This window comes from Kocuria sabuli (assembly GCF_040981185.1).
GTDB classification, from domain to species: domain Bacteria; phylum Actinomycetota; class Actinomycetes; order Actinomycetales; family Micrococcaceae; genus Kocuria; species Kocuria sabuli.
This window is the reverse complement of sequence record NZ_JAVHZE010000001.1, coordinates 401,813-459,483: the sequence shown is the minus strand read 5'-3', so window position 1 is coordinate 459,483 and position 57,671 is coordinate 401,813. Positions and strand designations below refer to the sequence as shown.

48 protein-coding genes, 1 tRNA gene and 1 pseudogene (1 of these 50 cut by a window edge) are annotated in these 57,671 nt (G+C 74.7%); 27 read left to right on the top strand and 23 right to left on the bottom strand.

All coding sequences use genetic code 11. The annotated features are described in order from the left end of the window. The 3 genes from galE to dapD all read right to left on the bottom strand — a co-directional run. Positions 1-1,017, bottom strand: the 5' portion of a protein-coding gene (galE, locus tag RE027_RS02090; protein ID WP_368806567.1) for a UDP-glucose 4-epimerase GalE. The gene continues 3 nt to the left of window position 1, outside the view; only the first 1,017 of its 1,020 coding nucleotides appear in the window; it begins with the start codon at positions 1,015-1,017; its stop codon lies off the left edge, out of view. Positions 1,018-1,052: 35 nt separating this feature from the next. Then, complete coding sequence (locus RE027_RS02085) at positions 1,053-1,976, bottom strand: hypothetical protein (RefSeq protein ID WP_368806566.1); 924 nt, start codon at positions 1,974-1,976, stop codon at positions 1,053-1,055. Positions 1,977-2,068: 92 nt separating this feature from the next. Continuing rightward, positions 2,069-3,034: a 2,3,4,5-tetrahydropyridine-2,6-dicarboxylate N-succinyltransferase gene (dapD, locus tag RE027_RS02080; protein ID WP_368806565.1), complete on the bottom strand. Its 966-nt coding sequence runs from the start codon at positions 3,032-3,034 to the stop codon at positions 2,069-2,071. A gap of 50 nt (positions 3,035-3,084) precedes the next feature. On the opposite strand from dapD, the gene dapE reads away from it, so the two are divergent. After that, the gene (gene dapE, locus RE027_RS02075; protein WP_368806564.1) at positions 3,085-4,194 is read left to right on the top strand and encodes a succinyl-diaminopimelate desuccinylase; all 1,110 of its coding nucleotides are present in this window, start codon (positions 3,085-3,087) and stop codon (positions 4,192-4,194) included. A gap of 22 nt (positions 4,195-4,216) precedes the next feature. Here the strand turns inward: dapE and RE027_RS02070 are convergent, their stop codons facing one another. The 4 genes from RE027_RS02070 to RE027_RS02055 form a co-directional block, all read right to left on the bottom strand. Next, positions 4,217-5,089, bottom strand: coding sequence for an amino acid ABC transporter permease (locus RE027_RS02070; protein WP_368806563.1), 873 nt, complete (start codon positions 5,087-5,089; stop codon positions 4,217-4,219). Further along, the gene (locus RE027_RS02065; RefSeq protein ID WP_368806562.1) at positions 5,089-5,775 is read right to left on the bottom strand and encodes an amino acid ABC transporter permease; all 687 of its coding nucleotides are present in this window, start codon (positions 5,773-5,775) and stop codon (positions 5,089-5,091) included. Before RE027_RS02065 ends, RE027_RS02070 begins: the two co-directional genes overlap by 1 nt. 131 nt (positions 5,776-5,906) lie before the next feature. Continuing rightward, positions 5,907-6,758, bottom strand: a complete 852-nt coding sequence (locus RE027_RS02060) for a glutamate ABC transporter substrate-binding protein (protein WP_368806561.1) — start codon at positions 6,756-6,758, stop codon at positions 5,907-5,909. A 55-nt stretch (positions 6,759-6,813) separates the two neighbouring features. Then, complete coding sequence (locus RE027_RS02055) at positions 6,814-7,533, bottom strand: amino acid ABC transporter ATP-binding protein (RefSeq protein WP_387919340.1); 720 nt, start codon at positions 7,531-7,533, stop codon at positions 6,814-6,816. Between the two features lie 218 nt (positions 7,534-7,751). On the opposite strand from RE027_RS02055, the gene RE027_RS02050 reads away from it, so the two are divergent. From RE027_RS02050 to RE027_RS02040, 3 genes are all read left to right on the top strand, one after another. Next, positions 7,752-8,057 carry a DivIVA domain-containing protein gene (locus tag RE027_RS02050; RefSeq protein ID WP_368806560.1) on the top strand — a complete coding sequence of 102 codons (306 nt, stop codon included), beginning with the start codon at positions 7,752-7,754 and terminating at the stop codon, positions 8,055-8,057. Beyond that, positions 8,054-9,238: a hypothetical protein gene (locus RE027_RS02045; RefSeq protein WP_368806559.1), complete on the top strand. Its 1,185-nt coding sequence runs from the start codon at positions 8,054-8,056 to the stop codon at positions 9,236-9,238. The genes RE027_RS02050 and RE027_RS02045 overlap by 4 nt, the downstream gene beginning before the upstream one ends. Positions 9,239-9,349: 111 nt before the next feature. Continuing rightward, on the top strand, positions 9,350-9,517 hold the full coding sequence (locus RE027_RS02040) for a DUF3117 domain-containing protein (RefSeq protein WP_075872508.1): 168 nt from the start codon (positions 9,350-9,352) through the stop codon (positions 9,515-9,517). Between the two features lie 143 nt (positions 9,518-9,660). Here RE027_RS02040 and RE027_RS02035 read toward each other — a convergent pair whose 3' ends face one another. After that, a complete protein-coding gene (locus RE027_RS02035; protein ID WP_368806615.1) occupies positions 9,661-10,293 on the bottom strand; it encodes an O-methyltransferase in 633 nt (210 codons plus the stop codon). Positions 10,294-10,471: 178 nt separating this feature from the next. On the opposite strand from RE027_RS02035, the gene RE027_RS02030 reads away from it, so the two are divergent. After that, complete coding sequence (locus RE027_RS02030) at positions 10,472-11,143, top strand: hypothetical protein (protein WP_368806557.1); 672 nt, start codon at positions 10,472-10,474, stop codon at positions 11,141-11,143. Positions 11,144-11,180: 37 nt separating this feature from the next. Beyond that, entirely contained in the window at positions 11,181-11,522 is a 342-nt protein-coding gene (locus RE027_RS02025) for a twin-arginine translocase TatA/TatE family subunit (RefSeq protein WP_368806556.1), read from the top strand. A 21-nt stretch (positions 11,523-11,543) separates the two neighbouring features. On the opposite strand, the gene RE027_RS02020 is transcribed toward RE027_RS02025, so the two are convergent. Genes RE027_RS02020 through RE027_RS02010 form a run of 3 tightly spaced genes read right to left on the bottom strand, consistent with a single transcriptional unit; the run spans position 11,544 to position 14,635 of the window. After that, positions 11,544-12,731, bottom strand: a complete 1,188-nt coding sequence (locus RE027_RS02020; RefSeq protein ID WP_368806555.1) for an Mrp/NBP35 family ATP-binding protein — start codon at positions 12,729-12,731, stop codon at positions 11,544-11,546. Beyond that, a complete protein-coding gene (locus RE027_RS02015) occupies positions 12,724-13,341 on the bottom strand; it encodes a DUF1003 domain-containing protein (protein WP_368806554.1) in 618 nt (205 codons plus the stop codon). Before RE027_RS02015 ends, RE027_RS02020 begins: the two co-directional genes overlap by 8 nt. Then, positions 13,334-14,635 (bottom strand): magnesium transporter MgtE N-terminal domain-containing protein, encoded by a 1,302-nt coding sequence (locus tag RE027_RS02010; protein ID WP_368806553.1) that lies wholly within the window; start codon positions 14,633-14,635, stop codon positions 13,334-13,336. Before RE027_RS02010 ends, RE027_RS02015 begins: the two co-directional genes overlap by 8 nt. 85 nt (positions 14,636-14,720) lie before the next feature. On the opposite strand from RE027_RS02010, the gene RE027_RS02005 reads away from it, so the two are divergent. Continuing rightward, complete coding sequence (locus RE027_RS02005) at positions 14,721-15,602, top strand: YflT domain-containing protein (RefSeq protein ID WP_368806552.1); 882 nt, start codon at positions 14,721-14,723, stop codon at positions 15,600-15,602. Between the two features lie 15 nt (positions 15,603-15,617). On the opposite strand, the gene RE027_RS02000 is transcribed toward RE027_RS02005, so the two are convergent. Beyond that, complete coding sequence (locus tag RE027_RS02000) at positions 15,618-17,192, bottom strand: aminopeptidase P family protein (RefSeq protein ID WP_368806551.1); 1,575 nt, start codon at positions 17,190-17,192, stop codon at positions 15,618-15,620. 81 nt (positions 17,193-17,273) lie between these two features. On the opposite strand from RE027_RS02000, the gene RE027_RS01995 reads away from it, so the two are divergent. Next, a complete protein-coding gene (locus RE027_RS01995; protein WP_368806550.1) occupies positions 17,274-18,125 on the top strand; it encodes a PHP domain-containing protein in 852 nt (283 codons plus the stop codon). A gap of 37 nt (positions 18,126-18,162) precedes the next feature. On the opposite strand, the gene RE027_RS01990 is transcribed toward RE027_RS01995, so the two are convergent. The 5 genes from RE027_RS01990 to RE027_RS01970 all read right to left on the bottom strand — a co-directional run bounded on the left by RE027_RS01990 (position 18,163) and on the right by RE027_RS01970 (position 23,353). Beyond that, positions 18,163-19,020 (bottom strand): DNA-methyltransferase, encoded by an 858-nt coding sequence (locus RE027_RS01990; RefSeq protein ID WP_368806549.1) that lies wholly within the window; start codon positions 19,018-19,020, stop codon positions 18,163-18,165. Then, positions 19,017-20,723 carry a DEAD/DEAH box helicase gene (locus RE027_RS01985; RefSeq protein ID WP_438612402.1) on the bottom strand — a complete coding sequence of 569 codons (1,707 nt, stop codon included), beginning with the start codon at positions 20,721-20,723 and terminating at the stop codon, positions 19,017-19,019. The genes RE027_RS01990 and RE027_RS01985 overlap by 4 nt, the downstream gene beginning before the upstream one ends. A gap of 345 nt (positions 20,724-21,068) precedes the next feature. Next, entirely contained in the window at positions 21,069-21,305 is a 237-nt protein-coding gene (locus RE027_RS01980; RefSeq protein ID WP_368806548.1) for a DUF3107 domain-containing protein, read from the bottom strand. 54 nt (positions 21,306-21,359) lie between these two features. Beyond that, a complete protein-coding gene (locus RE027_RS01975; RefSeq protein WP_368806547.1) occupies positions 21,360-21,977 on the bottom strand; it encodes a TetR/AcrR family transcriptional regulator in 618 nt (205 codons plus the stop codon). A gap of 50 nt (positions 21,978-22,027) precedes the next feature. Then, positions 22,028-23,353: a glutamyl-tRNA reductase gene (locus RE027_RS01970; protein WP_368806546.1), complete on the bottom strand. Its 1,326-nt coding sequence runs from the start codon at positions 23,351-23,353 to the stop codon at positions 22,028-22,030. A gap of 125 nt (positions 23,354-23,478) precedes the next feature. Here RE027_RS01970 and hemE point away from each other — a divergent pair, with 125 nt between their 5' ends. The 8 genes and pseudogenes from hemE to hemL all read left to right on the top strand — a co-directional run bounded on the left by hemE (position 23,479) and on the right by hemL (position 32,435). After that, complete coding sequence (gene hemE / locus RE027_RS01965; protein ID WP_368806545.1) at positions 23,479-24,684, top strand: uroporphyrinogen decarboxylase; 1,206 nt, start codon at positions 23,479-23,481, stop codon at positions 24,682-24,684. Then, positions 24,681-26,216, top strand: a complete 1,536-nt coding sequence (gene hemG, locus RE027_RS01960) for a protoporphyrinogen oxidase (protein ID WP_368806544.1) — start codon at positions 24,681-24,683, stop codon at positions 26,214-26,216. The genes hemE and hemG overlap by 4 nt, the downstream gene beginning before the upstream one ends. Further along, positions 26,213-26,950 (top strand): hydrogen peroxide-dependent heme synthase, encoded by a 738-nt coding sequence (hemQ, locus tag RE027_RS01955; protein ID WP_387919218.1) that lies wholly within the window; start codon positions 26,213-26,215, stop codon positions 26,948-26,950. Before hemG ends, hemQ begins: the two co-directional genes overlap by 4 nt. Further along, positions 26,947-28,155, top strand: a complete 1,209-nt coding sequence (locus tag RE027_RS01950) for a ferrochelatase (RefSeq protein WP_368806543.1) — start codon at positions 26,947-26,949, stop codon at positions 28,153-28,155. The genes hemQ and RE027_RS01950 overlap by 4 nt, the downstream gene beginning before the upstream one ends. Further along, positions 28,152-29,108, top strand: a complete 957-nt coding sequence (gene hemC / locus RE027_RS01945; protein ID WP_368806542.1) for a hydroxymethylbilane synthase — start codon at positions 28,152-28,154, stop codon at positions 29,106-29,108. The genes RE027_RS01950 and hemC overlap by 4 nt, the downstream gene beginning before the upstream one ends. A 5-nt stretch (positions 29,109-29,113) precedes the next feature. Then, positions 29,114-29,896 (top strand): annotated as a pseudogene (locus RE027_RS01940) (uroporphyrinogen-III synthase); the annotation flags it as partial. Between the two features lie 159 nt (positions 29,897-30,055). Continuing rightward, a complete protein-coding gene (gene hemB, locus RE027_RS01935) occupies positions 30,056-31,066 on the top strand; it encodes a porphobilinogen synthase (RefSeq protein WP_368806611.1) in 1,011 nt (336 codons plus the stop codon). A gap of 52 nt (positions 31,067-31,118) precedes the next feature. Continuing rightward, a complete protein-coding gene (gene hemL, locus RE027_RS01930) occupies positions 31,119-32,435 on the top strand; it encodes a glutamate-1-semialdehyde 2,1-aminomutase (protein WP_368806541.1) in 1,317 nt (438 codons plus the stop codon). Between the two features lie 22 nt (positions 32,436-32,457). Here hemL and RE027_RS01925 read toward each other — a convergent pair whose 3' ends face one another. Beyond that, positions 32,458-33,297 (bottom strand): 3'-5' exonuclease, encoded by an 840-nt coding sequence (locus RE027_RS01925; protein WP_368806540.1) that lies wholly within the window; start codon positions 33,295-33,297, stop codon positions 32,458-32,460. A 285-nt stretch (positions 33,298-33,582) separates the two neighbouring features. Here RE027_RS01925 and RE027_RS01920 point away from each other — a divergent pair, with 285 nt between their 5' ends. Genes RE027_RS01920 through RE027_RS01900 form a run of 5 tightly spaced genes read left to right on the top strand, consistent with a single transcriptional unit; the run spans position 33,583 to position 42,624 of the window. Continuing rightward, positions 33,583-34,740 (top strand): TerC family protein, encoded by a 1,158-nt coding sequence (locus RE027_RS01920; RefSeq protein WP_368806539.1) that lies wholly within the window; start codon positions 33,583-33,585, stop codon positions 34,738-34,740. After that, positions 34,737-35,231, top strand: coding sequence for a hypothetical protein (locus RE027_RS01915; protein ID WP_368806538.1), 495 nt, complete (start codon positions 34,737-34,739; stop codon positions 35,229-35,231). The genes RE027_RS01920 and RE027_RS01915 overlap by 4 nt, the downstream gene beginning before the upstream one ends. 28 nt (positions 35,232-35,259) lie before the next feature. Next, positions 35,260-35,700 carry a helix-turn-helix transcriptional regulator gene (locus tag RE027_RS01910; protein WP_368806537.1) on the top strand — a complete coding sequence of 147 codons (441 nt, stop codon included), beginning with the start codon at positions 35,260-35,262 and terminating at the stop codon, positions 35,698-35,700. 31 nt (positions 35,701-35,731) lie between these two features. Continuing rightward, a complete protein-coding gene (locus tag RE027_RS01905; RefSeq protein WP_368806536.1) occupies positions 35,732-39,076 on the top strand; it encodes an ATP-dependent helicase in 3,345 nt (1,114 codons plus the stop codon). Then, positions 39,073-42,624, top strand: a complete 3,552-nt coding sequence (locus RE027_RS01900) for an ATP-dependent helicase (RefSeq protein ID WP_368806535.1) — start codon at positions 39,073-39,075, stop codon at positions 42,622-42,624. The genes RE027_RS01905 and RE027_RS01900 overlap by 4 nt, the downstream gene beginning before the upstream one ends. Here the strand turns inward: RE027_RS01900 and RE027_RS01895 are convergent. After that, positions 42,600-43,817 carry a phosphotransferase gene (locus tag RE027_RS01895; protein WP_368806534.1) on the bottom strand — a complete coding sequence of 406 codons (1,218 nt, stop codon included), beginning with the start codon at positions 43,815-43,817 and terminating at the stop codon, positions 42,600-42,602. The genes RE027_RS01900 and RE027_RS01895 overlap by 25 nt on opposite strands. Before the next feature lie 91 nt (positions 43,818-43,908). Here RE027_RS01895 and nudC point away from each other — a divergent pair, with 91 nt between their 5' ends. Both nudC and RE027_RS01885 read left to right on the top strand, forming a co-directional pair. After that, the gene (nudC, locus tag RE027_RS01890; protein ID WP_368806533.1) at positions 43,909-45,000 is read left to right on the top strand and encodes an NAD(+) diphosphatase; all 1,092 of its coding nucleotides are present in this window, start codon (positions 43,909-43,911) and stop codon (positions 44,998-45,000) included. Then, the gene (locus tag RE027_RS01885) at positions 44,997-46,826 is read left to right on the top strand and encodes an ATP-dependent helicase (protein ID WP_368806532.1); all 1,830 of its coding nucleotides are present in this window, start codon (positions 44,997-44,999) and stop codon (positions 46,824-46,826) included. The genes nudC and RE027_RS01885 overlap by 4 nt, the downstream gene beginning before the upstream one ends. Here the strand turns inward: RE027_RS01885 and RE027_RS01880 are convergent. Continuing rightward, positions 46,817-47,686 (bottom strand): hypothetical protein, encoded by an 870-nt coding sequence (locus tag RE027_RS01880; protein ID WP_368806531.1) that lies wholly within the window; start codon positions 47,684-47,686, stop codon positions 46,817-46,819. The two genes, RE027_RS01885 and RE027_RS01880, sit on opposite strands and share 10 nt — an antisense overlap. A gap of 160 nt (positions 47,687-47,846) precedes the next feature. On the opposite strand from RE027_RS01880, the gene RE027_RS01875 reads away from it, so the two are divergent. Further along, positions 47,847-48,416, top strand: coding sequence for a M48 metallopeptidase family protein (locus tag RE027_RS01875; protein ID WP_368806530.1), 570 nt, complete (start codon positions 47,847-47,849; stop codon positions 48,414-48,416). Here the strand turns inward: RE027_RS01875 and RE027_RS01870 are convergent. Continuing rightward, positions 48,392-49,822: a zinc-dependent metalloprotease gene (locus RE027_RS01870; protein WP_368806529.1), complete on the bottom strand. Its 1,431-nt coding sequence runs from the start codon at positions 49,820-49,822 to the stop codon at positions 48,392-48,394. The two genes, RE027_RS01875 and RE027_RS01870, sit on opposite strands and share 25 nt — an antisense overlap. Before the next feature lie 213 nt (positions 49,823-50,035). Between RE027_RS01870 and RE027_RS01865 the strand changes: the two genes are divergently transcribed. The 3 genes from RE027_RS01865 to RE027_RS01855 all read left to right on the top strand — a co-directional run bounded on the left by RE027_RS01865 (position 50,036) and on the right by RE027_RS01855 (position 54,395). Further along, positions 50,036-51,115 (top strand): YlbL family protein, encoded by a 1,080-nt coding sequence (locus tag RE027_RS01865; protein WP_368806528.1) that lies wholly within the window; start codon positions 50,036-50,038, stop codon positions 51,113-51,115. A 181-nt stretch (positions 51,116-51,296) separates the two neighbouring features. Then, positions 51,297-54,272 (top strand): UPF0182 family membrane protein, encoded by a 2,976-nt coding sequence (locus RE027_RS01860; RefSeq protein WP_368806527.1) that lies wholly within the window; start codon positions 51,297-51,299, stop codon positions 54,270-54,272. Between the two features lie 46 nt (positions 54,273-54,318). Next, a tRNA-Met gene (locus RE027_RS01855) sits at positions 54,319-54,395 on the top strand. Between the two features lie 128 nt (positions 54,396-54,523). Here RE027_RS01855 and RE027_RS01850 read toward each other — a convergent pair. After that, entirely contained in the window at positions 54,524-55,267 is a 744-nt protein-coding gene (locus RE027_RS01850) for a PspA/IM30 family protein (protein ID WP_368806526.1), read from the bottom strand. Between the two features lie 138 nt (positions 55,268-55,405). Further along, a complete protein-coding gene (locus RE027_RS01845; protein WP_368806525.1) occupies positions 55,406-57,520 on the bottom strand; it encodes a TPM domain-containing protein in 2,115 nt (704 codons plus the stop codon). Positions 57,521-57,671 lie beyond the last annotated feature (151 nt).

Sequence of the window (57,671 nt, the reverse complement as noted above, 5' to 3'; positions counted from 1 at the left end):
GGCCCCCGCGTAGCCCTCGGGGTTGTTCCGCTGCCAGTTCCAGTGGTCGCGGCACATCGTGTCGATGTCCCGCTCGGCCGACCAGCCGAGCTCGGCCAGGGCCGCCGAGGGGTCGGCGTAGGAGACGGCGGCGTCGCCCGGGCGCCGGTCCACGACCTCGTAGGGGATGCTGCGCCCGGACGCCCGCTCGAAGGCGGCGTGCACCTCGAGCACCGAGTAGCCGTTGCCCGTGCCCAGGTTCCAGGTGTGCACCCCGCCGTGCCGGGCGAGGTGGTCCAGGGCCTTCAGATGGCCGTCGGCGAGGTCCACCACGTGGATGTAGTCGCGCACCCCGGTGCCGTCGGCGGTGGGGTAGTCGTCACCGAACACGCGCAGCTTCTCGCGCCGGCCCACGGCCACCTGGGCGATGAACGGGAGCAGGTTGTTCGGCACCCCGGTGGGGTCCTCGCCGATCCGGCCGGACTCGTGGGCGCCCACGGGGTTGAAGTAGCGCAGCAGGGCCACGCTCCACCCCGGGTCCGACGCGGCGAGGTCCACGAGCATGTCCTCGATGTGCTCCTTGGTCCGGCCGTACGGGTTCTGCGCGTCCATGGACTGCTTCTCGGTCAGCGGCATCTCCTCCGGGGCGCCGTAGACCGTGGCGGAGGAGGAGAAGACGATGGAGCGGCAGCCGTGGGCCTCCATGGCGTGCAGGAGGTTGAGGGTGCCGGTCACGTTGGTGCTGTAGTACCACAGCGGCTTCTCGGCCGACTCGCCCACGGCCTTGAGCCCGGCGAAGTGGATCACCGCCTCGGGCCGGTGCTCCGCGAACAGGGCGTCGAGCCCGGCGGGGTCCAGCAGGTCCACCTCGGCGAACGCTGCCGCCGGACGCCCCGCGAGCTCCTCGACGCGCTCCAGCGAGCTCCGGGAGGAGTTCGCGAGGTTGTCCATCACGACGACCTCGTGGCCCGCCTCGAGCAGGGCGAGGACGGTGTGCGAGCCGATGTAGCCGGTTCCTCCGGTGACGAGAATCTTCATGCGACCAGCGTATCGGCCGCGCCGCGGTGGGAGCCTCAGCGGCTCGCGAGGACCACCACGACGTCCTCCGCCGGCGGGGGCCCGTCCGGGTGCGCCTCGGTGCTCTCCACCCAGCCCGGGGCGGGGGCGAAGCGGGTGGTCCGCTGGTCCGCCCGCACCCAGCTGCGCCCGGCGTGGGAGACCTCCACGACGCCCAGCTGCTCGGCGTGGGCGACCGCCCAGTGGGCCACCGCCCAGCCCGTGGGCGTCCCGGGGGCGGGCAGGACGACCCGGTCGGCCTCGGTGCGCGCGGCGGGGGCCGCGGTGCCGAACGCCGCGCCGAGCGCGTCGGCCACCCGGGCAGGGTCCCCGGGCTGCTCGGGGTCGGCGAGCACGCAGTTCAGGGAGGCCTCGGTGCGCCCGGTCAGGCTCCCCGCGAAGGCCCGGGCCATGCCCTCGTGCTTGGCGTAGGCGTCCGGGTGCGCCGAGCGCTGGACCGCCTGGGCTGCCTCGGTCACGGACATCGACGAGAGGTCGACCTCGGCGAGGCGGTCGTAGAAGACCTCGGTGGCGTACGCCGGGTCCATGATCTGCTCGACCGTCCCCCAGCCCTGGGACGGGCGCTGCTGGAACAGGCCCACGGAGTCCCGGTCCCCGTAGTCGATGTTGACCAGCTGGGACTCCTGCATCGCGGTGGCCAGGGCGACGACGGCCGCCTCGGTGCCGGTGCCGCGCCGGACGGACTCCGCGGTGATCAGTGCCGCGTTGGCCGCCTGCTCGGAGGACAGGGTGTGCCGCCGGCGCTGCTCGTCCGCGTCCGTGGTGGAGACCACGCACCGGGGCTCGCCCGCCGAGGGCCGGCCGGCGCGCAGCTCGACGACCACGAGGGCCCCGGCGGCGAGCACGGCGCAGACCAGCAGCAGGACGAACAGGGACAGCCGGGCCGTCCTGGTGCGGCGGCCGGAGGCGGGGGAGGACACGGGCGCTCCTGGGCGGGAGGGGCGGGGGGTGGGACGGGCGACGCCGCGGGGCGCGGCCCCGCGGCGTCGTCGGATGCGGAGGACCCGCGGGATCAGTTGGCGTGCAGCGCTGCGTTGAGCTCCACGGTCCCGCCGGCGCGCGGCAGCACCTCGACGGCGCCGGTGAGCGAGTTGCGGCGGAACAGCAGGTTGGAGACGCCCGAGAGTTCCGAGGCCTTGGCCGTGGACTGCTCCCCGTCGGCGAGCACGCTCACCCGCGTGCCGGCGGTGACGTACAGGCCGGCCTCGACCACGCAGTCGTCGCCGAGGGAGATGCCCACACCGGAGTTCGCCCCGAGCAGCACGCGCTCGCCCACGGTGATCCGCTCCTTGCCGCCGCCGGAGAGGGTGCCCATGATGGACGCGCCGCCGCCGACGTCGGTGGCGTCGCCGACGACCACGCCGGCGCTGATCCGGCCCTCGACCATCGACTGGCCGAGCGTGCCGGCGTTGAAGTTCACGAAGCCCTCGTGCATCACGGTGGTGCCGGCCGCCAGGTGGGCGCCGAGCCGGATCCGGTTGGCGTCGCCGATCCGCACGCCCGAGGGGACCACGTAGTCGACCATGCGCGGGAACTTGTCGACGCTGTGCACCGTCACGTGCCCGCCGGTGGCCTTCATCCGCAGCAGGGCGAGGGTGAGCTCCTCGGCGAGCACGGGCCCGCGGTCGGTCCAGGCGACGTTGGCGAGCAGCCCGAAGACCCCGTCGAGGTTCAGGGTGTTGGGGCGCACGAGGCGGTGGGAGAGCAGGTGCAGGCGCAGGTACGCGTCGGCGGCGTCGGCGGGGGCGGCGTCCAGGTCGACGACCGTCTCGACGATCTCGCTGCGGACGTTGCGGTCCGGGTCGGCGGTGGCCGCGAGCCGCAGGTCGGCGTCGAGGGAGGTGTCGACCGCGTCGGAGAGGGACGGGGCCGGGTACCAGACGTCGAGGACGGTGCCCTCCTGGGGGCCGGAGGCCACGACGGTGGCCAGGCCGAGACCGGAGGCGGGACGAGAGGTGGAAGAAGTCATGGCGTCCATCCTACTGGGGCGGCGGGGCCCGGCCGATCCGGCGCCGGGGCCCCGCCGCTATGCTGGCAGCCATGATCGCACCCGAGCTGGACCTCGCCGCGGACCCCGCCGACCTCACGGCCGCCCTCATCGACCTGGAGTCCGTCTCGGGCGCCGAGGGGCCGATCGCCGACGCCGTCGAGGCCGCGCTGCGCCGCTCGCCGCACCTGACCGTGCACCGGGACGGGGACGCCGTGGTCGCCCGCACCGACCTGGGCCGGGGGGAGCGCGTGGTGCTCGCCGGCCACCTCGACACCGTGCCCCTGCCCACCGCGCCCGGCTCCCGCGGGACCGTGCCGTCGTCCTGGGCCGAGGTCGACGGCCGCCGAGTGCTCTACGGCCGCGGGGCCACCGACATGAAGGGCGGTGTGGCCGTCCAGCTCGTCCTCGCGGCCGCCCTGACCGCGCCGAACCGGGACGTCAGCTACGTCTTCTACGACCACGAGGAGGTCGACGCCGCGGCCAGCGGCCTGGCCCGCCTGCAGCGCAACGCCCCGGAGCTGCTCGAGGCGGACTTCGCGGTGCTGCTCGAGCCCACGGACGGGACGGTGGAGGGCGGGTGCAACGGCACGATGCGCTTCCGGATCACCACCACGGGCCGGGCCGCCCACTCGGGGCGGTCCTGGATCGGGGAGAACGCCATCCACAAGCAGGCCGACGTCCTGGCCCGCCTGGCCGCCTACGCGCCCCGGACGGTCACCGTGGAGGGCCTCGACTACCGCGAGGGGCTCAACGCGATCCGGATCGGCGGCGGCGTGGCGGGCAACGTCGTCCCGGACACCGCGAGCGTGGAGGTCAACTACCGCTTCGCCCCGGACAAGACCCCGGACGAGGCTGTCGCCCACGTCCGGGAGGTCTTCGCCGGATACGAGCTCGAGCTCACGGACCTCTCGCCGGCGGCCCGGCCCGGTCTCGACCGCCCGGCCGCGGCGGCGTTCGTGGCCGCCGTGGGACAGGAGCCGAAGCCGAAGTACGGCTGGACCGACGTGGCCCGCTTCTCGCAGATGGGCGTGCCCGCGGTGAACTTCGGTCCCGGCGACGCCCTGCTCGCCCACACCGACGACGAGCACGTGAGCGCCGACGCCGTCCGGGAGTGCCACCGGGCGCTGGCCGCCTGGCTCACGGACTGAGCGGGCTCGGACCGCGGCCTCCTCAGACCTTGGCCTCCTCGGCGGCCAGGGGACCCTCGGCCGGCTTGGTCGGCCCGCTCGTGCGGAAGCTGAGGTACCCGGACAGCCAGGCGGCCAGCGCCGTGAGCAGGTAGTTGATGAGCACGAACACCAGGGCGACCAGCAGCAGCACCTGCAGGATGTTGCCGTCCCCCGCCCCGAGGCGGCGGCCGCTCGCGAGCAGCTCCGGGTAGGTGATGATGTAGCCCAGCGCCGTGTCCTTAAGGATGACCACGAACTGGCTGACCAGCGAGGGCAGCATGGCCGTCAGCGCCTGCGGGAGCTCGATCATGCGCAGGGACCGCGACGGCGTGAGACCGATGACCAGCCCGGCCTCCCGCTGCCCCTTGGGCAGCTGGTGGACGCCGGAGCGGATCAGCTCGGCGATCACGGCCCCGTTGTAGAACATCAGCCCGAGCACCACTGCCCAGAAGGGCGCGCTGGTCGGCTCCACCAGGTCGCTGCGCCCGAGGGCCAGGTAGAAGAAGATCATCATGATCAGCACGGGCACGGCCCGGAAGAACTCGACCACCACGGTCGAGACCCACCGGACCGGACCGAGCTGGGAGAGCCGGCCCAGCCCGAAGAGCAGGCCGAAGCCGATGGAGAGCACCACGGCCAGCAGCGCGGCCCGGACGGTGTCCCACAGGCCCGGGAGCAGGAAGTTCTCCCACGTGCGGGCGGTGAACAGCGGGGCCCACTTCGCGGCCTCGAGCTGGCCCTGCTCGGCGAGCTTGCCCAGCACCACCCAGGCGAGGGCCGCCGCGAGCAGGACGCCGACCACGTTGAGCACCGCGCTCACCCGCCGGCCGCGGGGTCCCTGGATGTCGAAGAGGACGTTCTGGGTCTTGGCCATCAGCGCTTCACCGCCAGTTTCTTGGAGGCCCAGGTGGTGAGCAGGCCCACCGGGACCACGATGAGGACGAAGCCGAGGGCCACGACCAGGAAGATCGCGATCATCACGTCCGGGCGGAACTCGATCATGGTCTTCATGAGCGAGGCGATCTCGGCCACCGACGCGGCCGCGGCCACCGTCGTGTTCTTCGTCAGGGCGATCAGGGTGTTGCCGAGCGGCGTGATGGCTCCGCGCAGCGCCTGCGGGAAGATGACCAGCCGTGCCGCGGGGAGGAAGGACAGCCCGATCGCCCGGGCGGCCTCGGCCTGGCCGGCCGGCACCGTGTTGACCCCGGAGCGGATCGCCTCGCAGACGAAGGCCGCGTGGTAGAGGCTCAGCCCGACGACCGCCCAGTTGAAGAAGTTCTGGTTGAAGTCTGCGGACAGGCTGATGGTCAGCTGGCTCCACACCCCCAGGACGAGGAAGGCCAGGATGATCGTCAGCGGCGTGTTGCGGAACAGGTTCACGTACCCGGTGCCCAGCAGCCGCAGGGACGCGATGGGGGAGATGCGCATCAGGGCGACCAGCGCACCGAGGACGGCCGAGCCGATGGCGGCCCAGAAGGCCAGCTGGAGATTGACCCAGAAGGCGGCCAGGACGTCGTACTGCTCGAACAGGCTGGCGAAGTCGGTCAGGTAGTCGCTCACGGGAGCTCCCGGAGCTCGGGCTGGTGCTGGGTCACGCGGGAACCCTTCGTCGTGGATCGGTCGGTGTGCTGCCGGGACGGGAGCCCGTGGCCGGCCGGGCGGCGGCCGGCCACGGGCTCATACGTCCGTCGTCACTCGCCGCAGGGCTCCATCTCCGGCGGGTTGAGCTCCTCGTTGTACGAGTAGTCGGCCCCCTGCGTGTTGGCGGTGACCGCCTCCTCCCAGGCGCCCTCCTCGATCATCTTGGTGATGGCCTCGTTGACGGCCTCGCACTGGTCGGAGCCCTGGGGCAGGCCCACGCCGTAGCGCTCCTCCGAGAAGGTGTTGCCGACCACCTTGAACTTGCCCTGGTTGGCCTCGGTCGAGGCCAGGCCCGCGAGGATGATGTCGTCCGTGGTCACGGCGTCCACCTGGCCGGACTCCAGGAACGTCACGCACTCGGCGTAGCCGCCCTGCTCGACGAGGTTCACGCCGGGGTGGTCGTCCTTGACCTTCTGGGCGGAGGTCGAGCCCGTGACCGAGCACAGGTTCTTGCCCTCGAGGTCGGCGGGACCCTGGATGCTGTCGTCGTCGGCGCGGACCAGCAGGTCCTGGCCGGCCACGAAGTACGGGCCGGCGAAGTCCACGGTCTGGTCGCGCTCGTCGGTGATCGAGTAGGTCGCGAAGATCATGTCCACCTGCTCGTTCGCAAGCATGTTCTCCCGGTTCGCGGACGGGGACTCGACCCACTCGATCTGGTCCTCCGAGTAGCCGAGCTCGTTGGCGACGTAGGTCGCGACGTCGACGTCGAAGCCGGTGTACTCGGCGCCGTCCCGGAAGCCGAGGCCCGGCTGGTCGTACTTGATGCCGATCCGGACGTTCTCCCCGGACCCGCCGGTCTCACCGCCGCCGCCGGTCTCGCCTCCTCCACCGCCGCACGCGGTGAGGGTCAGGGCCGCGGCCGCGGCCATCGCGGCCAGTCCGAGAGGCTTGGTGTTGCGCATGGTGTGCTCCTTGCAGTCGAGGTGATGGCGTTCGGTCGGAGGGGCGGTCGGGGGCTCAGTGGCCGAGGATCTTGCCCAGGAAGTCCTGGGCCCGCTCGGAGCGCGGGTTCGTGAAGAACTCCTCGGGGGTGTTCTCCTCGACGATCTGCCCGTCGGCCATGAACACGACGCGGTCGGCGGCCTTGCGGGCGAAGCCCATCTCGTGGGTCACCACGATCATCGTCATGCCCTGCTTCGCGAGGGCGACCATGGTGTCGAGGACCTCGTTGATCATCTCGGGGTCGAGGGCGGAGGTGGGCTCGTCGAAGAGCATGACCTTCGGCTCCATGGCCAGGGCGCGGGCGATCGCCACGCGCTGCTGCTGGCCGCCGGAGAGCTGGGCCGGCAGCTTCTCGGCCTGGTTCGCCACGCCGACGCGGGTCAGCAGCTCCATGGCCTGCTTCTTCGCCTCGCCCGCCGACTTGCCGCGGACCTTGACGGGCCCCAGGGTCACGTTCTGCAGGACCGACTTGTGGGCGAAGAGGTTGAAGGACTGGAAGACCATGCCCACGTCCGCGCGCAGCTTCGCGAGGGCCTTGCCCTCCTCGGGCAGCCGCTTGCCGTCGATGAGGATCTCGCCGTCGTCGATGCTCTCGAGCCGGTTGATGGCGCGGCACAGGGTCGACTTCCCGGAGCCGGACGGCCCGATCACGACGACGACCTCCCCGCGCCGCACCTCCAGGTCGATGTCCTTGAGCACGTGGAGGTCTCCGAAGTGCTTGTTGACGCGCGACATGCGGACCAGGGCCTCGCCCGTGCCCGGCGCGGAGGAGGACGGTGCGGCGGCCGGCGGAGTGGCGTGTGACATACCGGAAAGATATCCCAGATTCGTCGCGTGTGATGGCGAACACGTTGCGATCGTGTTAATCGCGTACCGATCCGTAGCAATGTTTCGCCGGCGGTCGGGAACGCAGCTGCCGGGTTCCCCGGCGCGCGGCGCATAGCCTTGGTCCCATGACCGAACTCCTCGTCGTCCTCACCGGCCTGGTGCTGCTGCTGACCGTCGTGGGCGTCGTCCTGCTCGGCCGCGACCGGCTCTCCGGCCGGGTCGTGCCCGCCCGGGACGGGATCGTCGTGGAGCGGGCGCCCGGCGCCCCGCTCGTGCTGCCCGAGCGGATGACGCGGGAGGACGTGGAGCGGCTCGCCTTCTCCGTCCGGCGCCGCGGCTACGACCCCGGGGAGGTCCACGCCGTGCTCGACCGCCTCGCCCGGCAGCTGCCGTCCGACGGGTCCGGGCCCGGCCCGGAGAGGGGAGCGTGAGCTCCCGCCTGGCCGCCGCCCCGTGGTGGGCCCAGGCGGCGCTCGTCTGGGCGGCCTCCCGGGTGTGGGCGTGGGCCGTGTTCAGCACGGTGGGGCGGCAGCAGGGACCCGGTCCGTGGGGGGACGGCGCCCTCGGCTACCTCGCGTTCACCGGCATCTGGGACGCGGACTGGTACGAGCGGATCGCCCGGGAGGGCTACCCGGCGTCCCTGCCGCGGGACGAGGCCGGGCGCGTCCAGGAGAACGCCTGGGCGTTCTACCCGGTCTTCCCGCTGGCCGTCCGGGCGGTGGCGGGGCTCACCGGGACGGGCTGGGACGTGACCGCCTCGGTGCTGTCCCTGGCGGCGGGCTTCGCCGCCGCCCTGCTCGTCCACCGGCTCTTCCTCCGGTTCGCCGAGCCGGGCACCGCCCTGTGGGGACTGGCGTTCGTGGCGTTCAACCCGGTGGCCCCGGTGCTGCAGGTGCCCTACGCGGAGTCGCTGCACCTGGCCCTGCTCGCCGGGGCCCTGCTGCTCGTGGCCCGGGGGCGGCACCTCGCGGCGGCGCCGGTGGTGCTCGTCATGTGCCTGACCCGCCCGGCGGGGGTGCCCTTCGCCGCGGCCCTCGGGATCACGTGGCTGGTGCGGACCGTGCGCCGGCACCGGGCCGGGCGGCTGCGCCGCGCCGTCGACGCGTTCGACGGGCTGTTCGCCCTCGCGGTGTTCTCCTGCACGGCGGCCCTGGCCTGGCCGGCGATCGCCTGGTGGGTCACGGGGGAGCCGACGGCCTACACCGAGACGGAGACGGTGTGGCGGGGCGGGGGACTCGTGCCCGTGCGCCCGTGGTTCGACGCCGGGACGGACCTCTTCGGTCCCGTGGCGGGGCTCGCCGCCCCGGTGCTGCTGGTGGCCGGGGGCGCCGCGCTGCTGCGCGCCCGGGTGGTGCGCGAGCGGCTGGACCTGCTCACGCGCGTGTGGCTGGCGAGCTACGCCGTCTACCTGCTGCTGTTCCTGAACCCCCAGACCAGCACCTTCCGGCTGCTGCTGCCGCTGTTCCCGCTGGCCCTGCCGCTGGCCGCGCTCTCGGACTCGCGCGCCTACCGGGTCGCGTGCGTGCTCTCCGGCGCCGTGCTCCAGCTGGTCTGGGTGGGCTGGCTGTGGCACTGGAAGCAGCTGCCCGGCGGGGGGGACTACCCGCCGTGAGCCGCGGCGGGACGCGCCGACGCGTCCTGCCGCGGCCCGGCCCTGTCCGGGTCCACCGCAACGGCTCGGATAGGATGGGGACAACACCAACTGAGGAAGAGGAGTTCCCACATGGCGGCCATGAAGCCGAGAACCGGTGACGGACCGATGGAGGTCACCAAGGAGGGGCGCAGCCTCATCATGCGGGTGCCGCTCGAGGGCGGCGGGCGGCTCGTGGTCGAGCTCAAGCCGGGCGAGGCCGCCGAGCTCAAGGAGTGCCTCGCCGGCGTGACCGAGTGACGTCCGGCCGGCGACGGGCAGGGGCCCGGCACCAGGTGGTGCCGGGCCCCTGCCCGTCGCGGGTGGACCCCGGCCCGGCCGTGGACCGGTGCACGCCGGTGCGGTGCTGACCCGCGGGGCGGGGAACGGCCCGGGCGGGCCGCTCAGCGGCGGACGGCCAGCAGCAGGCCCGAGCCGGTGGTGAGCAGGGCGGTGCTGAAGCGCTCGTCCTCCCGGAAGAGCCGGTGCACGGCCCGCATGGTGCGGGTGTTCTCCTCGCGGTTGGCCGGCTGGGCCACCTTGTCCTGGTGCAGGGCGTCGTTGACCAGCAGCATCCCGCCCGGGCGCAGCAGCCGCACCGCCTCCTCGGCATAGTCGAGGGTCCCCTCGGAGTCCGCGTCCAGGAACACGAGGTCGTAGTTGCCGGCGCTGAGCCGGGGCATCACGAGGGACGCTCGGCCGGGGATGGTGCGGGTCCGGCTCGTCGGCACCCCGGCCTCCCGGAACGTGTCCCGGGCCGCGCGCAGAGCCCGGATGTCGGTGTCGATGGTGGTCAGCACGGACGCGGGCGGCAGCCCGCGCAGCAGCGCGAGCCCGGAGACCCCGGCCCCCGTGCCCACCTCCACGACGGTGGCGGGCCGCGCCGACGCGGCGAGCACCGTCAGGGCGGCGGCCGTGCCCGGGGTGACCGGGGGGATGCGCAGGGCGAGGGAGCGCTCCCGGGCGCGGTAGGCGAGCTCGTCCTCGACGGCGAACGCCTCGGCGTACGACCAGCTCGTCGTCTTGTCCGCGCCCATGTTCCGCCCTTCGTCGCTGTAGTGGATGCGCGTCATCCTACCGGCTGGGCTCCTTCGCCCGGCCATCGTCCAGTGCGCGCCCAGCTTGCCCGCCGATCATGGGAGGGAACCGGACCCCGTGCCCGCCCGCCGGGTCCGGCCCGGTACCAGTACGCCCACGGCCCCACGAGGAGGACCGATGCCCCGCCCGGACCGCGCCCGACCGGCCCGTCCCCGCAGCAGCGCGGTGCCCGTGGCTGCGGCGACCGTCAGCGCGGTGCTCACCCTGCTCCTCGGCTCCGGGTATGCGGTCGGGCGCACGGTCGTGGCGGAGGCCGCGGCCGCCCCGGAGCAGAGCCCGGTCTCCTCGTGGCACGGCACCGGCGGGGTCCTGCACGCGGACGAGGCGTCCGCGGACCGGTGGCGCGCGCAGGGGTGGACGCTGCCCACGCTCGCCGCGGACGGCTACCGGCTGATCTCCATGGCCCGCGACACCCGTTCCGGGCGCCCGATCGTCGCGGTCCGGCTCCAGCGCGGCGAGGAGGTCGTGCTCGTGGTCGAGCAGCGCGGCGGGATCGACCGGGAGAACCCCATGGACGGGATCACCGGGCTGCCCGTGAGCGCCGAGGGCCTGCAGCCGTCCGCGGTCGAGGGCGTCCCGCTGTGGGTGGACGCCGGGCCGCCGTGGCGGGTGGTGCTGGTCGGCGAGGACGTGGTCTACACCGTCACCGGGGACAGCGGCCCGTCCGCCATGGTCCGCACCGTCAACCACGTCGTGGCCGACGAGCGCAGCCGCGTGGTCGAGCCCGCCGCGGACGACCCCGGCGTCGCCGGGACGGTGGCCCTCGGCCTGCGCGAGATCTTCGACTGACCGGGCCGGGCTCCTCCGACTGGTAAAATTTCTCACTGTGCTCGGCATCAACGGCGGCGAAGCGATCATCCTGGTGCTCCTGGCCCTGTTCATCATCGGGCCGGAGCGGCTGCCGGAGTACGCCGAAAAGCTCAAGGAGCTCGTCAAGGCCGCCAAGCGCTACGCCACCGGCGCCACGGAGGAGCTCAAGGAGACGCTGGGCCCCGAGATCGCCGACGTCGACTGGCGCAAGCTCGACCCCCGTCAGTACGACCCCCGCACCATCGTGCGCCAGGCCCTGCTCGAGGACGACGAGCCGGCCCGGCCCGCCGCCCAGCGGCCCGTGCTCACCCGGCTCGCGCCCGGGGAGCGCGCCCCCTTCGACACCGAGGCCACCTGAGCCGTCCGGCCGGGCGCCCGTTCAGCGGGGCCCGAGGCCGAGCGGCCGGCCGGCCAGCCCGAGCGGGCGGGCGCCCAGCGCACCGGCCATCGAGCGCAGCGCGACCGCCGCGGGCGATGCCGGGGCCGACCACACCACCGGCCGGCCCGTGTCCCCGCCCTCGCGCAGCGCGACGTCGAGGGGCACGCCCCCGAGCAGCGGCACGTCGTAGCCGAGCCGCCGGGTCAGCGAGTCCGCGATCCGGGCGCCCCCGCCGGCGCCGAAGAGCTCGAGCACGCTGCCGTCGGGCATGGGCATGCCCGCCATGTTCTCGATCACCCCCGCCACCGGCTGCCCCGTCTGCACCGCCAGCGCGCCCGAGCGCTCGGCGACCTCGATCGCGGCCTGCTGGGGGGTGGAGACGACCAGCACCTCGGCCCGGGGCAGCAGCTGTGCCACGGAGATGGCGACGTCGCCGGTGCCCGGCGGGAGGTCGAGGAAGAGGTGGTCCAGGTCCCCGAAGTGCACGTCCGTGAGGAACTGCTCGACGGCGCGGTGCAGCATCGGCCCCCGCCAGGCCACCGGCTGGTCGGGGTCCACGAACATCCCGATCGAGATGACCTTGAGCACCCCGGCGCGGCCGGTGTCCTCCCGGGCGCCCTCGGGGACCTCCACCACCGGCGGCAGGATCATGTCCCCCACCTGGGTGGGGGCCCGGTCGATGCCCAGCAGGCCCGGGACGGAGAAGCCGTGGACGTCGGCGTCCACGATCCCCACGGACCGGCCCCGGGCGGCCAGGGCGGCGGCGAGGTTCACCGTGACGGTCGACTTGCCGACCCCGCCCTTGCCGCTGGTCACGGCGTGCACCCGGGTCAGGGAGGACGGGTCGTTGAAGGGCACGGTCCGGGTGTGGCCCACCCGCTCCTTGAGCGCGGTGCGCTGCTCGGCCGTCATCACCCCGATCTCCACGCCCACCGAGCGCACCCCGGCCACGGTCCCCACCGCCTCCCGGACGTCCTGCTCGATGGTCGAGCGCAGGGGGCAGCCGCTGATCGTCAGCAGCACGTGCACCGCGGCGTGGCCGGCGTCGTCGAGCGCGGCGGAGCGGATCATGCCCAGTTCCGTCACCGGACGACGCAGCTCGGGGTCGAGCACGCGGTCGAGCGCGGCGCGCAGGGCCGGGTGCAGGGCCTCGGGGGCCAGGGCGTCGTCGGGACGGGGGTCAGACACGGGGGATCCCTCTGGTCTCGGGGGTGGTGGTGCGCTCGGGGTTCCGGTTCCTGCGGCGGGCGCCCTTCCTCGGGTACGCCCCGGCCTCGGCGGTGTCCGGGGACTCGTCCTGCGCCTCGAGGATCTCCTCGAGCACCGAGCGCAGCTCGGAGCGCACGAAGTCGCGGGTGGCGACCTCGCGCAGCGCGATCCGCAGCGAGGCGATCTCCCGGGTCAGGTACTCGGTGTCGGCGAGGTTCTGCTGCGCGCGGCGGCGGTCCTCGTCCTGGGTGACGCGGTCCCGGTCGTCCTGCCGGTTCTGCGCCAGCAGCAGCAGCGGCGCGGCGTAGGACGCCTGCAGCGAGAGCATCAGCGTCAGCAGCGTGAAGTTCAGGGCCCTGGAGTCGAACTGCAGCTCCCGCGGGGCCAGGGTGTTCCAGCCCAGCCACAGCGCCACGAACACCGTCATCCAGAACAGGAACTGGGGCGTGCCCATGAAGCGGGCGAAGCCCTCCGTCCACTTGCCGAACGCGTCCGGGTTCGGCCGGAACCGGTCCAGCAGCCCCGGGCGGTGCTCCCGGGGCTGGTCCAGGGCGTTGACGCGGGCGCGCCGGGCCTCCCGCTCACTCATATCTCTTGCCCACCTTCCGGATCGGGGTGCCGTCGTCGGCCGTGCGCCAGTCGTCGGGCAACAGCGCGTCGAGGACGTCGTCGATGGTGATCGCCCCGACCACCCGGTCGTGGTCGTTGACCACGGGGATGATGGTGAGGTCGTAGGTCGCGAGCTCGCGCGCCACGTCCTGCACGGAGGCGAGGTCGGAGACGGGCTCGAGCGAGCGGTCGATGAGGTTGCCGACCGCCTCCGGCGGAGCGTAGCGCAGCAGCTTCTGCGTGTGCACCATGCCCAGGTACTTGCCGGTGGGCGTCTCCAGCGGAGGCCGGCAGACGATCACGGCCGCCGCCACGGCCGGGCTGAGCTCCTCCTGCCGGATGTGCGCGAGCGCCTCGGCCACGGTGGCCTCCGGGGGCAGGATGATCGGGACCGGCGTCATGAGCGAGCCGGCGGTGCCCTCCTCGTACTCCAGCAGCCGGCGCACGTCCTCCGCGTCGCCGGGCTGCATGAGCTCGAGCAGGTGCTCCGCCTCGGCGTCGGGCAGCGCGTTGAGCAGGTCGGCGGCGTCGTCGGGCTCCATCTCCTCCAGCACGGTGGCCGCGCGCTCGCGATCCATGCTGGTGAGGATGTAGACCTGGTCCTCCTCCGGCAGCTCCTGCAGGACGTCGGCGAGCCGGTCGTCCTGCAGCTCGTGGGCGATCTCGATCATCCGCTTCGCGTTCATGTCGTGGATCTCGTCGGCGAGGTCGGCGGGCGGCTCCTCCTCGTGGGAGGCGACCCACTGGGTGGCCGGCTGGTGGCCCGCGGCGGAAGGGTCGCCGGCGTCCTCCCAGTCGATGATCAGGGTCTCGTTGCGCCGGCGCATGAGGCCCCCGCCGGTGCCGGTGCGGCGGACGAAGAGCTGGGTGATCAGCCAGTCCCCGGTGTTGCGCTTGCGCTCCATGGCCATGTCCTCGACCGTGGCCGGGCCGGAGCCGTCGCGCAGCACCACGGTGCGGTCGAACAGCTCGCCGACGACGAGGGTCTCCGCGCCCCGCTGCTCGAAGCGGCGCAGGTTCACGAGCCCGGTGCTGATGATCTTGTCCGCGTCGATGCTGGTCACCCGGGTCATGGGCACGAACACGCGCTTCTTGCCGAGCACCTCCACCACGAGCCCGACCGCGAGGGGCCGGGGGGACGAGCGCCCGTACCGGGAGCTGCCCCGCATGAGCACGACGACGTCGCGCAGCCGCCCCAGACGGTCCCCCAGCGGGTCGAACACGTCCAGGCCGATCAGGCGCGCGATGAAGATCTTGTCGATGTTGCTGCTCACCGTACAAGACTACCCATCGGGTCCGCCCGGGCCGATCCGGCCGGGGAGGGCCCGGACGAGGGCGGCCATGGGGGAGAATGGTGCCATGAGCTCGCCACGGTCCCTGTCCCCCGCCAGCCCCGCCGTCCGCGGTCTGCCCCGCGGGGAGGTGATCGGCCGCTACGGCACCTACGCCGACGCGCAGAAGGCCGTGGACCACCTCGCGGACGAGCAGTTCGAGGTGGACCGGATCGCGATCGTCGGCAACGACCTGAAGTCCGTGGAGCAGGTGACCGGCCGGCTCAGCTACCCGAAGGTCGCGGGCCAGGGCGCGCTCAACGGCATGGTCTTCGGCGCCTTCCTCGGGATGATCCTCTCCCTGCTGGGCGGCGGCGAGTGGGTGTCCGCCCTGCTCGTCTCGGTGCTCATGGGCGGGGCGTTCTGGATGCTCCTGGCCACCGTGACCTACGCGATGCAGCGCGGGAAGCGGGACTTCACCTCGACGAACCAGATCGTCGCGACCTCCTACGACGTCGTGGCGGCCCCCGAGGTGGCCCAGCGCGCCCAGCAGGTGCTGCAGGGCCTGCGCGGGCTGCAGAGCCTGCCGCGCGCCGCCGGTCCCGCGGCCGGCCGGCCGCAGGGCCCGCCCCAGGCCCCCGGCCCGGGACCGGGGCAGGCGTCGCACGGCGCCCCGTGGCAGCGGCCGCCCCACGGCGCCCCGGCGGGCCAGGCTCCCGGGCCCCAGGGCCCGGGACCGCAGGGCTCCGGGGGACCCGCTCCCGGACCGCAGCAGGGGGAGCAGGCGCTCGGGCGTCCCCCCGGCTTCGAGGACCTGCCGGACGGCCGGCCCCAGTACGGCATCCGGCTTCCGGCCGGCGAACCGGCCGACCGCGGCGCGGACGGCGGCACGGACCGCGGCACCGGCCCGGGTCCCGGCCGGGGCGAGCCGCCCGCCGGCGGGAGCACGTCGGCCGACGCGTCCCGCTGACGGGCGGCCGGCGGCTCAGCTGGGGTCGACGCCCTCGCGGGCGTGCCACAGGCCGGTCATCCAGGCCTCGACCTCGTCGGGGGTGCGCGGCAGCCCTGAGGACAGGTTGACGTTGCCGTCCTCCGTGATCAGGACGTCGTCCTCGATCCGCACGCCGATCCCGCGGTACTCCTCGGGCACCGCGAGGTCCTCCGCCTTGAAGTAGAGGCCGGGCTCGATCGTGAACACCATGCCGGGCTCGATCACCCCGTCCACGTAGAGCTCCCGCTTGGCCTGCGCGCAGTCGTGCACGTCCAGGCCCAGGTGGTGGCTGGTGCCGTGCGGCATCCAGCGCCGGTGGTGCTGGCCCTCCGCGGACAGCGAGACCTCCGCGGGCACGGGGAGCAGCCCCCAGCTCTCGAGCCGCCGGGCGAGCACCTCCATGGCGGCGGCGTGCACGTCGCGGAAGCGGTTGCCCGGCACCGCGGCGTCGAACGCCGCGTCGGCGGCGTCGAGGACGGCCTGGTAGATCCGCCGCTGCACGTCGCTGTAGCGCCCGTTGACCGGCAGGGTGCGGGTGATGTCGGCCGTGTAGAGGGAGTCCGCCTCCACGCCCGCGTCCACGAGGATGAGCTCCCCGGGGATCACCCGGCCGGTGTTGCGGATCCAGTGCAGCACCGTGGCGTTGTTGCCGCACGCCGCGATGGTGTCGTAGCCGAGGTCGTTGCCGTCCGTCCGGGCGCGGGCGAAGAAGGCGCCCTCGACCATCCGCTCGCCGCGGTGGCGGTGGCCCGCGGCCTCGGGGAGCACGTGCACGATGTCGGTGAAGCCGGCGATCGTGGCGTCCACGGCCGTGCGCAGCTGCTCGACCTCGTGGTCGTCCTTGACGAGGCGCAGCTCCGAGAGCGCCTCGGCGAGCTCGCCGTCGAGGGCGTCGGAGGTCTCCAGCTCCACGCCGGTGTTGATCCGGGAGGTGTCGACCAGGGCGTCGACGTTGAGGTCGACCTCGCGCACCAGGCGGATCCGCAGCCCGCCCAGGGCGGTCGGGCCCGCGTTCTTGGTGACCGCGTCCTCGAGCCCGCCGAGGTCCCGGGTGCGCAGCCCGTAGGCGGCGCCCAGCGCCTCCAGGGTCGGGCGGGGCCCCACCCAGAACTCCCCGTTCTTGGCGTCCGCGTAGAACTCCTTGGAGTCCCGCCCGGCCATCGGGTGGAAGTACAGGGTGGCCTCGTGGTGGCCGCCGTCGTCGCCGCGGCCCTCGTCCACGGGCTCGAGCACCAGGACGGCGTCCGGCTCGTGGTCCACGCCCAGACCGGTGAGGTGCGCGAAGGCGGAGTGCGGGCGGAAGCGGTAGTCGGTGTCGTTGGAGCGCACCTTCAGCGGGCCGGCGGGCAGCACGAGGCGCTCGCCCGGGAACTGCTCGGAGATCCGCCGGCGGCGCCGGGCCGCGAAGTCGGCCACCGGCTCCCGCTCGACCTCGGCGGGCTCGGCGTCGGCCCATTGGGAGGCCATGAACTGCTGGAAGGCGGGTGAGTCGGGGCGCTGCGACCGGTTCTCGACCCGGTCGGAGAGCGGCTGCGGGGCGTCCTGGGGAGTGCTGCTGTGCTCTGTCATGGTTCCTTTCCTCGTGTCGTCCGTCTCATCGTGCCACGGGAGACCGCGAGCCGTCCCCGCCGGGGCCGGTATCGTGGAGGCGTGAAGATCGACCTGCACACCCACTCCGCCGACTCCGACGGCACGGAGAGCCCGGCGGACGTCGCCCGCGCCGCCCACGCGGCGGGCCTGGACGTGTTCGCGCTGACCGACCACGACACCACCTCCGGGTGGCAGGCGGCGGGGGACACGGCGGTGGCCCTCGGGGTCGCCTTCGTGCCGGGCATGGAGATCTCCTGCACCACGGCGAACGGCATCTCCGTGCACCTGTTGAGCTACCTGCACGACCCCGCGGACCCGGCGCTGCTGGCCGAGATCGAGTCCTCCCGCGGCTCCCGGCGCACCCGCGCCCAGCGCATGGTCGAGCTCCTCGCGGAGGACTACCCGATCGACTGGGACGTGGTCCTGGACCACGTGCACGAGGACGCGACGGTGGGCCGCCCGCACATCGCCGACGCCCTGGTCAGCGTCGGGGTCGTGGAGAACCGCAGCGCCGCGTTCGCCTCGGTGCTGCACAGCCGTTCCCGCTACTACGTCCCGCACTACGCCCCGGACCCGGTGCGCGCGGTGCACCTGGTGCGGGCCGCCGGGGGCGTCCCGGTGTTCGCCCACCCCCTCGCGGCCGCCCGGGGGCGGGTGGTCGGGCCCGAGGTCTTCGAGGCCATGATCGACGCCGGCCTCGCGGGACTCGAGGTGGCCCACCGGGACAACCCGGACGACGCCCGGGCGAGCCTCGTGCACATGGCCTCCGAGCACGACCTGCTGGTCACGGGCTCGAGCGACTACCACGGCGCCGGCAAGCCCAACCGCCTCGGCGAGAACCTGACGTCCGTGCAGTCGCTCGTGCGGATCGAGGAGCAGGCCACCTCCGGCGTCGGCGTCCGGTACGCCTGAGGCCCCACCCGCCGGGGAGCCCGCCGTCCCGGGCGGCTCAGCCCCAGACGACGGCGTGCGGCAGCCGGGCGCGCATGACCTCGACCGCCTCCGGGTTGCTGTCCGCGCACACGAACCGCCGGCCCAGCTGCTGGGCGGCGGCGCCGAGGGTCCCGGAGCCGGCGAAGAAGTCCAGCACCCAGTCCCCGCGGGCGGAGCTGGCCGCGACCATCCGCCGCACGAGGCCCACCGGCTTCTGGGTGGGGTAGCCGGTCTTCTCCCGCCCGGTGGGGGAGACGATGGTGTGCCACCACACGTCCGTGGGCAGCTTGCCCCGCTCGACCTTCTCCGGGGTCACCAGGCCCGGCGCCATGTAGGGCTCCCGGTCCACCTCGGCGCTGTCGAACAGGTAGCGCTCGGGGTCCTTGACGTAGACGAGGACGTTGTCGTGCTTGGCCGGCCACCGGCGGCGGGAGCGCCCGCCGTAGTCGTAGGCCCAGATGATCTCGTTGAGGAAGCACTCCCGGCCGAAGATCGTGTCCAGCATGACCTTGGCGTAGTGCACCTCCCGGTAGTCGAGGTGCAGGTAGAGCGTCCCGTCGTCGGCGAGGACCCGCCACGCCTCGCGCAGCCGGGGCTCCAGGAACCCCCAGTAGTCGGCGAACGCGTCGTCGTAGCTGCGCAGGGCGCCGAGCACGGTCGTGTAGGAGCGGCCGGCGAAGCCGGTGCGGTCGCCCTCGCCGACCGCCGCGGGGGTCATGGTGGACGCCCGCCGCCGCTGGGTGCGGCCCGTGTTGAAGGGCGGGTCCACGTAGATCATGCGGAAGGCCCCGTCGGGCAGCCGCCGCAGGAGATCCAGGTTCTCCGCGGCGACCACCGCGTCGGGGCCCTCGGCGTCGAAGGCGAAGGGGCTCACTCGCCGGCGGTGCCGCTCTGCGCCTGCTGGACCTCGCCGCTGCCCGTGCCGCCGCGCCGGCGCCGGCGCCTGCGGGTGGCGCCGTCCGGGGTGTGCTCCACCGAGGTCTCCCGAGGGGTCTCCCGGGCGGTCTCTCGGTCCCGCCCGCGCGGGGTCTCACGGGGCTCCCCGGTCTTCTCGGTGTCCTCCCGGCGGACCCGGCGTTCGGTCCGGGCCTCGCCCCGGCGGGCTCCGCCGCCCGAGCGGGACGCGTCGCGGTCGCGGGAGCGCCCGCCCCGGCTCTCGCCGCGGTTCTCGCCGCGGGGACCGCCCTTGCGCCCGCCCGGCTCGCCCAGGTCCTCGAGCACCTCGGCCTCGAGCCCGGCGTGGGTGCGCTTCGAGCGGGGCAGCCGGCCCTTGGTGCCCTTCGGGATGCCCAGGTCCTCGTACAGGTGCTCCGAGGAGGAGTAGGTCTCGCGGGGCTCGGGGATGCCGAGCTCGAGGGCCTTGTCGATCAGCCGCCAGCGCGGCACGTCGTCCCAGTCGACGAAGGTCACGGCCGTGCCCTTGTTGCCCGCGCGGCCGGTGCGGCCGGTGCGGTGCAGATAGGTCTTCTCGTCCTCGGGGCACTGGAAGTTGATGACGTGGGTGACGTCCACGACGTCGATGCCGCGGGCGGCCACGTCCGTGGCCACGAGGACGTCGACCTTGTTGTTGCGGAAGGCGCGCAGGGCCTGCTCGCGCGCGCCCTGGCCGAGGTCGCCGTGCAGGGGAGCGGCGGCGAAGCCCCGGGAGATCAGCTCGTCCGCGAGCTTGGCGGCGGCCCGCTTGGTCTTCGTGAACACGATCGTGCGCCCGCGCCCCTCGGCCTGCAGGATCCGGGCCACGACCTCGTCCTTGTCGAGCTGGTGGGCCCGGTAGACGACCTGGCGGATGTCCTTCTTGGTGGCGCCCTCGTCGGGCGCGGCGGCCCGGATGTGCATGGGCTTGGTCATGTAGCGGCGGGCCATGGCCACCACGGGGCCGGGCATCGTCGCGGAGAACAGCATCGTCTGGCGGACCTCGGGCACGGCCGCGAGGAGCTTCTCGACGTCGGGCAGGAAGCCCAGGTCCAGCATCTCGTCGGCCTCGTCGAGGACCACGGCCCGCACCGCCGAGAGGTCCAGGTGGCGCTGCCGGTTCAGGTCGATGAGCCGGCCGGGGGTGCCCACGACCACCTCGACGCCCCGCTGGAGCTCCTCGATCTGGGGCTCGTAGGCGCGCCCGCCGTAGATGGTCGCCACCCGGGCGTCGCGGGTCCGCGCGGCGGTGGAGAGGTCGTGGCCGACCTGGACCGCGAGCTCGCGCGTGGGCACCACGATGAGCGCCTGGGGGGCGCCCGGGTTCTTCAGCCGGTCCCAGCCGGCGTCGCCGCGGCCCACGACGCGCTGGACCACGGGGATGCCGAAGCCCAGGGTCTTGCCCGTGCCGGTCTTGGCCTGGCCGATGATGTCCTGCCCGGACAGGGCCACGGGCAGGGTCATGGCCTGGATCGGGAAGGGGTGCAGGATGCCCTCGGCCTCGAGGGAGTCGACGATGTCCTGGCGCACCCCGAACTCGGCGAAGCCCTGCGGCAGCGGCTCGGGGTGCTCGTCGGTCTCGACGACGAGCTCGGGGGTGCCGGTCAGCGCCTCCTCGCGGGGGGCGGTGTCCTCGGTGGTGGTGTCGGTGATGGGGTCGGTCACGATCGGGTTCCTTCGTTCGGGCACGCCCGCTGAGGGGCGGGGACCGCGAGGTCCGGCCGCCGGGCCGCCGTCGTGGCGGGCGCCGGGGCGTGCGTTGGGTGGAAGCCGATCGTGAGCGTGCGCCGCCCCGGCCGGGCGCGCCACGGGTCGTGGCGCCCGGATCCGGTCCCGTGCGCGGCCGCCGTGCGGGGCCTGGTCGCGGGGGAGCGGGGGGCGAAGGTGTCTGTCGTTCGTGGGATCGCGGGTACGACCGGTCATCCAGTGCGCTTAACAGTGTAGCCCGGCGACCGCGCACACTCCGTGCGGTCGCCGGGCCGGGGTCCCGCCGTGCTCGGCGGAGGGCGCTCAGTCGTCCTTGGTGAAGGGCGTGAAGCCCACGGTCCGCTTCTGCTCGGCACCGACGGCTGCGTAGCCGATGACGCCGGCGGGGACCACGGTCACGTTGCCCTTGGTGTCCGTGAGGGTCAGCGGGTTCCCGGAGGAGACGGCCGCGGTGATCTTCTCCACGGCCTCCTGCGCCTCGAGGGCGGAGTCGACGACGATCTCCCGGGCGACGTGCTGAACACCGATCTTGATTTCCATGGGTCCTCCTCGGGACAGGCTGCGGGGTGCGTCCCGGTCAGTCTAGGGAGGGCCCTACTCCCAGTCCTCGTCGATGATCGAGATTCCGCCCCAAGCTAAACGGAAGATCTGCCGCTGCGCCTCGGCCCGCTCGCCGGTGCCCGGGTTGCGGATCCAGTGCACCGCGGCGGTCTGCGCCATGCCCGTCAGGGAGCGGGAGACGAGCACCGCGTGCGGGTGGCTCAGCCCCGCGTTCGGTCCGAGCACCGCGGCGATCGCGTCGGACACGGCCAGGTGGAAGTTCTCGAACCGCTCCGCGACCTCCGGGTCCGCGAGCAGGTCCGACTCGAAGATCAGCCGGTGCGCCTCCGGGTTGGCCTCCACGAAGCCGAAGTAGACGTCCAGCATGGACTCCACCCGCTCGCGGTTGACCTCGCTGCCCCGCAGCGCGGACACCAGGGCCGACGAGAGCTCCAGGAGGTAGTAGTCGACGAGTGCCAGGTAGAGCTCGCGCTTGCCGGGGAAGTGCTGGTAGAGCACGGGCTTGCTCACCTGGGCGGCGTCCGCGATGTCGTCCATCGACGACCCGTGGTAGCCGTTCGAGGAGAACACGGTCAGAGCCGTCTCCAGCAGCTGCCGGCGGCGTGCCTCCCGCGGAAGGCGCGCGGGGCGGCCTCTCCTGGTCTCGTTCATGAACCGTTCCTCCTCAACGGGCCGGCGGGGCCGGCCGCACCGGTGCTGCCCTACCCCGCCGCCTGCGGACGGTGGTCGATCTCCGCGGCCTGGGCGGCGAGCGGGGGAGCGGTCCGCTCGGCCGGGGCCGGGGGGACCTCGATCCCGTACAGGGCCGCCAGGCCGGTGATGTACTCGTCCTGCCGGCCCTGCGCGGCGAGCTCGCGGGCCCGGACGGTCGGGGTGTGCAGGAGGGAACGGACCATGCGGCGCATCGCGAGCTCGATCTGCTCCTGCGCGGCCGTGCACCCGTGGTGGGACGTGACCTTCTCGAGCTCGGCGTCGAGGACGGCCATGGTGTGCTTGCGCAGCGCCACGATCGCGGCGTCCATGTCCCGCCCGTCCTGGCTCGCGGCGAACTCCTGGGCCGCCTGCTCGACGATCCCGGTCGCGGCCTCGACCGACTCCCGGGTCTCGTCCGGGGCCGCCAGGCGCACCGACTCGAGGGAGATCAGCTCGACCCCGGGCAGGTCCGCCACGGCGGGGTCGAAGTCGCGGGTCAGCGCGAGGTCGACGACGGTGCGGGGGCCGGACGGGAACGCGGCCGCGCCCATGGGGGAGGAGCCGCCGCTGCAGCCGATCACGACGTCGGCGCGCTCGAGGGCCGCGGCCAGGTCCCCGGCCTCCACCGGGGTCCCGCCGCGGTTCTGCGTGAACTGCTCCGCGCGGCCGGAGGCGGAGTGCACCTCGATGTCGGCGCAGCCGCGGTCGCGCAGGGCGGCCATGGTGGCCCCGGCGTAGGCGCCCGTGCCGAACACGAGCGCTCGGCGCGAGGCCCAGGTGCCGGTGGTGACGTCGTCGGCGAGGTCCAGGGCCACGGAGACGATCGAGCGGCCCCGCTCGCCCAGCGCGGTCTGCGTCCCGACCTTGCGGGCGGTGCGCGCCGCCGCCTCGAAGAGGCGCTGGAGGTGGCCCGAGACGGTCCCCGCCTGCTGGGCCTCGTTGAGCGCCCGCCGGACCTGACCGGTGATCTCGCGCTCGCCCACCACGGCGGACTCCAGCCCGGAGACCACCGTGAAGAGGTGGCGGGCCGCGCCCGCGTCGGTGAAGGCCCGCAGCGAGCCCGTGACGAACTCGGGATCGAGCCCGGAGCGGGAGCCGATCTGCTCGGCGAGCTCCCCGAGGACCTCGTCCAGCGCGGTCCGGGGCGAGGTGCCGGGTGCGGGGGCGAGCTCGCCGTAGAGCTCCAGCCGGTTGCACGTGGACAGCGTCACGGCGCCCTGGAGCCGGCCGGAGCGGACCATCTCCTCGGACAGACCGAGAGCACCGGTGCTGAGACGCGCAACGGTGTTCAGATCGACGTTCTGGTGGGAGGCGACGAGTGCGAAGAGGACCACAGTCCATTCATACTAGACGGTCACCGCGGATCCGTGCCCGGTGACGCGTGAGAGACCTCTCACGCCGTGGCGGTGACGCTGCGTCAGTAAACGACGTCGGTGTTCCTTGGCACAATGGAGGCACTATGCCTACCACCCCTGAGACGGCGAGCACGCCGGACACGTCGACCGCAGCCGTTCCCGGGCATCCCACGGACGGCACCCACCCCGCGACGGCGCTCGACCGCCTGACCGGCTCGCTCGGGGCGCTGCCGGAGCGCCACCCGCTGCGCTCCGCAGGGACGCTGGACGCGCCCCTGCTGCAGGCCCTCACCGGCCGCACGCCCGCCCGCCGCCCGGTGTGGTTCATGCGGCAGGCGGGCCGCTCGCTGCCGGAGTACCGCAGCCTCCGCCAGGGCACCGCGATGCTCGACGCCTGCCTCGACCCCGCGATGGCCGCCGAGATCACCCTGCAGCCGGTGCGCCGGCACGACGTCGACGCCGCCATCTTCTTCTCCGACATCGTCGTGCCCATGCGCGTGGCCGGGGTGGACGTCGAGATCGTCCCCGGCCGGGGGCCCGTGCTGGAGCGCCCCGTGCGCACCGCCGCGGACGTGGCCGCCCTCCCGGAGCTCGAGGCCGCCGCCCTGGACCCGATCCGGGAGGCCGTCGCCCGCACCGTCGCCGAGCTCGGTGCCACCCCGCTCATCGGCTTCGCCGGGGCCCCCTTCACCGTGGCCGCCTACATGGTGGAGGGCGGGCCCTCGCGGGACCACCTCCTGCCGCGCACCATGATGCACGCCGACCCCGCCGCGTGGCGGGCGCTCGCCGAGTGGGCGGCCCGGACCTCCGGCGCGTTCCTGCGCGCCCAGGTCGAGGCCGGTGCCTCCGCCGTGCAGCTGTTCGACTCCTGGGCCGGCTCCCTCTCGCTGGCCGACTACCGTGCGCACGTCCTGGAGCACTCGGCGGCCGCGCTCGGCGCCGTCGCCGACCTCCCCGTGCCCCGGGTGCACTTCGGGACCGGCACGGGCGAGCTGCTCCCGGCCATGCGCGACGCCGGGGCGGACGCCGTCGGCGTCGACTACCGGCTGCCGCTCGAGGAGGCCAACCGCCGGCTCGGCGGCCGCACGGTGCTCCAGGGCAACATCGACCCGGCCCTGCTCGCCGCCCCGTGGCCCGTGCTGGCCGAGCACGTGCGCGAGGTGCTGCGCGGCGGGGACTCCGCGCCCGGCCACGTCGTCAACCTCGGCCACGGCGTCCCCCCGGGGACGGACCCCCAGGTGCTGACCGACCTCGTGGGCTTCGTCCACGACCAGCCGCTGGAGCAGTCCCCGCGCGAGGGAACGCCGTGAGCCCCGGACCCGGCGGACGGCGGATCCGGCCGCGCTCCGCCCTCGTGGTGGGCGGCGGGGTCTCCGGCCTCGTGGCCGCCCACGACCTCGCCGCCCGCGGACTGCGCGTCACGCTGGTCGAGGCCGAGGACCACCTCGGCGGCGCCGTCGGCGCCCACCAGGTGGCGGGCCTCGTCATGGACTCCGGGGCGGAGTCCTTCGCGACGCGCTCCCGGGCCGTCCCCGACCTCCTGGACGAGCTCGGCCTGGGCGACCGGGTCGTGCAGCCGCACCGCGCCGGCTCCTGGCTCTTCCTGCCGGAGGGCGCGGTGCCGGCCCCGGACTCCGGGATCCTCGGCATCCCCGCCGACCCGAGCGCGCCCCGGCTGCGGACCGCCCTCGGCCGGGCGGGCGCCACCCGCGCCGGGCTCGACCGCCGGCTGCCCGCGTTCGTCGGCCTGACCGAGCGCTCCCTCGGCGGGCTCGTCCGGGCGCGGATGGGGGCGCGCGTGCTCGAGCGGCTGGTCGCGCCGTTCACCACGGGCGTGCACTCCGCCCACCCCGACGACCTCGACGTCGACGCGGTGGCTCCCGGGCTGCGCCAGGCCCTGCGCGAGCATGGCTCCCTCGGGGCCGCCGCGGGCGCCCTGCGCCGTGCCGCCCCCGCGGGCTCGAACGTGGCCGGGCTGCGCGGCGGGATGAACGCCCTGTCCGAGACGCTCGTGCGCGAGCTCGAGCGGGCGGGCGTGAAGCTCGTGACCGACTACGACGTCATCGCCCTGGACCGCGATCCCCGGCGCGACGGCTGGATGGTCATCCAGCGCCAGCCGCGCCGCGGGGAGAAGACCGCCGTGGCCCGGGGCGAGCTGCTCGTCATGGCCACGGACGGCGCGACCGCCATCCGGCTCCTGGCGAGCCACCGCGACGAGCTCCAGCGCTTCATGCCGGAACCGGGTCCCCAGGTGGCCCTGGCCACGCTCGTGGTGGACGAGCCCCGCCTGGACGGCGCACCGCGCGGCACGGGCCTGCTCGTGAGCGAGGACGCGCCCGCGGTGCGCGCCAAGGCCCTCACCCACGCCAGCGCGAAGTGGGACTGGGTCCGGGAGGCCGCCGGCCCCGGTCGGCACGTCCTGCGCCTGTCCTACGGCCGGGCCCAGGCCGACCCCGCCGCGGTGCCCCCCGAGGTGGCCCTGCCCGACGACCAGCTCATCCGCCTGGCGCTCTCCGACGCCTCGACCCTGATGGGCGTCACCCTGCGGCCCCGGCAGCTGGTCGGCGCCGACATCGTGCGCTGGCGCTCGGCCCTGCCCCGTGCGGGGGTCGGCCACGCCCGGCGGGTGGCGGAGTTCCGCGGGGCGCTCGCGGAGCTGCCCGACGCCGCCGCCGTCGGCGGGTGGCTGGCGGGCACGGGGCTGGCCTCCGTCGTCGCCGACACCCGCGCGCAGGTCCGCGCCCTGCTCGCCGAGGCGGGCGTCCCGGAGGACGCCGCGCCGTCCCGGGCCGAGCCGGCCCGGAGGACACCGACCACACCCGACGAAAGGACCGATCCTTGAGCCACGACACCAGGCCGCAGCCGCACGACGGCCGTCCCGCCGCCGCGCCCGAGCAGCCGCAGGACGGGGGCGCGGAGCAGCTGTACTGGGCCGTCTGGTCCGTGTTCGCCCGTCCCGCGGCGTCCACCGCCGCCGCCGACGCCTCCGCCGCGGAGTTCGACGGCGTCGTCGAGCAGCTGGCGGCCGAGGGCGTGACGCTGCGCGGGGTCTACGACGTCTCCGGGATGCGCGAGGACGCCGACGTCCTCACCTGGCTGCACGGCGAGGACCCGCAGGCCCTGCAGGCGGCGGTCCGCCGGCTGCGCCGCACGGGGCTGCTGGCCGGCACGTCCCAGGTCTGGAACGCGATGGGCGTCCACCGGGAGGCGGAGTTCACCCGCAACCACTCGCCGTCCTTCGCCCGCGGGGTCCCGGCCGAGCAGTGGGTGTGCGTCTACCCGTTCGTGCGCTCCTACGAGTGGTACTACATGAACCCCCAGCGCCGCGGCGAGATGCTGCGCAACCACGGGATGGCGGCGCGGGACTACCCGCAGGTGCTCGCCAACACCATCGCGTGCTTCGGGCTCAACGACTTCGAGTGGCTGCTGGCCCTCGAGGCGCCCGAGCTCGTGGACCTCGTGGACGTGATGCGGGCCTTCCGCAACACGGAGGCCCGGCTGCACGTGCGCGAGGAGACACCCTTCTACACCGGTCGCCGGATCGGCACCGAGGAGATCGCGGAGGTGCTCCGATGAGCGTCGAGAACGAGCTGTCCCGTGCCCGGGCGCACGCGCCCGTGGACTACGACGCCGTCGTCCTCTCCTCCTTTGGGGGGCCCGAGGGCCAGGACGACGTCCTGCCCTTCCTGCGCAACGTCACGAAGGGCCGCGGCATCCCCGACGAGCGGCTCGAGGAGGTCGCCACCCACTACCGGGCCAACGGCGGTGTGAGCCCCATCAACGCCCAGAACCGTGCCCTGCGGGCCGCCCTCGAGGCCGAGCTGCTGGGCCGGGGGATGCACGTGCCCGTGCTGTGGGCCAACCGCAACTGGTCGCCCTACGTGACCGACGTGGTGCGGGAGTGCCACGCCCGCGGCATGCGCAAGCTGCTGGTCCTCGCCACGAGCGCCTACTCCAGCTACTCCGGGTGCCGGCAGTACCGGGAGGACTACGGCGTCGCGCTCGAGGAGCTCGGCCTGCGGGACGAGATGCAGATCGACAAGGTCCGCCAGTACTACGACTCCGAGGGCTTCGTGCAGCCCTTCGTCGAGGGCCTCCGCGAGGGTCTCGCGCAGGTCCGCGGGCGGCTCGGCGCCGACGGGGGCCGGATCGCGGTCCTGTTCTGCACCCACTCCATCCCCACCACCGACGCCGAGGCCTCCGGGCCGGCACGGATGGACTTCGAGGAGGACTCCGCCTACGTGGCCCAGCACCTGGCCGTCGCCCGGACCGTGCTCGAGCGCGTCGGTCCGGAGGAGCTGGGGGACCACACCTGGGACCTCGTCTACCAGTCCCGCTCCGGGCCCCTACAGGTGCCGTGGCTCGAGCCGGACGTCAACGACGCCCTCGAGGAGCTCGCCGGGCGCGGCGTCGCCGGCGTGGTGCTCGTGCCGCTGGGCTTCGTCTCCGACCACATGGAGGTCAAGTGGGACCTCGACACCGAGGCCCTCGAGACCTGCGAGCGGCTCGGCCTCCCCGCCGTCCGCACCCCCACCGCGGGCACGCACCCGGCCTTCGTGGCCGGGCTCGCGGACCTCGTGGAGCAGCGGGTCGCCGACCGCACCGCGCCGCCGCGGGCCTCCGCGTGCGCCCCGGGCACGTGGTTCGACGACTGCGCCCCGGACTGCTGCGTCAAGGTGCTGCGCGGCGCCTCCGGGCCGCGGCCGACGATCGCCCAGCGGCCGGAGGGCGAGCCGATCCCGGCCGGCCTCGACGACGCGGGGGAGGTGCGGTCCGCGTGAGCGCCGAGACCGCCGCGGAACGGCCGGTCCTGCGGGTCGGGACCCGCGGCTCCCAGCTCGCCCTCACCCAGACCACCACGGCGGCCCGCGCCGTGGCGGCGGCGGGCGGGCTGGAGCCCGAGCTCGTCACGATCCGCACCGAGGGCGACGTGCTCACCGGACCGCTGTCCCAGATGGGCGGGACCGGCGTCTTCGCCACGGCCCTGCGCGCGGCGCTGCTGGCCGGCTCGGTGGACCTCGCCGTGCACTCGCTCAAGGACCTGCCCACCGCCCCCGTGCCGGGGCTCGAGGTGGCCGCGGTGCCGGAGCGGGAGGACCCACGTGACGCCCTGTGCGCCCGGGACGGCCTGACCCTCGCGCAGCTGCCTGCGGGGGCCAGGGTCGGCACCGGCTCCCCGCGGCGGGCGGCGCAGGTGCGCGCGGCCCGCCCGGACCTGGAGATCGTCGACATCCGCGGCAACGTGGGCACCCGGCTGGCCCGCGTGGCCCCCGGCGACCTCGACGCCGTGGTGCTCGCCGCCTCGGGGCTCCGGCGGCTGGGCCGGGAGGACGCGATCACGGAGCTGATCGACCCTGCCGTCATGCTCCCCGCACCGGGCCAGGGCGCCCTGGCCCTGGAGTGCCGCGCCGAGGACGCCTCCGGCGACGCCCCGCTCGCCGCGGCCCTGGCCGCGGTGGACCACCGGGACACCCGGCTCGCCGTGACCGCCGAGCGGGCGCTGCTGACCCGCCTCGAGGCCGGGTGCGCCGCCCCCGTGGGCACCTTCGGGCGGCTCGAGGGCGACGAGCTCGTGCTCGACGTGGTCGTGGCCGACCCCGACGGCAGCCGGCTCATGCGCCGCAGCGGCACGACCGCGGAGCGCACCGTCGACGCTGCCCGGGGCCTCGGCACACGACTGGCCGAGGAGCTGCTCGCCGACGGCGCCGGCCGGCTGGCCCGGTTGACGCTCTGAGACCCGTGCCGCCGCCCGGCCACGACGACGACCACCCCGGCGCCCTGCGCGGCGCCCGGGTGGTCGTCACCCGCTCCGCCGACCGCGCCCGGGAGCTCGTGGCGCTGCTGCGGGCCGAGGGCGCCGGGGTGCGGCTCGCGCCGCTGCTCGAGCCGACCCTGCCGGCCGACACCGGGCCGCTGGCCGCGCTGCTGGACCGTGCGTCGGACCCTGGAACGGCCGGGCGCACGTGGCTGGCCGTGACCTCGGTCAACACGGTCCGGGCCCTGCAGGCGGTGGCCGGTGTCCCGGCCCGGCCGGGACTCGGCGACCGGCTGGCCGCGGCGCGGAGCGCGGGGCTGCGCGTGGCCGCGGTCGGGGACGCCACGGCGGCGGCCCTCACGGCCGCCGGGCTGGTCCCGGACCTCGTTCCCGGCACGGCGCACTCGGCCGCCGGGCTGCTCGCGGACTGGCCGGCCGAACCGGCCCCCGGCACCGTCCTGCTGCCCCTCTCCGCCCGTGCGAGACCCTCCCTCGAGGCGGGCCTGACCGCGAAGGGGTACCGTGTCGTCACGGCCACGGCCTACGAGACGGTCCCGTGGCCGGCCCCGGCACCCCTCGTCCCGGGCAGCGCGGAGCACGCCGACGGCGTGCCGACGCTGGACCGGGCGGAGCTGCTGGCGGCCCTCGCCGCCGGCGAGGCCGATGCGGTGGTGCTCACGGCGCCGTCGCACCTCGCCGAGCTCGTCGGCGACGACCCGGCCGTCCTGGCGGGCACCGCCCTCGTGGCCATCGGCGATCCGACCCGCCGGGCCGCCGCCGACCGCGGCTTGTCCGCCCTCGCGGCGTCCCGCCCCACCCCGGAGGCGGTCCGCGCCGCTCTCGCCCGGGTCCTCGCGACCCCCGACGGGGCGCAGCGCCCCGCACCGACGACACCGACGACACCCACGACCGAGGAGACGACCTCCGTGACCCACCGAACCCCGCGCTACGACCTGGTGTCCCGGCCCCGCCGGCTGCGCAGCACCCCCGCCGTGCGCCGCCTCGCCGCGCAGACCAGGGTCCACCCCGCCGACCTCATCCTGCCCGTGTTCGTGCGGGAGGGGCTCACTGAGCCCGCCCCGCTCGGCTCCATGCCGGGCGTCGTCCAGCACTCCATGGACTCCCTCCGGCGCGCCGCGGCGGAGGTCGCGGCCAAGGGCCTGGGCGGGATCATGCTCTTCGGCGTGCCCGCCGAGCGCGACCCCCGGGGCAGCGCGGGGTGCGATCCCGAGGGCATCCTGAACCGTGCCCTGCGCGCCGTCCGCGCCGAGGTGGGCGACGACACGGTGGTCATGGCGGACCTGTGCCTCGACGAGTTCACGGACCACGGCCACTGCGGCGTGCTGGCCGGCGACGGGACCGTAGACAACGACGCGACCCTGGAGGTCTACGGCCGGATGGCCGTCGCCCAGGCCGAGGCCGGGGCCCACGTGCTCGGCCCCTCCGGCATGATGGACGGCCAGGTCGGGGTGATCCGCTCCGCCCTCGACGAGGCGGGACGCCCCGACGTCGCCGTCCTGGCCTACTCCGTGAAGTACTCCTCGGCGTTCTACGGCCCGTTCCGCGAGGCCGTGGACTCCCAGCTGCAGGGCGACCGGCGCACCTACCAGATGGACCCCGCCAACCGGCGGGAGGCCCTGCACGAGCTGCAGCTGGACCTGGACGAGGGCGCCGACATGGTCATGGTCAAGCCCGCCATGAGCTACCTCGACGTCCTGCGCGACGTCGCCGAGGTCTCCCCGGTGCCCGTCTCCGCCTACCAGATCTCCGGCGAGTACGCCATGATCGAGGCCGCCGCGGCCAACGGGTGGATCGACCGGCGGGCCGCCGTCCAGGAGTCCGTGCTCTCCATCCGCCGCGCCGGGGCCGACTCCGTGCTCACCTACTTCGCCGTCGAGCTCGCGGACTGGTTCCGCGAGGAGAACGGCCTCTCCTGACCCCCACCATCCCCGAGCCGGCACCCCCGGCGGAAGGAAGCAGACAGAACCCATGAGCGTTTCCCAGGAACTCTTCGACCGAGCACGCAAGGTCATGCCCGGCGGGGTCAACTCGCCGGTGCGCGCGTTCGCGTCCGTGGGCGGCACCCCGCCGTTCATCACCGCGGCCAAGGGCCCGTACCTCACCGACGCCGACGGCCGCGAGTACGTGGACCTCGTCAGCTCGTGGGGGCCCGCTCTCATCGGCCACTCCCACCCGACCGTCATCGAGGCGGTGCACGAGGCCGTGGAGCGAGGCCTGTCCTTCGGGGCGACGACGCGCGGCGAGACCGAGCTCGCGGAGCTGGTCGTCGAGCGGATCGGCGCGATCGACGAGCTGCGCATGGTCTCGACCGGCACCGAGGCGGCCATGACCGCGATCCGCCTGGCGCGCGGCGTGACCGGCCGGGACCTGGTCGTGAAGTTCGCCGGGTGCTACCACGGGCACGTGGACTCCCTGCTGTCCGAGGCGGGCTCCGGGGTGGCGACCCTGGCCCTGCCCGGCTCCGCGGGCGTCACCGCGGCCACCGCGGCCGAGACCCTGGTGCTGCCCTACAACGACCTCGCCGCCGTGGAGGAGGCCTTCGCCGCCCACCCCGGCCGGATCGCGGCCGTCATCACCGAGGGCGCCCCCGCCAACATGGGCGTGGTCGCCCCCGGCGAGGGCTTCAACGCCGGGCTGCGCCGGATCACCCGGGAGCACGGGGCGCTGATGATCTTCGACGAGGTGCTCACCGGGTTCCGCGTGCACGAGGCGGGCTACTGGGGCCTCACCGCGGCCGGCGAGGACGGCTGGGAGCCGGACCTGTTCATGTTCGGCAAGGTCATCGGCGGCGGCCTGCCCGTGGCCGGCGTGGGCGGCCGCGCCGAGGTGATGAACCACCTCGCGCCGCTGGGCCCCGTCTACCAGGCGGGCACGCTGTCCGGGAACCCCGTGGCCATGGCCGCGGGCGCGGCGACGCTGCGCACCGCGGACCGGATCGCCTACCAGACCGTGGACCGCCGCTCGGCGCAGCTGCAGGAGGCCGTGCGGGCGGCGCTGAACGAGGCGGGGGTCGACCACTCGATCCAGTCGGCCGGCAACCTGTTCTCGGTCGCGTTCGGCACCTCGGCCACCGGCGTGCACGACTACGCGCAGGCCAGGGCGCAGGAGACGTTCCGCTACCCGGCGTTCTTCCACGCGATGCTGGACCAGGGCGTGTACCTGCCCCCGTCCGTGTTCGAGGCCTGGTTCCTCTCCGCGGCCCACGACGACGCCGCGATGGAGCGGATCGTCTCCGCCCTCCCGGCCGCGGCCCGCGCGGCCGCCGAGGCCCGGCCGGCGGCCTGACACCCGGGTCCTCCGGGGACGCTCAGGCGTCCTCGGAGGAGCCCACCGGCCAGGCGCCGTCGACCACCGCGTCCGGACGGGTGCGGCGGAAGTACGCCTGCAGGTCCGCCGCCTGCTCCGCGGCCCAGCCCACCTGGTCGGCGTGCAGGTCCGCGGCCGGGCGCGCCAGCGCGGGGAAGCGGTGCGCCATGAGCACGGCGAGCCGCTCGGTGGCCACCGCGTCGGCCGCGGAGGTGTGCGCCGCCGTGAGCTCGACCCCGTACTCCTCGCAGAGCGCCCCGAGGGTCCGCTTGCCGCGCCGGTACTTGTGCACCTGCTTGTTGAGCACGAACGGGTCGAGCACCGGGAAGGGCGCCGGGACGCTCACGCCGTGCCGCCGGGCCTCCCGCGCGAGGACCGTGAAGTCGTAGGCGGCGTTGAACACCAGCACCGGCGTTCCCGCCGCGAACAGCTCGGCCAGGACACCGGCGACCTGTGCGACCACCTCCGCCGCGGACCTGCCCTCGGCGCGGGCGCGCTCGGTGCTCACCCCGTGCACGGCCGCCGCCTCCTCCGGGATCTCCACCCCCGGGTCCGCCAACCACTCCCACTCGTCCGTCACCGCGCCGGAGGCGTCGGTGCGCACGACGGTCGCCGTGACGATGCGGGCCGTGCGCGGATCACGGCCGGTCGTCTCGAGGTCGAAGGCCGCCCGCGGTCCCTCCGTCCACGCCGGGGCGCCGCCCGGCGCCCCGAGGTCGAACAGGACGGCCTGCTCCGCGGCGGTGCCCGCCGGGGACGGCGCGGGCCGTGCGCGCAGGGGCGCGGCGTCGAACAGGGGCGGCTGCCCGGTGGGCTCGACGGGGTGTGAGGACGGCGACATGGCTCCACCGTACCGGCCGCCCCCGACCCGCCGTGCACGGCCGTGCACCGCCGGCGCCGCCCGGGCCGGACCCCCGCACCGTCCGTCGTCCGCGGTGCCCTCCCGGCCCGGGCGGACCGGCCGGGGTCTTGCCGGAACAGGTGAAGCGTGCTTCACTGGTCGGCACAGGGAGGGGAGTATCCCACCAGCGTCCCGTCGTCACTACGGCCCCGTGTTCGGGGCCCGGCGGACGAGCCCGTCGAGGGCCGGGAGAGACCTCCGATCGGATCGATCGGGAGGTTCGTCATGGAAGTTCCGTTCTGGGTCTGGGCCGCGGTGCTGGGTTTCATCCTGGTGATGCTGGCCGTCGACCTGTTCGCCCACCGCCACGCGCACGTCATCGGGGTGCACGAGGCGGCCGTGTGGTCGGGGGTGTGGGTGGTCTTCGGGGTCGGCTTCGGTGCGCTGGTCTGGTGGGTGTGGGGCGCGGAGTTCGGCCAGCAGTACTTCGCCGGATATCTGATCGAGAAGTCCCTGGCCGTGGACAACGTGTTCGTGTGGGCCATCATCTTCAGCTGGTTCGCCGTTCCGCGGGAGTACCAGCACCGGGTGCTGTTCCTGGGCGTGCTCGGCGCCCTGGTGTTCCGCGGCCTGTTCATCGCCGCCGGCGCCCTGCTGATCCAGCACTTCTCCTGGATCCTCTACGTCTTCGCGGCGTTCCTGCTCTACACCGGGTGGCGGATGATCCGGCAGCGCAACGAGCACCTGGACCCGGAGCGGTCGAAGGTGCTGCGGGTGTTCCGCCGTTTCGTGCCCATGACCGACGCCTTCTACGGGCAGAAGCTGGTGGTGCGCCGGGACGGCGTGCTGCTGGCGACCCCGCTGCTGGCGGTGCTGGTCCTGGTCGAGGTCACCGACGTGGTCTTCGCGGTGGACTCGATCCCGGCGATCTTCGCCGTGACGGACGAGGTGTTCCTCGTCTTCACCGCCAACGCCTTCGCGATCCTGGGGCTGCGGGCGATGTACTTCCTGCTCGCGGACCTGATCCACCGCTTCGTGTACCTGAAGGTCGGCCTGGCCCTGGTGCTGATCTGGGTGGGGACCAAGATGCTGCTCAAGATCGACCTCTTCTACATCCCCACCAGCATCTCCCTGGCGGTGGTGGCCACGATCCTGACGGTCTCGGTGGTCACCAGCCTGCGGGCCACCCGCGGTGCGGGCCGCCGGGCCCTGCCGTCCCCGCCCGTGCCGCCCTTCCGCACCGCCTCGGAGGCCGAGATCGACGCGCTGGACCTGCTGTGGGGCCGCAGGTACCCCACCGTCCGCCGGAGCGCCGGGGAGGCCGACCAGGATGCCGTCGGGCTCCACGACGGCGGAGCCCCGGCCCGCCGGGGCGCCGGGGACGGCATCCGGCCCGGCGCCCACGACGACCATGACCGACACCACGAAGGAGAACCACGATGAGCGTTCCGTCCACCGGCGCCCGCCGACCGGTCGCCGCGGTGATCACCGACGGCCCCGAGGCCGCGGCGGTCGCCCGCCGCGCCGCCCGCATCGCCACGGAGGAGGGGCGGCCCGTGCTCCTGCTCGTGCCCGTGCTGCGGTCGGCGTTCACCGCCGACGCCGTCATCGCCCGGCGCGTGCACGAACAGGCGCTGCAGGAGGCGCAGGCCGTCGCGGCCCGCGCCCTGCCGGCCCTGGAGACCGCCGGGGTGACGGTCCGCGTGCAGGCGGTCTGGCACCGGAACTGTCCCCTCCGCGGCGCCCGTCAGGCGCGGGCGATCGCCGTGGCGCACGCGGCGCACCGGGCCGGGGCCCCGCTGGTCGTCACCCCGGCCCAGGTCCCGGTGCCCACGGTGCAGCACGGGCCCGGGGTGGTGCTCGTCGCCGCCGGGACGGCCTCACCGCTCGCGGTGCACCGCCCGGCGCGCTCCCGGGGCCTCGACGAGCTGTGAACCAGCCACCCCACGGGAGGAGCCCGAGATGACCTGCCCCTCAGCGTCCCCGGCCGACGTCGAGCCGCCGGACCAGGTCCGGGCGGACGGCGCCCCGGCCGAGGCGCGGCCGCGGAGGGCCGCACCGGCCGGGGCGCCCGAGCCGGGCGGCACCGTGCCCGGAACGCGGCCGCCGTGGACCTTCCTGACCAACCACGGCCACGTCCTGCTGGCCGTGACCCGCTCCCGGGACGCCCGGGTCAGCGAGATCGCCGCCCAGGTGGGCATCTCGGGGCGGGCCACGCTGAGCATCCTCAAGGACCTGGAGTCCGCCGGCTACCTCAGCCGGCAGCGGAACGGGCGCCGCAGCCGCTACACGGTCGACGGGCACCGGCCCTTCCGGCACCCGACCGTCGCCGCCCACGAGATCGGGGAGCTGCTGGCCGTCCTCGCCCCGGCGGAGGACGGGGGCGAGGGCGTCGTGCCTTAGTCCGTCGGAGTGCCGTGATGAGATGAGACCCATGCGGCATTCCGAGGACAGCCCCCACGCCACCGCCGCCGCGCCCGCTGCGGGTCCGGTGCGCTGGAGCCTGGTGCCCCCCGCCGGCGCCGATCCCGAACGCCCGTCCTGGCGGCCCGGTGCCGAGCAGGAGGTCGTGGCCGGGCTCCCCGCAGGGTGCGGTCCCCGGCTGGTGCTCGGCGGACCCGGGACCGGACGGACCCGGGTGCTCGTGGAGCTCGCGGCGCGCCGGATCCGGCAGGGCCTCGACCCGGACCGGCTGCTCGTGCTCACCCCCTCCCGGCTCTCCGCGGCCAGGCTGCGGGACGACCTCACGGCCGCCGTGGCCGCCACCATGAGCTCCCCGCCCGTGCGGGCCTGGCAGTCCTACGCCTTCGACCTGCTCCGGCGGGCCCAGAACGAGGGGCTGCTCGCCGGCGTGACCCGCGGGCCCAAGCTCCTGTCCGGCCCCGAGCAGGACGTCCTCATCGGCGAGCTCATGGCCGGGCACGCCGCCGGGGAGGGCACCGCCGTGGTGTGGCCGGCGGACCTCCAGGAGGCGCTGGGCACCCGGGGCTTCCGGCAGGAGGTGCGCGAGCTGTTCGACCGGATGTCGGAGTACGACCTCGCGCCCGCCGACCTCCGGGCCCTCGCCCGCCGGCTGGAACGGCCGGACTGGTCCGCGGCCGCCGGGATGCGCGCCGAGTACCAGGCCGTGCGCCGGCTCCGGATGCCCGAGTCCTACGACCCCGCCGCCCTGGTGACCGAGGCCGCCCGGGTCCTCGAGGAGCAGCCGGAGTTCCTGCGGGCCGAGCAGGAACGGCTGGACCTCGTGCTCGTGGACGACCTCCAGGAGGCGACGCCCTCGATCCACCGGCTGCTCGCCGTCCTGTGCCGGGGGAGGGACACCGTGCTGACCGCCTGCACGGACACCGTGGTGCAGGGCTTCCGGGGCGCCCGGCCCGACCTCCTGCGCACCCTCGAGGACCGCCTCGCCGAACCCGGCCGCCCGCTCCACCGGCACCTGCTGGGGGAGAGCCAGCGGATGCCGCCGGCCGTCGCCGACGTCTGGGAGCGCGTGGCGGAGCGCGTCCCCGCCGTGGCCGGGGCGAGGCATCCGCGCCGGCTGGAGCACTCCGACGGCGCGGCGGAGCGGGGGGAGGTCAGCACGGTGGTGCTCTCCTCCCCGCTGCACGAGGCCCGCTGGATCGCCCACCAGGTCCTGGAGCGGCACCTCGTGCAGGGCGTCCCGCTGGCGGACATGGCCGTGGTCGTGCGCAACGGCCGCCACCTGGAGAGCCTGGAGCGCCAGCTCTCGGCCCTGGGCGTGCCCGTCAGCACCTCCGCCGCGGAGACCCCGGTGCGGGACGAACCGGCCGTGCGCCCGATGCTCGGCGCGCTGCGGATCGTCACCGAGGCCGCGGCCGCGGAGCGCAGGGACGACGGGCACTTCGGTGCCCTCACGGTGCAGGCGGCCGTGGAGCTGCTGTCCTCCCGGATCGGGGGTGCCTCGCCGATGGACCTCCGGCGGCTGCGCCAGCGGCTCCGGGCCGAGGAGCTCGCCGGCGGCGGGGGCCGCACCAGCGACGACCTGCTCGTGGAGGCCCTCGTGGCACCCGGGGCGCTCGACGCGGCCGGAGTGCGCTCGGTGCCCGCCCGCAGGATCGCCCGGATGCTCACGGCCGGCCGGCGCGCGCTGCGCGAGGAGGGCGCCACCGCCGAGACCGTCCTGTGGGCGCTGTGGGAGGCGGCCGGGGTCGCCGAGCCCTGGCGCCGCCGCGCCCTCGAGGGCGGTCCGGCGGGCCGGCGGGCCGACCGCGACCTCGACGCGGTCGTGAGCCTGTTCGAGGCGGCCGAGCGCTACGTCGACCACCTGCCCGGTGCGAGCCCCGCCCAGTTCCTGGACTACATCGAGAGCCAGGAGCTGCCCATGGACACCCTGGCCGCCCGCGCCCCGACCGACGAGACCGTCGAGATCATGACACCGGCCACCTCGGCGGGCCGGCAGTGGCCGGTCGTCTTCGTCGCCGGGGTCCAGGAGGGCGTGTGGCCGAACACCCGCCTGCGCGGGCAGCTGCTGGCCGCGGACCTGCTCACGGACGCCCTCGACCTCGGGGTGGACCAGGCCGCGCGGGTCACGCCGGTGACCCGGATGCGGGAGGTCCGCCACGACGAGCTGCGCTCCTTCGCCGCCGCGGTCTCCCGCAGCCGGAGGACGCTCGTGGTGACGGCGGCCTCCGACGAGGACGAGCAGCCCTCCGAGTTCCTCGACCTCGTCGACCCGCCCGGCGCCGGACCGGAGGCCGGCGTGCGGGCCGTGGTCGACGCCCCGCGGCCCATGACGCTGCGCGCCCTCGTGGCAGAGCTGCGCCAGTGGGTGCAGCTGCACGAGGAGGACCCGGTGCGCTCCGAGGCGGCCGCACGGCTGCTCCACCGCATCGCCTCCTCCCCGCGCCCGGTGCCCGGCGCCCATCCGGACACCTGGTGGGGGGCGGCCGAGCTCTCCAGCACGGACCCGGTCTTCGACGACGGGGTGCCGGTGCCCGTCTCCCCGTCCCGGATCGAGACCATCCACCGCTCCCCGCTCGACTGGTTCGTCTCGGCCTCCCGCGCCGAGGCCGCCACCGACCTCAGCCGCAGCCTCGGCTCCCTGGTGCACGCCATCGCCGAGGAGTTCCCGGAGGCCCCGGGCTCCGAGCTGGTGGCCGAGCTCGAACGCCGCTGGCCGACCCTGGGGCTGCCCGAGACGTGGGAGTCCGCGGTGCAGCTCGAGCGTGCCCGGCAGATGCTGGGCAAGTTCGCCCGGTACGTCGTGGACGCCCGCAGCCGGCACGGCCGGCGGCTGGCCTCGGTGGAGGGCTCCTTCAGCGTCCTCGTCCAGGGACGGGCCCGGGACGCCCTCCTCCGGGGCCGCGTGGACCGCCTGGAGCTCGACGAGCAGGGCCGCTACGTCGTCGTCGACCTCAAGACGGGCCGGAACCAGCCGGCCGGGGCGAGGATCGCCGAGCACCCCCAGCTGGCGGCCTACCAGGTGGCACTGTCCGCGGGGGCGGGAACGGCCATGGTCGCGGACGAGGGCGAGACCGTCCTCGAGCTGCCCGGCGGCACGGTCACGGAGCTCTCCGGCGGTGCCCTGCTCGTCCAGCTCGGCACCCGGGCGAAGTCCCCGTCCGTGCAGCAGCAGGACCCCCTGGACCCCGAGGACACCTGGGCCCGGGACCTGATCACCCGCGCCGCGGAGCTCGTGGCCGGGGAGCGCTTCGTCGCCCGCCACGACCAGGCGGAGAACGCCTTCGGCGGGCACGGGTGCAAGCTGCCCCAGATCTGTCCCCTCTGCGCCGAGGGCCGGCAGGTGAGCGAACCGTGAGCACTGTCCCCGGCAGCACCGCACCCGGACACGAGAAGGGCGACGCACCCATGACCGAGGTCTCCACGCCCCGCACCGAGCGGCCCGGGCACGACGCGGGCCGGCACCCCTACGACGGCGTCGAGCCCCGGTACAGCCCCGAGGAGCTCGCCGAGCACCTCGGGGGCAACCGCCCCACCGCGCAGCAGTCCGCCGTGATCTCCGCCCCGCTCTCGCCCCGGCTCGTGGTCGCCGGCGCGGGCTCGGGCAAGACCGCGACCATGGTCGACCGGGTCGTCTGGCTCGTGGCCAACGGCGTCGTCGCCCCGGACCAGGTCCTCGGCGTCACGTTCACCCGCAAGGCCGCCGGGGAGCTGGGGGAGCGGATGCGCACCCGGCTCGCCCGGCTGCGCGCCCACGGCCTCGTCGCGCCCGTCGGCGTCGAGGACGACGACGCCCCGGCCGCGCCCCAGGACCCCACGGTCAGCACCTACCACGCCTACGCCAACACCCTCGTGCGCAACTACGGGCTGCGGATCGGCATCGAGCCGGACACCACGCTGCTGGGCCAGGCCCGGACGTGGCAGATCGCCGCGCAGACCGTGGAGGCCTGGACCGGGGAGCTCCTCGAGGCCATGCCCGCGAAGTCCACCATGGTCCGCGCGGTCCTCGACCTCGCCTCGGCGTGCGCGGAGCACCTCGTGGCGCCGGAGGCCGTGGAGCGCTTCGCGGCGCAGCTGCTCGGCGAGCTGGCCACCACGCCACCGGGCCGGCGGAAGAAGACCCTCGGCGCGCAGCTGAAGAAGGTCGAGGAGAACCAGCGCACCGCGTGGGTCCTCGCCGAGCTCGTGGCGGACTTCGCCCGGCGCAAGGAGGAGGCCCAGGCCATGGACTTCGGGGACCTGCTCTCCGCCGCCGCCCGGCTGGCCGAGCAGGACCCGGCCGCCCGCCGGACCGAGCGGGAGCAGCACCGCGTGGTGCTCCTCGACGAGTTCCAGGACACCTCGCACGCCCAGCTGCGGCTCTTCGCCGCCCTGTTCGGGCACGGCCACTCCGTGATGGCCGTGGGCGACCCCCAGCAGTCGATCTACGGGTTCCGCGGGGCCTCGGCGGGGCAGCTGTTCGGCTTCCACGACTCCTTCCCGGTCGCACCCGGGGAGGACGGGGAGCCGAGCTTCCTCACCACCGCGTGGCGCAACGACGCCGGCATCCTCGACGTCGCCAACACCCTGGCGGCCCCTCTGCGCACCCCGCCGGCGTGGGCGAGGGGGGCGTCCTCCCTGACCGTCCCCGAACTCACGCCCCGGCCCGGGGCCGGCACCGGCCACGTCCGGCTCAGCCGGTACGCCACCGACGTCGAGGAGGCGGCCGCCCTCGCGGAGCAGGTGCTCGCCCGCCGCGAGGAGCACCGCGGGGAGCCGGAGGAGCAGATGCCCACCATGGCGGTGCTCTGCCGCAAGCGCGCACAGATCGAGCCCGTGCGCCGGGAGCTGGCCGCCCGCGGGATCCCCTACGAGGTCGTGGGCCTCGGCGGGCTGCTCAGCACCCCGGAGGTCTCCGACGTCGTCGCGACCCTGCGGGTGCTGGACGACCCCGGCCGTTCGGACGCCCTCGTGCGCCTGCTCGCGGGGGCCCGGTGGCGGATCGGGACCCGGGACCTCATGGCGCTCTCCGACTGGGCGTCGCACCTGGAACGGCGCCGCACCGAGGCCGCGCAGGCGGGCCGGCCCGAGGACCTGGAGAGCCCGGTGACCCCGGAGGAGGCCGAGGACGAGGCCCTGGTCGAGCCCGACCTCTCCGACCACGCGTCGCTGATCGAGGCGATCGAGACCCTCCCGCGCCCCGGCTGGACGTCCGCGCAGGCCCGGTCCCTGTCCGGGACCGCGCGGGCGCGGCTGACCGAGCTGCGGGCGGAGCTGGAGCACCTGCGCTCCTACCTCTCCGACGACCTGCCGAGCCTGCTGCACGAGATCGAGACGGTCCTCGGCCTCGACGTCGAGGTGGCGGCGCACCCCCACCGCTCGTCCCACCGGGCGCGGCGGAACCTGGACGCCTTCCAGGAGGCGGCGCAGGCGTTCACGGCGTCCTCCGCGACCGGCGACGTCTCGGCGTTCCTCGCCTGGCTCGACGTCACGCTGGCGGAGGAGAACGGGCTCGAGCCGGGTCCCGACCGCACCCGGCACGACGCCGTGCAGCTGGTCACGGTGCACTCGTCCAAGGGCCTCGAGTGGGACCACGTCTACGTGCCCGGCCTCAACACGAAGAACTTCCCGACCGACAACCCCGCGCGCTGGACCCTCGACACCGGGGCCCTGGCGTGGCCGCTGCGCGGGGACGCGCGGTTCCTGCCGCAGTGGTCGGTGGACAGCACCGACCTCAAGGCCCTCGAGGAGTCCCACACGGAGTTCCTCGAGCTCGCGGCGCAGCACGCCGAGGACGAGGAGCGCCGCCTGGCGTACGTGGCCGTGACCCGTGCCCGGACGGTGCTGGAGCTCTCCAGCACCGTCTTCCGCGGCACGGCGGCCCAGGGCCAGGAGCCCTCCGTGTTCGTGGCCGAGCTGGCGCCGCTGACGAAGGGGGCGGCGCCTCCCGTCCGCCGGGGCCCCTGGGCCGAGGTGCCGGAGGGGACGCGCAACCCGGCTGCCGCCACGGTGCTGAGCGCGCCGTGGCCCTACGACCCGCTGGAGGGTCCCGAGGTCACCGAGACGGTGACCGGCGAGGACGGCTCGAGCGCCGTGCGGGTGAGCCCGCCGCCGCACCTCGGCCGCCGCTCCCGGCTGGAGCGGGCCGCCCGCGCGGTCAGGGAGCGCGGCTTCGGGGACACCGCGGACCTGGACGTCGAGGACCTGCTCGGCGTGGGGGAGCGCGACGGGCGCTCACCGGACCCGCGGCGCTGGTCCGAGGAGGCGAGGATCCTGCTGGCCCGGCACGAGGAGGGGCGGACGGAGCGGTCGGTGCCCATGCCGTCCCACGTCTCCGCGTCGACGCTCGTGGCGCTGGCCCGCGACCCGCTCGAGGTGGTCTCGGGCCTGCGCCGCCCCATGCCGCGGCGGCCGGGCACCGCGGCGCGGCGGGGCACCACCTTCCACGCGTGGATCGAGCAGTACTACGGCAGCTCCGCGATCTTCGACGTCGGCGAGCTGCCCGGCACGGCCGACGAGTACGTCGACGAGGCCTACGACCTGCCCGAGCTCGCGGCGGCGTTCCGGTCGAGCCCGTGGGCGGACCGGCAGCCGCACGCCGTGGAGTTCCCGCTCGAGACCCCGATCGCCGGGATCACGGTGCGGGGCCGGGTGGACGCGGTGTTCCGCAACGGTGACGGCACGTGGGAGCTCGTCGACTGGAAGACCGGGCGGGCCCCGGCCGGCCGGGAGCTGCAGGAGCGCTCGGCGCAGCTGGCCGTCTACCGGCTCGCGTGGTCCCGGCTGCGGGGCGTTCCGCTCGAGCAGGTCACGGCGGCCTTCTACTACGTGGCCGAGGACCGGGTGGTCCGCCCGCACGACCTCTCGGGGGCGGAGGAGCTCGAGGCGGTGGTCCGTAAGGCCTACGACGTGGTGCTGCGTCCCTGACCGGTTTCGGACCGCTCGGCCCGGTCCCGCGCGCTGACGGGTTGCCCGTCGACCGGTTGCCCGCTGTCCGCGGCCCGGCCCCGGGGGGCCGGATGCCCGGACGCCGGCTCTCCGGTGATCGCGGAACCGGGGGGCCGGTCCGCCGGGACACGGTCCGCGGGCTCCGCGGCCGACGGGTCCGGCGTCTCGCCGGAGTCGGTCGCGGAGCGCCGGGAGACGTCCTGGGCGAGGGTCGCGAGCATCTCCTCCGCGTCCGCCACGAGCGCGTCCATGCCGCGGTCCACCGCGCGCACCAGCCACTGGGCGAGGGCCAGCTCCGCGTCCAGCCGGGCGCGGTCCAGCAGGTGGGGGTCCGGCTCCCGGTCCGGGGCCTGGAACGAGGTCCGGCGGCAGGCCGCGGCGTACGCCTCCAGCACGCCCTCGGCGAGCCGGCGGTCACGGGCCGCCAGGAGCCACGCGAAGTCCCCGGCGGGATCGCCCACGTGCAGGTCGGTCCAGCCGGTCACCCCGCGCACCCGGCCGCGGGAGATCAGCAGGTCGTCCTCCTGCAGGTCGCCGTGGACCACCCGGGGCGGGAACTGCCACACGGCCCGGTCCTCCAGGACCTGCTCCCACCGCTGCAGCAGCGCGGCGGGCACCCGGTTCGTGGCGGCGGCCCGGCGCAGCTCCACGAGGCGCCGCTGCCGGCACTGCTCGGCCGTGTAGCTGGGGAGGTCGGCGTCGAGCACCAGCGCCGGCGGCAGCGCGTGGATCGCGGCCAGCAGACGCCCGAGCTGCACGCTCAGCGTGGGCGGCGGCTCGGCGCTGGGCACGTGGCGGTGGTGCTCCGGGTCCGGTGCGGCGGCCATCCGGGCGAGCTCGTCGATGTCCAGCGGGGCGCCCTCGATGTGCGAGTGCACGAAGGCGTGCAGGTGCCCGTCCTCCACGGACCCCGCGGCGGTGGGCACGAGGAAGGGCAGGCGGGAACGAACCGCGGGGGTGAAGCAGCGCAGCACGAGGTGCTCCGTCTCCAGGCGCACGCTGGCCTCGGGGCTCAGCGGTGAGCGGACCCGCCACCGGCGGCCGGCCGCGTCGAGGACCACGGCGGAGCGGAAGTCGGCGTCGTCGTCCGGCGAGGGGCCCACGGCCACGGGCGCGAGTCCGGGGACGCCTGCGGCGGCGACGGCGGCCAGGTGCTCGAGGGAGGTGCTCACGGCGTTCACCCTACAAGAGGCCAGGTCGGGACCGTCCCCGGTGACCGTCCGGCCCGCTCCGGGCCGCGCCCGGGTCGCTACAGTGGGAGACGTGTCCGCATCCACCGTTCCCCTGCCCGAGCCCGGCCCCGTCGCGTCCTCCGTGCCGGCCCCCGAGCGCCTCTCGCCGTCCCGGCTGCCGTTCGTCGCGACCGCCTTCGACCGCGACGCCGTCGACCGCGAGCTCGAGGACGTGCGCGTGCTCGCCGCCCAGGACCCCGCCTCGCTCGTGCTCGTGCTCGCGGGCGGGCTCGCCCCCGTGGCCGACGACGCCCTGGTCCTGGTGCCGGCCGCCGAGGTCCCGCGCGTCGACCACGACCCGCGCCGCCCGGAGGTCTACCTCGGCCGGCTGCCGGGCGCCGACGGGGAGCGGGGCCCGCGCGTGCTGCTGCGTGCCGTCCCCGCGGCCGAGCCGGCGGACGGTGACGCGGCGGCCGAGCCGTTCGCGGTGCCCGAGCCCGTCGTGGCGGCGGTGACCGCGTCGGCGGCCGCCCGCGGCGTGGGGGAGCTGCGCTGGGCCGGTCTGCGGGAGCTGGGCTCCGTGCTGCCGGCCGCGGACACGGCGCTGCTGGTCACCGCCCAGTCCGTGGGGCTGTGGCACCGCGACCACCCCCGGTGCCCGCAGTGCGGGGAACCCACCGAGGTGATCCGCTCCGGCTGGGCGCGGCAGTGCCCCGACGACCGTTCCCTGCACTTCCCCCGCACCGACCCCGCGATCATCGTGGCCGTCAGCGACGGCCACCCCGACCCCGAGCAGGAGCGGCTGCTGCTCGGTCGCTCGGCGCTCTGGAAGGGCAACCGCTTCTCCACCCTCGCCGGGTTCGTGGAGCCGGGGGAGTCCGTCGAGCAGGCCGTGGTCCGCGAGGTCGGCGAGGAGGCGGGGCTGGTCGTGGGGGACGTCCACTACCTGGGCTCGCAGCCCTGGCCCTTCCCCCGCTCCCTGATGCTCGGCTGCCGGGCCGTCGTGCGCTCCGGCGCGCCCGTCCCGGACGGGCAGGAGATCCTCGAGCTGCGCTGGTTCACCCGGACGGAGCTGCGGGAGTCCGCGCGGACCGGGGCCGTGACGCTGCCCGGGCGCGTCTCGATCGCCCACGCGCTCATCGAGCACTGGCTGGGCGAGGACCTGCCGGAGACCGCCTGGTGACGGGGGAGCACGCCGCGGAGCACGGGGAGACCGGCCGGGACGAGCAGATCCTCGCCGGGCTGGACCCCGAGCAGCGGGAGGTCGCGACGACGCTGCGGGGTCCCGTGTGCGTCCTGGCCGGAGCCGGCACGGGCAAGACCCGGGCCATCACGCACCGGATCGCGTACGGCATCGCCACGGGCGTGTACACCCCCCAGAAGGTCCTGGCCCTGACGTTCACGGCGCGCGCCGCCAACGAGATGCGCAACCGCCTGCGCGCACTGGGCGCGGCCGGGGTGCAGACGCGCACCTTCCACGCCGCGGCCCTGCGGCAGCTGCAGTACTTCTGGCCGCAGGCCGTGGGCGGGCCCCTGCCCGGGCTCGTGGAGCACAAGGCCCGGCTCATCACCGAGGCCGCGCAGAACATGCGCCTGTCCACGGACCGGGCCGCCGTGCGGGACCTCGCCGCGGAGATCGAGTGGGCCAAGGTCTCGATGCTGACCCCCGACACCTACCCGACCCGGGCCGCCCGGCGGGACATGCCCCTGGGCTACGAGATCCGCACCGTGCAGAGGCTCTACCAGTCCTACGAGGAGCTCAAGACGGACCGGCACCTCATCGACTTCGAGGACGTCCTCCTGCTCACGGTCGCCGTGCTCGAGGAGGACGAGCGCGTGGCGGCGACCGTCCGCGAGCAGTACCGGCACTTCGTGGTCGACGAGTACCAGGACGTGTCCCCGCTCCAGCAGCGCCTCCTGGACGCCTGGCTCGGCGGCCGGGACGACATCTGCGTGGTGGGCGACGCCTCCCAGACGATCTACTCTTTCACCGGCGCGAGCTCCCGGCACCTGCTGGAGTTCCCGCGCCGGCACCCGGAGGCCCGGGTGGTCGAGCTCGTGCGGGACTACCGCTCGACCCCGCAGGTCGTGGAGACGGCCAACCGCCTGCTCGCCGCCCGCCGGCCCGCGTCCGGCTCGACCCCCGGCTCCTGGGCGACCCCGCTGCACCTCGTGGCCCAGCGTCCCGACGGGCCGCGGCCGTCCTGGAACGAGTACGCGGACGACGAGGCCGAGGCCGCCGGGACCGCCGCGCGCATCCAGGACCTGATCGACGACGGCGTGCCCGCGTCCGAGATCGCGGTCCTGTTCCGCACCAACGGCCAGTCGCAGGCCTTCGAGACCGCTCTGGCCGAGGCGGGCATCGGGTTCCAGCTGCGCGGCACGGAGCGGTTCTTCAACCGCCCGGAGGTCAAGCAGGCCGTGGTCCAGCTGCGCACGGCCGCGCGGGCCGCCGAGGCCTCGGACGAGCCCACGCGCCTGGTGCGGGACATCCTCTCCTCCCTGGGCTACTCGGACCGGGCACCGCGCACCACCGGGGCGGTGCGGGAGCGGTGGGAGTCGCTGGCCGCGCTCGTCGCCCTCGCCGACCGGATGGCCGCGGAGGCCGCGGCCCGCGAGGAGGAGTTCGTGCTGCCGGACCTCGCCGCCGAGCTCGAGCGGCGCATGGCCCAGCAGGACGCCCCCGTGATGAACGGGGTGACGCTGGCGTCCCTGCACTCGGCCAAGGGCCTGGAGTGGGACGCCGTGTTCCTGGCCGGGCTCAGCGAGGGGCTCGTGCCCATCGGGTTCGCCGAGACCGCGGACGAGATCGACGAGGAGCGCCGCCTGCTCTACGTGGGCATCACGCGGGCGCGCCAGCACCTGGTGCTGTCCTGGACCCTGTCCCGCACCCCGGGCGGTCGGCCCACGCGCAAGCCCTCACGGTTCCTCGACGGACTGCGCGGGACCGGACCGTCCCGGCCGACCGCGGACCGGCCGCGCACGCGGGGCGCCCGCGCTCACGCCTGAGCGAGGCCGCACAGACATAGGCTCCGGTCGAGCTCCAGCTGTGCCACCGGGCCGGGCCACGGCGGGACGAAGAGCCGGGCGCAGGGGTCGCCGCTCGCCCCGGGAGCATGCCCGTGCCCGACCGCGGGGACCGGCGCGGTCCCGCCGCCGAGCGAGTCCAGGGCCACGGCGAGCACCTCGACCGCCAGCCCCGCGGCGACGGCCTCCGCGTGGGCGGGCGCGGCCCACGCGGTGAGCACGGCACCCGGGCCGCCGGGCCCCGTGCCGGGCTCACCGGTGCCCGGGCCGCCGGGCGCCCGGGCGCCTGAACCACCGGGCTCCCCGGCGCCGAGGGTGGCCCGCACGCAGTCCGGGCACGGCCGGTGGGCCCACGGGACCGTGGGCCAGCGCAGCAGGGCCGTCCCGGCACGGTGCAGCGACACCAGCGGGTGGCGCGGGTCGAGGCCCGCCCACGGCTCCGGTTCGTCCGTGCACCGGCCGTCCTCGGCGCGGGACGGGTGCTCGGCGCTGCGCACCACCACCGCGCCCGGCAGCAGGGCGCCGGGGAACAGCTCGGGCGCGCTGACCGGGGCGCAGCGCGAGTCGAGCGCCCGCAGCCTCCGGCGCAGGGCGGCGTCCCGGGGCCGGCCGAGGTCGGCCGCGTGGAACGCGCCGGTCCCGAGGTCGGCGGCGGTCACGGGCGAGCCGTCGTTGACGTTGAGCCCCAGCACGCCGCAGCGGAGCAGACGCACGGCCAGCGCCGCGGCGAGGCCGTCGAGGCCGAGCAGCAGGACGTGCACCTCCTCGGGGCGCGGCGGCTCGAGGCAGCTCGCACGCAGCTCCGGGGCGGGGCGGGGATCCGGGAACGGGGAGGTGGACACGGGGCGCCTTCCGGGCGGGCGGACGGGGACGCCGCCAGTGTGGCCCGGACCGCGTCCGCCGCGCCGCCGTGCGGGGACCGTCCACTGTCCACGTCGGGGGCCGTGCACACGCGCCGGCCACCGGTTCGCGGCGAGGAGCGCGGACGTGTTCAATGACCCCATGCCCGTACCGTCGCAGCCCGAGGTCGTCGTGCGCCGCTCCGCCCGCCGGCGCAGGACCGTGTCCGCGCACTGGAGCGAGGACACGGTGGTGCTCTCCGTCCCGCAGTCCGCGACCCGGCGGGAGATCGAGCACTGGACCCGCGAGCTCGTGCCCCGGGTCGTGGAGCGCCGCCGCCGGGAGGCGGCCAGGGGGGCCGACCGGCGCTCCGACGACAGCCTGCTGCGGCGCGCCCAGGAGCTGTCCCGGCGCCACCTCGACGGCCGGGCCCGGCCCAGCGACGTGCGCTGGTCGGCGCGGCAGACCGCCCGGTGGGGCTCGGCGACCCCCGCCACCGGCGTCGTCCGGATCTCGGCGCAGCTCCAGGAGGCCCCGGAGTGGGTGCTCGACTTTGTACTGGTGCACGAGCTCGCGCACCTGCTCGAAGCCGACCACAGCCCCCGCTTCCGGGAGCTGGAGGCCCGCTACCCGCTCGCCGGAAAGGCTCAGGCCTTCCTCGACGGCGCCGCCTGGGCGCAGCGGAACGCGGGGCGGGCCCCCGAGGATCAGCGGGGCGCGTCCCCGTCCTGAGGGCCGTCGCCGCCCGGCCCCTGCGGGCCGGTGCCGCCGTCCGCCCCGGGCCCCTCGTAGCCGCCCGAGAGCAGCCGCTGCAGGGCCTCGTCGACCTCGTCCTCGGAGGCCGTGAGCAGCCCGCGCCGCTCGGAGAAGCCCGCGGGATCGTCCAGGTCCTCGTCGGTGGGCAGCAGCTCCGGGGCGTCCCACAGCCCGTCCCGGTCCGGCACGCCGCGGCGCTCGCCGACGTACTGCCAGAACTGCGCGGCCTCGCGCAGCCGGCGCGGGCGCAGCTCGAGGCCCACGATGGCCCCGAAGGCGTGCTCGGCGGGGCCTCCGGAGGCACGGCGGCGCCGGACGGTCTCCGAGAGCGCCCCGGCGGAGGGCAGGTTGGCGGTCGAGTCGACCGTCACCACGTGCACCCAGCCCTCCACGAGGGCCAGCACCGTCTCGAGCTGCTTGAGGGTGGCCTGCTGGTCGGGGGTCTGCTGCGGCGCGAAGATCCCCGAGGACAGGGCGTCCTGCATGCTGGAGGGGTCCATCGGGTCGATGTCCCGCGCCGCCTCCTCGATGCGGGCCATGTCGATGTGGATCCCCGCGGAGAAGCGCTTGATGAGCTCCAGGATGTGCTCCCGCAGCCAGGGGTTCGCCGCGAACAGCCGCACGTGGGCGGCCTCGCGCACGGCGATGTAGAGCATGATCTCCTGCGCCGGGATGTCGAGGCCCTGGCCGAACTCCTTGATGCTGCCCGGGAGCAGCCCGGAGCGTCCCTCCGCCAGGGGCAGGCCGATGTCCGTGGAGCACAGCACCTCGCGGGAGAGCCCGCCGATGGCCTGGCCCAGCTGGATCCCGAACAGCATCCCGCCGGCACCGGCCAGCATGCCCGAGGCCCCGCCCATCATGCCGGAGAGCTCGGCGGGGAGCTGCTGGGTGAGGGCGTCGGTCAGGGCCTGGGTCACCGACGCCGCGACGGGACCGGTCATGTCCTTCCACGTCTCCTGCGTGGCCTCGATCCACTCCGCCCGGGACCACGCCTGGGGACGGATGGAGGTCTGCCCGAACTCGGTGTGGTCCACCAGCCACAGCTCCGCGAGCCGCATGGCGTCCTCGACCGCGCCCCGCTGGGCGGGCGTGACGGACGGGTCCTCGTCCGCGGCGGCGATCCGCCGGGCGTGGTCGTGGGCGAGCTTCCAGTTCACGGGTCCCTCGCCGGCACCGGCGCCCATCATGGACTGGATCTGCTGGAACATCATGGACATCGCCTGCGGGTCCATCGGCATCCCGGCGCGGGCGAGGTCCTCGGGGTTCATCCCGCCCTGTCCCATGAGGCGCTCGAGCATCTCCTGGAAGGGGTCCTTGCGGTCGTCGCCGGAGTCGTCCCCGGGGTGGTCGCCGGAGCGGTCGTTGGGGGGCTGCGGAGTCATGGGTCCACCGTTCTTCGGATCGGTTGCGGGATCGGGGCGCGCGAGCGCCGCCGACGTCTCTGCTCCCAGCGTAGCGAGCCGCGGACGGGGCCGACCATGGGCCAACTCCCAGTTCGCTGGAAGCTCAGGGCCGGGTGCGCCACGGTAAACTGGGACGTCCGGACCGGGCGGCCCCCGGCTCCCGGCCCCATCGACGACCGCCGAGGACTGCCTGTGACCGTTTCCCCCCGCCCGCGCCGCGGCCTGCGCCGCCGGAGCCTCGAGTCCTGGGCGCTGCTGGGGTCCGCCGGGCTGCTGCTCGCCGGGACGGTGCTGCCCGCGCCCTACGTGATCGAGGCCCCCGGGCCCACGTTCAACACGGTGGGGGAGCACGACGGCCGGCAGCTGCTGGGCGTCACCGGCGCGCCGACCTATCCGAGCGACTCCGTCCTGGACCTCACCACGGTCTACGTCACCGGGGGGCCCAACAAGAACGTCAACGTGCTCACGGTCCTCGGCTCCTGGCTGGACCCCTCCGCCTCGGTCGTGCCGGCCGACAGCCTCTACCCCCGGGACGTCTCCGGGCAGGAGCTGGAGAGCGCCAGCCTGCTCGCCATGACGAACTCGCAGGAGAACTCCGTGGCGGCGGCCCTGGACCACCTGGACATCGCCTTCGACACCGAGCTGTCCGTGCACGGGACCGTGCCCGACGGACCGGCCGACGGCGTCCTCGAGAGCGGCGACGTGCTGCGCGGCGTCGACGGCTCGCCCGTCACGTCCCTGTCCGCCCTCAAGCGCGCGCTCGACGCGGCGGGGGAGCCGGGCGTGCGCCTGCAGGTCGAGCGCTCCGGGGAGGTGCGCGACGTCGCGGTGGACACCGTGCGCGACGAGGCGAGCGGCAACTGGCAGCTCGGCGTGTTCCTCGTGCCCGACTTCGACTTCCCCATCGACGTGGACTTCGAGCTCGACGAGGTCGGCGGGCCCAGCGCGGGCATGATGTTCGCCCTGGGGATCGTGGACGAGCTGACCCCGGGCTCGATCGCCGGGGACCGGCACCTGGCCGGGACGGGCACCATCACCCCCGAGGGGGACGTCGGGCCCATCGGCGGGATCCGGCAGAAGCTCGAGGGCGCGCGGGAGGCGGGCGCGGAGATCTTCCTGGCCCCCGAGGGCAACTGCGCCGAGGTCCGGGGGCACGTGCCCGAGGGCCTGACGGTCGTGTCCGTGCGCACCCTCGACGACGCCGTGGCCGCCGCGGAGGCCGCCGCCGACGGCGGGGACCTCGCGGCGCTGCCCGGGTGCGCGCCCCGATGACCGGGGCGGGCCGTACGGCGGCGGGCGCCGCGTGCACGATTGCACCCCCGAGAACCCCGCGGGCAGAATGGTCGGGGCCCCCCGTCGATCCGTCGGCGGTCCCCACACCGCCCGGGGCAGCACACCACACACGACTTCACGCACCACACCTGACGAACGACGCGGAATGCAGAGGTAACCAGTGACCGCCGGATCCACATCCCCCCGACCACCAGGGCAGCAACCAGCCGGACAGCGGCGGAAACGGGGTGCGCTCTGGCCGACCGTCGTCATCGTGCTGGTCCTCGTGGCCGCCTTCGTGGGCCTGACGCAGCTCTACACCGACGTCCTCTGGTACGACCAGCTGGGCTACCTCAGCGTGTTCATCACCGAGAACGCCACGAAGATCGCGATCTTCGTGGTCTCCGCCGTGCTCGTGGCGGCGCTGATGTTCGCCAGCCTCTTCCTCGCCTACCGCAGCCGGCCGATCACGGCCGAGTCCATCGTGGACGACAACCTGCGCCGCTACCAGGAGGCCCTGGAGCCGGTCCGCAAGATCGTCCTGGTCGTCGTGCCCGTGCTCTTCGGCCTCTTCGCGGCGAGCACCGCGATGACCCAGTGGGAGACGGTGCTGCTGTTCTTCAACCAGGAGCCGTTCGGCCAGGAGGACCCGCAGTTCGGCCTCGACCTGGGCTTCTACGTCTTCACCCTCCCGTTCCTGCGCTTCCTCATCGGCTTCCTGGTCTCGGCGATCCTGCTCGCCGGCGTGGCCGGGATCCTGATGCACTACGTCTACGGCGGCATCCGGGTCACCGAGCGCGGGCTGGCCACCACCCGGGCGTCCCGCGTGCACCTGGGCGTGCTGGCGGCGCTGTTCCTGCTGCTGCAGGCAGCGAACTTCTGGCTGGACCGGTACTCGACGCTGCAGTCGAACTCCGGGGAGTGGACGGGCGCGCTCTACACCGACGTCAACGCCGTGATCCCCACCAAGGCGATCCTCGCCGCGGCGGCGCTGATCGTGGCGGTCCTGTTCGTCGTCGCGTCCTTCATCGGCCGCTGGCGGCTGCCCCTCATCGGCACGGCGATGCTCCTCGTGGTCGCAGTGGTGGCCGGCGGGATCTACCCGTGGGGCGTGCAGCGCTTCCAGGTGACCCCCACCGAGCAGGCCCTGGAGAGCCAGTACATCCAGCGCAACATCGACCTCACCCGCTCGGCCTACGGACTCGACGCGGCCGAGGTCATGTCCTACGACGCCACGACCGAGACCGAGCAGGGCGCGCTGCGCCAGGACACCGAGACGACGTCGAACATCCGCCTGCTGGACCCCAACGTGGTCTCCTCCGCGTTCTCCCAGCTGCAGCAGTTCCGCCCGTACTACCAGTTCCCCAGCACCCTCAACGTGGACCGCTACGAGATCGACGGCGAGATCCAGGACACCGTCATCGCGACGCGTGAGCTCAACCCGGAGCAGAACCAGGGCTGGTACAACCAGCACGTGGTCTACACCCACGGCTACGGCGTGGTCGCGGCCTACGGCAGCCGGGTCGAGGCGGACGGCAAGCCGCAGTTCATGCAGGCGGGCATCCCGTCCCGGGGCGTCATCTCGGACGACTACGAGCCGCGCATCTACTTCGGCGAGAACTCCCCGGCGTACTCGATCGTCGGCGGCGGCGAGGGGGACGAGCCGCTCGAGCTCGACCGGCCGCAGACGGCGGGCGACGAGGCCGGCGACGCCAAGACGACGTTCACCGGCAACGGCGGGCCCAGCATCGGCAACCTCTTCAACCGGCTCGCCTACGGCATCAAGTTCCAGTCCTCGGACCTGCTGCTCTCGGACGCCGTGCGCCCGGAGTCCCAGATCCTCTACGACCGGGACCCGCGCGACCGCATCGAGAAGGTCGCCCCGTACCTGACGGTCGACGGCGCCCCGTACCCGGCGATCATCGACGGCCAGGTGCAGTGGATCGTCGACGCCTACACCACCTCCGACGCCTACCCGTACTCGACCCCGTCGGAGCTGCAGGACGCCACGCAGGACACGCAGACGGCGCAGGGCGCCGCCGCGGCCCTGCCGCAGGAGCGGGTGAACTACATCCGCAACTCGGTCAAGGCCACGGTCAACGCCTTCGACGGCGCCGTGACGCTGTACGCGTGGGACGACGAGGACCCGGTGCTGAAGTCGTGGCAGAACGTCTTCCCCGAGACCCTGAAGCCCTACTCGGAGATGTCGGCGGAGCTCATGGCGCACGTGCGCTACCCGCAGGACATGTTCAAGGTCCAGCGCGAGCTGCTCAACCGCTACCACGTGACGGACTCCGCGAGCTTCTACCAGAACGACGACGTGTGGTCCGTGCCCAACGACCCGACCCAGGACTCCGACGTCGCGCTGCCCCCGTACTACCTGTCGATGCGGATGCCCGGCGAGGAGGAGGCCAACTTCTCCCTCACCACGTCCTTCATCCCGCAGCAGTCCGAGACGGGCAACACCCGCAACGTGATGTACGGGTACCTGTCGGCCAACTCCGACGCCGGGACCGGCGAGGACGGCGTCAAGAGCGAGGAGTACGGGACGCTGCGCCTGCTCGAGCTCCCGCGCTCCTCCGTGGTGCCGGGTCCGGGCCAGGCGCAGAACCTCTTCAACTCGGACACGGACGTCTCGACGGAGCTGAACCTGCTCCGCCAGGGCGCGTCCGAGGTGATCAACGGCAACCTGCTCACGCTGCCCGCGGGCGGCGGCATGCTCTACGTGCAGCCGGTCTACGTGCAGTCCTCGGGCGATGCCGCGTACCCGACGCTGCGGCGCGTGCTCGTCGGCTTCGGCGAGGAGGTGGGCTTCGCGCCCACCCTCGAGGAGGCGCTCGACGAGGTCTTCGGCGGCGACTCCGGCGCCCAGACCTCCGCCGGCGCCGGCGTGGACGACGCCGAGGCCGAGACCCCGGACGGGGAGGCCCCCGCCGGCGGTGGCGCGCCGACCGGCGGCGCCAGCCTCGAGGACGCCCTGCGGGACGCCAACCAGGCGGTCCAGGAGTCCAACCAGGCGCTGCAGGACGGCGACTGGACCAGCTACGGCGAGGCCCAGGAGCGGCTGCAGGACGCCATCGAGCGGGCGCTCGAGGCGGACGGCGTGATCGCCCCGGAGGCCGAGGGCGCGGCGGCCCCCGCGGAGGCCGCCGAGTAGCCGATTTGCGGCTCCACCCCGCGGCACGTATAGTCGTACCTGTCGCCGCGGGGTGGAGCAGTTCGGTAGCTCGCTGGGCTCATAACCCAGAGGTCGCAAGTTCAAATCTTGCCCCCGCAACCAGAGAAGGCCCCCGGACCGTCACGGTCCGGGGGCCTTCGTCCTGTCCGGGCGGCGTCCCGGCGCGGGCACGGGAAGGGCCCCACGGCCGTGTGCCGTGGGGCCCTTCCCGTGCGTGGTGGCGCCGGCGCTCAGATCTCCTCGGAGGAGACGATCTTCTCGGCGTCGCGGGACTTCAGGGCCGCGAGCCGCGCCTCGATCTCGCTCTGCTGGCCGAGGGACTCGAGGGACTCGAACTGGGCGTCGAGGGAGGACGCCGCGAGCTCCTGCTGGCCCAGCAGCCGGGCCTCCTCGCGGCGGATCTTGTCCTCGAAGCGGGAGACCTCGCTGGTGGGGTCGAGCACGTCGAAGGCCTTCAGCGAGTCCTGGACCTGCGACTGGGCCTGGACGGACTTCTGCCGGGCGTTGAGCTCGTCGCGCTTGCTGGAGAGCTCCTGGAGCTTCCCGTGCATCTTGTTCAGGCCGTCCTTGAGCTTGTCCACGACCTCCGTCTGGGACTGGATCTGCGGTTCGGCGCCCCGCGCCTCCGTCTCGTACTGGATCTGGCGCTGGAGGGCGACCTTGGCGAGGTTGTCGAACTTCTCGCCGTCCGAGGCCTTGCCCGCGGCGCGGAACTCCTCGGCCCGGTTGGAGGCGGCCAGGGCCTTGTTGCCCCACTCCTGGGCCTCGCGCACGTCCTCGGCGTGGTCCTGCTCGAGCAGGCGCAGGCTGCCGATGGTCTGGGCGACGGCGGCCTCGGCCTCCCGGATGTTCTCGGTGTAGTCGCGCACCATCTGGTCCAGCATGAGCTGCGGGTCCTCGGCGGCGTCGATCATGGCGTTGATGTTGGCCTTCGCGAGCTGGGCGATCCGGCCGAAGATGGACTGCTTGATCATGGTTCCTTCTCTCCTCTGGTGCTGCCCCGGGAGGAAATCTCCCGGGGTCGTGGGACGGTCAGGGTCGTGGGACGGTCGTGGTCGTGGTCAGGAACGTGGTCGGACGGGGAGGGGTCCGGCCGGGACGGGACGGCGGGCTCAGAACCCGCCGCCGATGCCGCCGCCGAAGCCTCCGCCCCCGCCGAATCCCCCGCCGAAGCTGTCACCGAAGCCGCCGCCTCCGCCGCCGCCGAACCCTCCGCCGCCGAAGCCGCCCCCGCCGTTGAGGATGGAGCCGAGGAGGATCCCGCCGAGCATCGCCCCGCCGACCCCGCTGTTGGAGCGGCCCCGGTAGCCGCCCATCCCCGTCGGCGGGCCGAAGCCGCCGTAGGAGAAGGACTCGACGTCGTGCTGGGCGATGTACTGCGCCTCGCCGGCGAGCCGGACGGCCTCGTTGGCGTAGCCGAGGGCCTCGGACGGCTGCGACTGCCGGGTCTGCTGCGCCGCCTCGAGGTAGCGCTCCGCCTCCGCGAGACGGGTGCGCGCCTCCGGGCCGACGCCGCCGCGGCGGGCCCAGATGTACTCGCTCGCGGAGCTGACCTGGGCCTGCGCGGAGACGAGGGTGTGGGCCAGGGTCTCCCGCGCGGAGCGGTCGCGGTCGTTCTGCGAGCGCACGGACGCGAGCCCCTTGTCGAGCTCGTCCTTGGCCACGGCCAGCCGGCGGGAGAGCCCGAGCGGGTCGATGCGGCCGGCGCGCATCTGGTCCTCGACGGTGCGCAGGACGGCGGCGACACCGGCCACGGCGCCGGCGAGCTCCGGGTTGGACCCGCGCCGGACGAGGGCCTCCGCCTCGGCGACGTCCCGCTGGGCGATCGTCACCCCGTCCTTGAGGGACTCCTCGGCCTGGGCGAGCTCGACGGCCGCGTGGTCCACGGCGTCGAGCAGGCCCCGGGCCTGGCCCACGCCCTCCTCGGCCGCGCGGATGTCCACGACGGCGTCGCTCGTGCGGCCCGCGGACAGCTCCTCGCGGGCCTCCTCCACGGCGGTGTCCACGAAGTCGAGGCGGTCCCGGGCCTGGTCGATGTTGTCCCGGACCGGGGCGAGGGCGGTGTCGTTGTAGTGGGCGGTGAGCTCCCGCAGCCGGTTGCCGGCCGTGCCGAAGCGGGGGCGCACGGCCTCGGCCTCGCGCCGGACGTCCTCGAGCGCCTGTGGGGCCCGGGACTCCAGCTGGCGCAGGGAGCTGAACGCCTCCTGGTGCTCCTGCAGGGGGCGCTGGGCGTCCTGCGAGCGGGCGATGATCTCGGCGAGCCAGGCCCGCTGCTGCTCCTCGGTGTCCGGGATGTGGTCCTCGAGCTGCTGCTGCAGGGCGAACGATGCCTGCATGTGCTTCTTCGCGTCCTGGACGGCACGGCGGAACGGCTCCACCTGCTCGTCCCCGTACTGGAGCTGGGCGAAGGCCAGCTCCTGCTCGGAGTGCTGGATCGCGTTGTCGGTGGAGACCAGCAGCGCCCCGGCCCGCTTGCGCAGCTCGGGCACCGGGACGTCGGGATGGGGGCCGCGGGGCCGCTCCTGCGCAGCGCCGGGTCCGTCGTCCCGCCCGGCTGCGCTCCGCCGGCGCTTCTTGTTGCGGGAGGCCATGCCGTAGACGGCGAGCCCGCCCAGGCCCAGGGCGCCGAGGCCGAGCAGCCCGGCGCCCGCGCCGGCGTCGCCGCCCGAGGTACCCTCACCGCCGGCGGGAGCACCGCCGGCGGGAGCGCCGCCGGCGGGAGCGCCGCCGGCGCCCGCGAGCTCGGCGTCGATGCCCTCGACCGCTCCGCGGACCGCCCCGTCCCAGTCGTCCGCCGCGAGCGCCGGGGAGACGTGCTCCCGGTAGATGCGCTCCTGCTGCGCGGCGCTCAGCGGCCCGGCGGAGGACGCCGCGAAGCGCGCCTCCCGGTCCTCGGTGGCCACGGCCAGCACGGCGTCGGAGCTGCCCAGGCCGTTGAGGGCGGCGAACTCCTCGAGCCACGCGTCGGGCCCGGAGGGGCTGGTGAACGTCTCGACGGTCACGGCCGTGAGGTTGATGCCCTCCTCGGTGGCGAGGCGGCGCACGTCGGCCTCCAGTGCCGCGGGGTCCTCCAGGACCCCGGAGTCGTCGACGATCCGCTCACCCGGGGGCACCTCCACGGGCGGTTCCGCGAGGGCCGCCCCCGCGGGGACGAGCAGGGCGAGCGCCAGGCCGCAACCGGCGGCGGTCCGGCGGGAAACGGGGCACCAGTGCATGATCTCCCTCACGTGGTCGGTGCTCCTGATTCTAGGGCGGGGCCGCCGCGCCGTGCCCGGGGACGGGGGGCATACGCGCAGGGCGAAACCACAAGGGGGCTGAACACCTCCGGGGCGCCGGCGTCCGGGATCCGTCCAGGGCCCGTCCGGCCGGCACCCGGCG

Coding starts and splice junctions, on each gene's coding strand:
- dapD (WP_368806565.1), bottom strand. CDS start 3,034: ATGGACGCCATGACTTCTTCCACCTCTCGTCCCGCCTCCGGTCTCGGC.
- dapE (WP_368806564.1), top strand. CDS start 3,085: ATGCTGGCAGCCATGATCGCACCCGAGCTGGACCTCGCCGCGGACCCC.
- RE027_RS02070 (WP_368806563.1), bottom strand. CDS start 5,089: ATGGCCAAGACCCAGAACGTCCTCTTCGACATCCAGGGACCCCGCGGC.
- RE027_RS02060 (WP_368806561.1), bottom strand. CDS start 6,758: ATGCGCAACACCAAGCCTCTCGGACTGGCCGCGATGGCCGCGGCCGCG.
- RE027_RS02055 (WP_387919340.1), bottom strand. CDS start 7,533: ATGTCGCGCGTCAACAAGCACTTCGGAGACCTCCACGTGCTCAAGGAC.
- RE027_RS02050 (WP_368806560.1), top strand. CDS start 7,752: ATGACCGAACTCCTCGTCGTCCTCACCGGCCTGGTGCTGCTGCTGACC.
- RE027_RS02040 (WP_075872508.1), top strand. CDS start 9,350: ATGGCGGCCATGAAGCCGAGAACCGGTGACGGACCGATGGAGGTCACC.
- RE027_RS02035 (WP_368806615.1), bottom strand. CDS start 10,293: ATGGGCGCGGACAAGACGACGAGCTGGTCGTACGCCGAGGCGTTCGCC.
- RE027_RS02030 (WP_368806557.1), top strand. CDS start 10,472: ATGCCCCGCCCGGACCGCGCCCGACCGGCCCGTCCCCGCAGCAGCGCG.
- RE027_RS02015 (WP_368806554.1), bottom strand. CDS start 13,341: ATGAGTGAGCGGGAGGCCCGGCGCGCCCGCGTCAACGCCCTGGACCAG.
- RE027_RS02005 (WP_368806552.1), top strand. CDS start 14,721: ATGAGCTCGCCACGGTCCCTGTCCCCCGCCAGCCCCGCCGTCCGCGGT.
- RE027_RS02000 (WP_368806551.1), bottom strand. CDS start 17,192: ATGACAGAGCACAGCAGCACTCCCCAGGACGCCCCGCAGCCGCTCTCC.
- RE027_RS01980 (WP_368806548.1), bottom strand. CDS start 21,305: ATGGAAATCAAGATCGGTGTTCAGCACGTCGCCCGGGAGATCGTCGTC.
- RE027_RS01975 (WP_368806547.1), bottom strand. CDS start 21,977: ATGAACGAGACCAGGAGAGGCCGCCCCGCGCGCCTTCCGCGGGAGGCA.
- hemE (WP_368806545.1), top strand. CDS start 23,479: ATGCCTACCACCCCTGAGACGGCGAGCACGCCGGACACGTCGACCGCA.
- RE027_RS01950 (WP_368806543.1), top strand. CDS start 26,947: ATGAGCGTCGAGAACGAGCTGTCCCGTGCCCGGGCGCACGCGCCCGTG.
- hemL (WP_368806541.1), top strand. CDS start 31,119: ATGAGCGTTTCCCAGGAACTCTTCGACCGAGCACGCAAGGTCATGCCC.
- RE027_RS01925 (WP_368806540.1), bottom strand. CDS start 33,297: ATGTCGCCGTCCTCACACCCCGTCGAGCCCACCGGGCAGCCGCCCCTG.
- RE027_RS01920 (WP_368806539.1), top strand. CDS start 33,583: ATGGAAGTTCCGTTCTGGGTCTGGGCCGCGGTGCTGGGTTTCATCCTG.
- RE027_RS01915 (WP_368806538.1), top strand. CDS start 34,737: ATGAGCGTTCCGTCCACCGGCGCCCGCCGACCGGTCGCCGCGGTGATC.
- RE027_RS01910 (WP_368806537.1), top strand. CDS start 35,260: ATGACCTGCCCCTCAGCGTCCCCGGCCGACGTCGAGCCGCCGGACCAG.
- RE027_RS01905 (WP_368806536.1), top strand. CDS start 35,732: ATGCGGCATTCCGAGGACAGCCCCCACGCCACCGCCGCCGCGCCCGCT.
- RE027_RS01875 (WP_368806530.1), top strand. CDS start 47,847: ATGCCCGTACCGTCGCAGCCCGAGGTCGTCGTGCGCCGCTCCGCCCGC.
- RE027_RS01870 (WP_368806529.1), bottom strand. CDS start 49,822: ATGACTCCGCAGCCCCCCAACGACCGCTCCGGCGACCACCCCGGGGAC.
- RE027_RS01850 (WP_368806526.1), bottom strand. CDS start 55,267: ATGATCAAGCAGTCCATCTTCGGCCGGATCGCCCAGCTCGCGAAGGCC.